The organism is Alteromonas sp. BZK5 (genome assembly GCF_014349115.1).
Lineage (GTDB): Bacteria > Pseudomonadota > Gammaproteobacteria > Enterobacterales > Alteromonadaceae > Alteromonas > Alteromonas macleodii.
Genome location: NZ_JACSOE010000013.1, coordinates 1 through 57,671, shown reverse-complemented (window position 1 = coordinate 57,671; position 57,671 = coordinate 1). Strand labels below are relative to the sequence as shown.

Annotated in this window: 53 protein-coding genes (1 of these 53 running past the window's edge); 34 read left to right on the top strand and 19 right to left on the bottom strand. The window is 43.7% G+C overall.

What is annotated here, in order from left to right; translation table 11 throughout:
• From aroA to gyrA, 3 genes are all read right to left on the bottom strand, one after another.
• Positions 1–507: the 5' portion of a 3-phosphoshikimate 1-carboxyvinyltransferase gene (aroA, locus tag BIZ39_RS05820; protein WP_187446564.1), read on the bottom strand. 777 nt of this gene lie to the left of the window's left edge; only the first 507 of its 1,284 coding nucleotides appear in the window; its start codon is at positions 505–507; the stop codon falls past the left edge of the window.
• Between the two features lies 1 nt (position 508).
• On the bottom strand, positions 509–1,594 hold the full coding sequence (gene serC, locus BIZ39_RS05815) for a 3-phosphoserine/phosphohydroxythreonine transaminase (protein ID WP_014949645.1): 1,086 nt from the start codon (positions 1,592–1,594) through the stop codon (positions 509–511).
• A gap of 145 nt (positions 1,595–1,739) precedes the next feature.
• Positions 1,740–4,454, bottom strand: coding sequence for a DNA topoisomerase (ATP-hydrolyzing) subunit A (gene gyrA, locus BIZ39_RS05810; protein WP_014949646.1), 2,715 nt, complete (start codon positions 4,452–4,454; stop codon positions 1,740–1,742).
• 302 nt (positions 4,455–4,756) lie between these two features.
• Between gyrA and ubiG the strand changes: the two genes are divergently transcribed.
• From ubiG to BIZ39_RS05785, 5 genes are all read left to right on the top strand, one after another.
• Entirely contained in the window at positions 4,757–5,461 is a 705-nt protein-coding gene (gene ubiG / locus BIZ39_RS05805) for a bifunctional 2-polyprenyl-6-hydroxyphenol methylase/3-demethylubiquinol 3-O-methyltransferase UbiG (protein ID WP_014949647.1), read from the top strand.
• Positions 5,462–6,010: 549 nt separating this feature from the next.
• Positions 6,011–8,332, top strand: coding sequence for a class 1a ribonucleoside-diphosphate reductase subunit alpha (gene nrdA / locus BIZ39_RS05800; RefSeq protein WP_014949648.1), 2,322 nt, complete (start codon positions 6,011–6,013; stop codon positions 8,330–8,332).
• A 122-nt stretch (positions 8,333–8,454) separates the two neighbouring features.
• A complete protein-coding gene (gene nrdB, locus BIZ39_RS05795; protein ID WP_014949649.1) occupies positions 8,455–9,585 on the top strand; it encodes a class Ia ribonucleoside-diphosphate reductase subunit beta in 1,131 nt (376 codons plus the stop codon).
• 12 nt (positions 9,586–9,597) lie between these two features.
• Positions 9,598–9,870 carry a class I ribonucleotide reductase maintenance protein YfaE gene (gene yfaE, locus BIZ39_RS05790; protein ID WP_014949650.1) on the top strand — a complete coding sequence of 91 codons (273 nt, stop codon included), beginning with the start codon at positions 9,598–9,600 and terminating at the stop codon, positions 9,868–9,870.
• A gap of 114 nt (positions 9,871–9,984) precedes the next feature.
• Complete coding sequence (locus BIZ39_RS05785; RefSeq protein WP_014949651.1) at positions 9,985–10,722, top strand: SDR family oxidoreductase; 738 nt, start codon at positions 9,985–9,987, stop codon at positions 10,720–10,722.
• An 82-nt stretch (positions 10,723–10,804) separates the two neighbouring features.
• Here the strand turns inward: BIZ39_RS05785 and BIZ39_RS05780 are convergent, their stop codons facing one another.
• Complete coding sequence (locus BIZ39_RS05780; RefSeq protein WP_014976673.1) at positions 10,805–11,047, bottom strand: DUF2164 domain-containing protein; 243 nt, start codon at positions 11,045–11,047, stop codon at positions 10,805–10,807.
• Between the two features lie 444 nt (positions 11,048–11,491).
• Between BIZ39_RS05780 and BIZ39_RS22190 the strand changes: the two genes are divergently transcribed.
• Together BIZ39_RS22190 and BIZ39_RS05770 are read left to right on the top strand one after the other, a co-directional pair.
• A complete protein-coding gene (locus tag BIZ39_RS22190; protein WP_262385723.1) occupies positions 11,492–11,686 on the top strand; it encodes a hypothetical protein in 195 nt (64 codons plus the stop codon).
• A 330-nt stretch (positions 11,687–12,016) separates the two neighbouring features.
• A complete protein-coding gene (locus BIZ39_RS05770) occupies positions 12,017–13,114 on the top strand; it encodes an NADH:flavin oxidoreductase (protein ID WP_187446563.1) in 1,098 nt (365 codons plus the stop codon).
• A gap of 37 nt (positions 13,115–13,151) precedes the next feature.
• Here the strand turns inward: BIZ39_RS05770 and BIZ39_RS05765 are convergent, their stop codons facing one another.
• From BIZ39_RS05765 to dapA, 6 genes are all read right to left on the bottom strand, one after another.
• Complete coding sequence (locus tag BIZ39_RS05765; RefSeq protein ID WP_187446562.1) at positions 13,152–15,485, bottom strand: EAL domain-containing protein; 2,334 nt, start codon at positions 15,483–15,485, stop codon at positions 13,152–13,154.
• Positions 15,486–15,550: 65 nt separating this feature from the next.
• A complete protein-coding gene (locus BIZ39_RS05760) occupies positions 15,551–16,735 on the bottom strand; it encodes a diguanylate cyclase (RefSeq protein WP_187446561.1) in 1,185 nt (394 codons plus the stop codon).
• 170 nt (positions 16,736–16,905) lie between these two features.
• Complete coding sequence (locus tag BIZ39_RS05755) at positions 16,906–17,781, bottom strand: DMT family transporter (RefSeq protein WP_187446560.1); 876 nt, start codon at positions 17,779–17,781, stop codon at positions 16,906–16,908.
• Between the two features lie 188 nt (positions 17,782–17,969).
• Positions 17,970–18,683: a phosphoribosylaminoimidazolesuccinocarboxamide synthase gene (gene purC, locus BIZ39_RS05750; RefSeq protein WP_014949658.1), complete on the bottom strand. Its 714-nt coding sequence runs from the start codon at positions 18,681–18,683 to the stop codon at positions 17,970–17,972.
• Between the two features lie 12 nt (positions 18,684–18,695).
• A complete protein-coding gene (gene bamC, locus BIZ39_RS05745) occupies positions 18,696–19,799 on the bottom strand; it encodes an outer membrane protein assembly factor BamC (RefSeq protein ID WP_187446559.1) in 1,104 nt (367 codons plus the stop codon).
• Positions 19,800–19,811: 12 nt separating this feature from the next.
• A complete protein-coding gene (dapA, locus tag BIZ39_RS05740) occupies positions 19,812–20,696 on the bottom strand; it encodes a 4-hydroxy-tetrahydrodipicolinate synthase (protein WP_014949660.1) in 885 nt (294 codons plus the stop codon).
• A gap of 178 nt (positions 20,697–20,874) precedes the next feature.
• Here dapA and BIZ39_RS05735 point away from each other — a divergent pair, with 178 nt between their 5' ends.
• Together BIZ39_RS05735 and bcp are read left to right on the top strand one after the other, a co-directional pair.
• The gene (locus tag BIZ39_RS05735; RefSeq protein WP_014949661.1) at positions 20,875–21,438 is read left to right on the top strand and encodes a glycine cleavage system protein R; all 564 of its coding nucleotides are present in this window, start codon (positions 20,875–20,877) and stop codon (positions 21,436–21,438) included.
• Positions 21,416–21,880, top strand: a complete 465-nt coding sequence (gene bcp, locus BIZ39_RS05730; protein ID WP_014949662.1) for a thioredoxin-dependent thiol peroxidase — start codon at positions 21,416–21,418, stop codon at positions 21,878–21,880. The genes BIZ39_RS05735 and bcp overlap by 23 nt, the downstream gene beginning before the upstream one ends.
• Positions 21,881–22,040: 160 nt before the next feature.
• On the opposite strand, the gene BIZ39_RS05725 is transcribed toward bcp, so the two are convergent.
• Entirely contained in the window at positions 22,041–23,114 is a 1,074-nt protein-coding gene (locus tag BIZ39_RS05725; protein ID WP_014949663.1) for an AI-2E family transporter, read from the bottom strand.
• A gap of 344 nt (positions 23,115–23,458) precedes the next feature.
• On the opposite strand from BIZ39_RS05725, the gene BIZ39_RS05720 reads away from it, so the two are divergent.
• Positions 23,459–24,922, top strand: coding sequence for a M48 family metalloprotease (locus BIZ39_RS05720; protein WP_014949664.1), 1,464 nt, complete (start codon positions 23,459–23,461; stop codon positions 24,920–24,922).
• A gap of 17 nt (positions 24,923–24,939) precedes the next feature.
• Here the strand turns inward: BIZ39_RS05720 and BIZ39_RS05715 are convergent, their stop codons facing one another.
• The gene (locus BIZ39_RS05715; protein WP_039234605.1) at positions 24,940–25,452 is read right to left on the bottom strand and encodes a TlpA family protein disulfide reductase; all 513 of its coding nucleotides are present in this window, start codon (positions 25,450–25,452) and stop codon (positions 24,940–24,942) included.
• A 218-nt stretch (positions 25,453–25,670) separates the two neighbouring features.
• On the opposite strand from BIZ39_RS05715, the gene arsC reads away from it, so the two are divergent.
• From arsC to BIZ39_RS05695, 4 genes are all read left to right on the top strand, one after another.
• Entirely contained in the window at positions 25,671–26,024 is a 354-nt protein-coding gene (gene arsC, locus BIZ39_RS05710; RefSeq protein WP_187446558.1) for an arsenate reductase (glutaredoxin), read from the top strand.
• On the top strand, positions 26,024–26,614 hold the full coding sequence (wrbA, locus tag BIZ39_RS05705; protein WP_014976683.1) for an NAD(P)H:quinone oxidoreductase: 591 nt from the start codon (positions 26,024–26,026) through the stop codon (positions 26,612–26,614). The genes arsC and wrbA overlap by 1 nt, the downstream gene beginning before the upstream one ends.
• A gap of 75 nt (positions 26,615–26,689) precedes the next feature.
• Positions 26,690–27,112: a DUF2069 domain-containing protein gene (locus tag BIZ39_RS05700; protein WP_039220793.1), complete on the top strand. Its 423-nt coding sequence runs from the start codon at positions 26,690–26,692 to the stop codon at positions 27,110–27,112.
• 43 nt (positions 27,113–27,155) lie between these two features.
• Positions 27,156–29,123, top strand: a complete 1,968-nt coding sequence (locus tag BIZ39_RS05695; RefSeq protein ID WP_187446557.1) for a hypothetical protein — start codon at positions 27,156–27,158, stop codon at positions 29,121–29,123.
• Between the two features lie 104 nt (positions 29,124–29,227).
• On the opposite strand, the gene hda is transcribed toward BIZ39_RS05695, so the two are convergent.
• Complete coding sequence (hda, locus tag BIZ39_RS05690; RefSeq protein ID WP_168463074.1) at positions 29,228–29,965, bottom strand: DnaA regulatory inactivator Hda; 738 nt, start codon at positions 29,963–29,965, stop codon at positions 29,228–29,230.
• 6 nt (positions 29,966–29,971) lie between these two features.
• The gene (locus tag BIZ39_RS05685) at positions 29,972–31,423 is read right to left on the bottom strand and encodes a DUF2066 domain-containing protein (RefSeq protein WP_187446556.1); all 1,452 of its coding nucleotides are present in this window, start codon (positions 31,421–31,423) and stop codon (positions 29,972–29,974) included.
• A 304-nt stretch (positions 31,424–31,727) separates the two neighbouring features.
• On the opposite strand from BIZ39_RS05685, the gene purM reads away from it, so the two are divergent.
• The 5 genes from purM (at position 31,728) to BIZ39_RS05660 (ending at position 37,682) form a co-directional block, all read left to right on the top strand.
• Entirely contained in the window at positions 31,728–32,768 is a 1,041-nt protein-coding gene (gene purM / locus BIZ39_RS05680) for a phosphoribosylformylglycinamidine cyclo-ligase (RefSeq protein WP_187446555.1), read from the top strand.
• On the top strand, positions 32,765–33,415 hold the full coding sequence (gene purN, locus BIZ39_RS05675) for a phosphoribosylglycinamide formyltransferase (RefSeq protein WP_014979424.1): 651 nt from the start codon (positions 32,765–32,767) through the stop codon (positions 33,413–33,415). The genes purM and purN overlap by 4 nt, the downstream gene beginning before the upstream one ends.
• The gene (locus BIZ39_RS05670; protein WP_231506486.1) at positions 33,375–34,136 is read left to right on the top strand and encodes a DUF3108 domain-containing protein; all 762 of its coding nucleotides are present in this window, start codon (positions 33,375–33,377) and stop codon (positions 34,134–34,136) included. The genes purN and BIZ39_RS05670 overlap by 41 nt, the downstream gene beginning before the upstream one ends.
• 386 nt (positions 34,137–34,522) lie before the next feature.
• On the top strand, positions 34,523–36,985 hold the full coding sequence (gene fadE, locus BIZ39_RS05665; protein ID WP_187446554.1) for an acyl-CoA dehydrogenase FadE: 2,463 nt from the start codon (positions 34,523–34,525) through the stop codon (positions 36,983–36,985).
• Positions 36,969–37,682 carry a CAP domain-containing protein gene (locus BIZ39_RS05660; protein WP_187446553.1) on the top strand — a complete coding sequence of 238 codons (714 nt, stop codon included), beginning with the start codon at positions 36,969–36,971 and terminating at the stop codon, positions 37,680–37,682. Before fadE ends, BIZ39_RS05660 begins: the two co-directional genes overlap by 17 nt.
• Positions 37,683–37,717: 35 nt before the next feature.
• Here the strand turns inward: BIZ39_RS05660 and BIZ39_RS05655 are convergent, their stop codons facing one another.
• The gene (locus BIZ39_RS05655; RefSeq protein ID WP_014949677.1) at positions 37,718–38,353 is read right to left on the bottom strand and encodes a response regulator transcription factor; all 636 of its coding nucleotides are present in this window, start codon (positions 38,351–38,353) and stop codon (positions 37,718–37,720) included.
• Between the two features lie 173 nt (positions 38,354–38,526).
• On the opposite strand from BIZ39_RS05655, the gene cmoA reads away from it, so the two are divergent.
• The 9 genes from cmoA to BIZ39_RS05610 all read left to right on the top strand — a co-directional run bounded on the left by cmoA (position 38,527) and on the right by BIZ39_RS05610 (position 48,677).
• Positions 38,527–39,258: a carboxy-S-adenosyl-L-methionine synthase CmoA gene (gene cmoA / locus BIZ39_RS05650; protein ID WP_039227627.1), complete on the top strand. Its 732-nt coding sequence runs from the start codon at positions 38,527–38,529 to the stop codon at positions 39,256–39,258.
• Between the two features lie 53 nt (positions 39,259–39,311).
• Entirely contained in the window at positions 39,312–40,310 is a 999-nt protein-coding gene (gene cmoB, locus BIZ39_RS05645) for a tRNA 5-methoxyuridine(34)/uridine 5-oxyacetic acid(34) synthase CmoB (RefSeq protein WP_187446552.1), read from the top strand.
• Between the two features lie 94 nt (positions 40,311–40,404).
• Positions 40,405–41,277, top strand: coding sequence for a kinase (locus BIZ39_RS05640; protein WP_187446551.1), 873 nt, complete (start codon positions 40,405–40,407; stop codon positions 41,275–41,277).
• A complete protein-coding gene (locus tag BIZ39_RS05635) occupies positions 41,274–42,083 on the top strand; it encodes an HAD-IIB family hydrolase (RefSeq protein WP_187446550.1) in 810 nt (269 codons plus the stop codon). The genes BIZ39_RS05640 and BIZ39_RS05635 overlap by 4 nt, the downstream gene beginning before the upstream one ends.
• A gap of 12 nt (positions 42,084–42,095) precedes the next feature.
• On the top strand, positions 42,096–43,319 hold the full coding sequence (locus BIZ39_RS05630; RefSeq protein ID WP_187446549.1) for a glycosyl transferase: 1,224 nt from the start codon (positions 42,096–42,098) through the stop codon (positions 43,317–43,319).
• A gap of 5 nt (positions 43,320–43,324) precedes the next feature.
• Entirely contained in the window at positions 43,325–45,079 is a 1,755-nt protein-coding gene (locus BIZ39_RS05625; protein ID WP_187446548.1) for a sugar phosphorylase, read from the top strand.
• Between the two features lie 99 nt (positions 45,080–45,178).
• Complete coding sequence (locus tag BIZ39_RS05620) at positions 45,179–45,850, top strand: phosphoglycolate phosphatase (protein WP_222936478.1); 672 nt, start codon at positions 45,179–45,181, stop codon at positions 45,848–45,850.
• Between the two features lie 138 nt (positions 45,851–45,988).
• A complete protein-coding gene (gene glp, locus BIZ39_RS05615) occupies positions 45,989–47,203 on the top strand; it encodes a gephyrin-like molybdotransferase Glp (protein WP_187446546.1) in 1,215 nt (404 codons plus the stop codon).
• Positions 47,204–47,303: 100 nt separating this feature from the next.
• Complete coding sequence (locus BIZ39_RS05610; protein WP_061485958.1) at positions 47,304–48,677, top strand: MATE family efflux transporter; 1,374 nt, start codon at positions 47,304–47,306, stop codon at positions 48,675–48,677.
• Positions 48,678–48,699: 22 nt separating this feature from the next.
• Here the strand turns inward: BIZ39_RS05610 and BIZ39_RS05605 are convergent, their stop codons facing one another.
• From BIZ39_RS05605 to BIZ39_RS05595, 3 genes are read right to left on the bottom strand one after another with little or no spacing between them, the layout of a single operon-like run.
• A complete protein-coding gene (locus BIZ39_RS05605; protein ID WP_187446545.1) occupies positions 48,700–49,419 on the bottom strand; it encodes an NTP transferase domain-containing protein in 720 nt (239 codons plus the stop codon).
• A gap of 48 nt (positions 49,420–49,467) precedes the next feature.
• Complete coding sequence (locus tag BIZ39_RS05600) at positions 49,468–50,649, bottom strand: vWA domain-containing protein (RefSeq protein WP_014949688.1); 1,182 nt, start codon at positions 50,647–50,649, stop codon at positions 49,468–49,470.
• On the bottom strand, positions 50,649–51,485 hold the full coding sequence (locus BIZ39_RS05595; protein ID WP_039220753.1) for an AAA family ATPase: 837 nt from the start codon (positions 51,483–51,485) through the stop codon (positions 50,649–50,651). The genes BIZ39_RS05600 and BIZ39_RS05595 overlap by 1 nt, the downstream gene beginning before the upstream one ends.
• 271 nt (positions 51,486–51,756) lie before the next feature.
• Between BIZ39_RS05595 and cysK the strand changes: the two genes are divergently transcribed.
• The 5 genes from cysK to BIZ39_RS05570 all read left to right on the top strand — a co-directional run bounded on the left by cysK (position 51,757) and on the right by BIZ39_RS05570 (position 55,063).
• Positions 51,757–52,722, top strand: coding sequence for a cysteine synthase A (cysK, locus tag BIZ39_RS05590; protein WP_101564755.1), 966 nt, complete (start codon positions 51,757–51,759; stop codon positions 52,720–52,722).
• A 245-nt stretch (positions 52,723–52,967) separates the two neighbouring features.
• A complete protein-coding gene (locus BIZ39_RS05585; RefSeq protein WP_187446544.1) occupies positions 52,968–53,426 on the top strand; it encodes a hypothetical protein in 459 nt (152 codons plus the stop codon).
• A gap of 225 nt (positions 53,427–53,651) precedes the next feature.
• Positions 53,652–54,005, top strand: a complete 354-nt coding sequence (locus BIZ39_RS05580; protein ID WP_187446543.1) for a hypothetical protein — start codon at positions 53,652–53,654, stop codon at positions 54,003–54,005.
• A gap of 151 nt (positions 54,006–54,156) precedes the next feature.
• A complete protein-coding gene (locus BIZ39_RS05575) occupies positions 54,157–54,582 on the top strand; it encodes a hypothetical protein (protein WP_222936477.1) in 426 nt (141 codons plus the stop codon).
• A 133-nt stretch (positions 54,583–54,715) separates the two neighbouring features.
• Positions 54,716–55,063 carry a hypothetical protein gene (locus BIZ39_RS05570; RefSeq protein WP_187446541.1) on the top strand — a complete coding sequence of 116 codons (348 nt, stop codon included), beginning with the start codon at positions 54,716–54,718 and terminating at the stop codon, positions 55,061–55,063.
• A 421-nt stretch (positions 55,064–55,484) separates the two neighbouring features.
• On the opposite strand, the gene BIZ39_RS05565 is transcribed toward BIZ39_RS05570, so the two are convergent.
• Positions 55,485–56,639: an IS110 family transposase gene (locus tag BIZ39_RS05565; protein ID WP_187446540.1), complete on the bottom strand. Its 1,155-nt coding sequence runs from the start codon at positions 56,637–56,639 to the stop codon at positions 55,485–55,487.
• 125 nt (positions 56,640–56,764) lie between these two features.
• Here BIZ39_RS05565 and BIZ39_RS05560 point away from each other — a divergent pair, with 125 nt between their 5' ends.
• Positions 56,765–57,118 carry a DUF4844 domain-containing protein gene (locus BIZ39_RS05560; protein ID WP_262385721.1) on the top strand — a complete coding sequence of 118 codons (354 nt, stop codon included), beginning with the start codon at positions 56,765–56,767 and terminating at the stop codon, positions 57,116–57,118.
• Positions 57,119–57,671 lie beyond the last annotated feature (553 nt).

Here is a 57,671-nt window from a genome sequence, read left to right as displayed (position 1 = left end):
CACGCTGCCATCAACCGACATTTTGCCACCGTTTAACGTCTTGCCTTTAATTTGAAGCGGAGGGTAACCTTCATTTTTAAGATAAGACACGTCAGCATCTGCTTCGCGTAGTGCATCCACTAAATCGCCAATTGGGCGCTCTTCCATTCGCGGTTCACCCGTTAACACGGTATCCACGTTACTTGCGGCAAGTGCTGCACATAAAGGTCGCATAGCAGTACCGGCATTGCCCAAGAAAAGCTCAAGTGGCTCAGCTACGTTAAACGCGCCACCGTTACCTTGCACAACACACTGGGTTTTATCTTCGCTTAAGCGATAGCTAACACCTAACTTAGTAAGTGCATTAAGCATATGTTCGATATCTTCGCTATCAAGCAAGTTGGTTAATTCAGTTTCACCTTCAGCCAACGCGGCAAGCAATAGTGCGCGATTAGACAGACTTTTTGAGCCAGGTACATTGACCTCTCCCGATACTTTTGCAATCGGGTCTAATGTTAACTGCTCCATTTTATCCATTCACTCTTTCAAATTCGCGCATAAATTCAACTAGCGCAACGATGCCCTCTACCGGCATTGCATTATAAATACTGGCACGCATGCCCCCTACCGAACGATGCCCTTTAAGAGCAAGTAACCCTGCTTCTTGTGACTGTTTAAGGAACAATCCGTCAAGTTCAGCATTGGCTAGATGAAACGGCACGTTCATTTTTGAACGGTTGTCAGGGTGAACTTTACTTGAATAAAAGTCAGAGCTGTCGATAGCTGAATACAATAACGCCGCCTTTTCAGCATTGCGTTTAGCCATAGCATCAACGCCGCCCATGTCTTTAAGCCACTCAAATACAAGCCCTGCCAAGTACCATGAGAACGTTGGCGGTGTGTTGTACATAGAATCAGATTTTGCCGCTAAGGCATAATCGAAAATAGAGGGCGTTTCTTTACGTGCTTTGCCAACTAGGTCTTCGCGAACAATAACCACAGACAAACCGCTTGGGCCGATATTCTTTTGTGCGCCGGCATAAATAACACCGTGTTTTGCCACGTCTAGCGGTTGTGACAATATCGTCGAGGACATATCAGAAACCAGCGGAACCTTTCCTGACTCTGGTAGCCAATCAAAAGCGATTCCGTCAACGGTTTCATTTGGACAGAAATGGTAATACGCGGCAGATTGATCAATATCGCTCAACTGAGGCTGCGCAACGTAGTGACAGCCGTCTTTTTCAGACACTTCACCCACCACTTTGGCGTGGTTGTATTTGTTTGCTTCGTCAACGGCACCTTTAGACCAAGAACCGCTGACTAAGTGAAGACTGGTATCGTTAGCGTTGGATAAGTTGAGCGGTACAGCGGCAAATTGCCCACGCCCACCACCGTGCGTGAACAGCACATGGTAGTTGGAAGGAATGGACAATAAATCTCGCAAATCTTGCTCAGCTTTTGCCGCTATTTCAATGAAGTCTTTACCACGATGGCTTACTTCCATTACAGAGCAGCCTAGATCGCGCCAATTTGTAAATTCTGATTGTGCTTTTTCCATGACTTCTTTTGGAAGCATGGCCGGGCCAGCACTAAAATTAAAAACCTCTTTCATCGCGTTTTTCAACACCTGTAGATAATTACCGTTTAACTCGCTTTGTTTTGAACGTTTTGCGGGTCTATTAGGTAAACAAGCGGCTTAAGCCGCTTGTTTGAAAGAACACTGATAATGCGCAAGTATGAATACCTGCGCCCTATCCCTACTCTTCTGTCGTTGAGCCGTCACCGTCTTCTGCGGTGTTCTCTTGCTCTTGAACAGCAGTTTCTGCTTGTTCTGGCGCATCGTCCGAAATGATTAGGTTACCGTCTTCGTCGAATTCTTGTAACTCTTCCACTTCTTCAATGCGTTGTAACCCTACAACGTGCTCACCTTCTACTGTACGTATTAAGCGAACGCCTTGTGTGTTACGGCCTACTACTGACACTTCGCCTACACGGGTACGAACCAGTGTGCCTTGGTCACTAATAAGCATAATTTCATTGGTTTCGTCTACTTGAACCGCGCCAACCACTTTACCGTTACGCTCAGACACCTTAATTGATACAACACCTTGTGTCGCACGGCTCTTCGCAGGGTAATCTTCAAGCGGAGTACGCTTACCGAAACCATTCTCTGTTGCTGTCAGGATTGGGCCGTCGCCTTTAGGAACAATAAGTGATACCACTTTTTGACCATCTTGCAGACGAATACCGCGAACACCTGTGGCTGTTCTTCCCATAGGACGAAGTGCCAGAAGCTCTTCACCCGTCTCTGGGTCACGCTTAACTTCACCGGTTTCGCTGTCGCGAAGCTTCTCGTTGAAGCGAACCACTTTACCTGCATCAGAGAACAACATTATGTCGTCATCACCGTGAGTGATATCAACACCAATCAGCTCATCACCTTCGTTCAGGTTAACGGCGATAATACCGCTTGAACGTGGGCGAGAATATAGGCTCAGGTCAGTCTTTTTAACCGTACCGTTTGCCGTCGCCATCAGTACAAACTTGCCTTCTTCAAACTCTTTAATAGGAAGAATAGCAGTAATACGTTCGTTCTCTTCAAGCGGTAGGATGTTAACAATTGGGCGTCCGCGCGCGTTACGGCTAGCAAACGGCAACTGATATACTTTCAACCAGTACAAGCGACCACGGGTTGAGAAGCAAAGTATGTGATCGTGGGTATTAGCTACCAATAATCTTTCGATGAAATCTTCATCTTTCATCTTGGTTGCTGATTTACCACGGCCACCACGACGCTGTGCTTCGTAGTCTGTAAGCTTTTGATATTTCACATAACCTTCGCGAGAAAGCGTTACTACAACATCTTCTTGCTCTATAAGATCTTCAATATCAATATCGTGACTTGCTGCCGTAATTTCAGTACGACGCTCATCACCAAATTCATCACGTACTTTTTCAAGTTCTTCTTGAATCACTTCCATCAAACGCTCTGGGCTGTTTAGGATGTGAAGAAGTTCTGCGATGATCTCTAGAAGTTGCTTATACTCTTCTAGAATTTTCTCGTGCTCAAGACCTGTTAGCTTGTGTAAGCGAAGGTCAAGAATAGCTTGCGCTTGCTGTTCTGTCAGGTAGTACTTGCCGTCGCGAATACCAAATTCTGGCATTAGCCAATCAGGGCGTGCAGCGTCATCGCCTGCGCGCTCCAGCATTTGCGCTACATCACCTAAGTCCCAACCTTGTGCTACAAGCGATTTCTTGGCGTCTGCTGGGCTTTGTGACGCTTTAATCAACTCGATAATTGGGTCGATGTTCGCAAGCGCTATCGCCAAACCTTCAAGAATGTGAGCGCGGTCACGGGCTTTACGTAATTCAAAAACAGTACGACGTGTTACTACTTCACGGCGGTGAAGAATAAAGCATTCTAGCGTTTCTTTAAGGTTGAATACCTTAGGCTGACCGTTATCAAGCGCAACCATGTTAATACCGAATACCGTTTGAAGCTGGGTATTCGCGTATAAATGATTAAGTAGGACTTCGGCAGATTCGTTGCGTTTAACTTCGATAACAATGCGCATACCGTCTTTATCAGACTCGTCTCGCAGTGCAGAAACGCCTTCGATGCGCTTTTCTTTTACCAGTTCAGCAATCTTTTCAATAAGACGCGCTTTGTTAACCTGGTACGGGATCTCGTTAACAACAATGGTTTCTTTACCGTTGCTGTCAGTTTCAATTTCCGCCTTAGCACGAAGATAAATTTTACCTCGACCTGTGCGATACGCATCTTCAATTCCCTTGCGCCCGCTGATCATCGCCGCCGTTGGGAAATCTGGACCTGGAATGTGTGTCATCAAGTCATCGATGGTAATAGACGGGTCTTGAATTAACGCTACGCAGCCGTTGATTACTTCGGTGAGGTTATGTGGCGGAATATTCGTCGCCATACCAACCGCGATACCCGATGAACCGTTAACAAGAAGGTTAGGAACCTTCGTTGGTAATACTTCAGGAATATGCTCTGTACCATCGTAGTTAGGTACGAAATCTACGGTCTCTTTATCTAAATCGGCAAGTAACTCGTGCGCAATTTTAGCCATGCGAACTTCGGTATAACGCATCGCAGCAGCAGAGTCGCCGTCTACCGATCCGAAGTTACCTTGACCGTCTACTAGCATATAGCGAAGTGAGAACGGTTGGGCCATACGAACAATAGTGTCGTAAACTGCAGAGTCACCGTGAGGGTGATATTTACCAATTACGTCACCTACCACACGGGCAGATTTTTTGTATGGCTTGTTAAAGTCGTTTTTCAGTTCGTTCATTGCGAACAGCACACGACGGTGCACTGGCTTCAAGCCATCTCTTACGTCAGGCAAGGCTCGCCCGACAATAACGCTCATCGCGTAATCAAGGTAAGAGTTCTTTAACTCTTCCTCAATATTAACGGGGAGGATTTCTTTAGCGTTATCAGACATAAACTGCTTAATCCCTTTATCTTGGTTTGTTCTGCGTTATCCAGCACTTCGCTTCACATCATTGTGAAAACAAGGCGTGGGAGCGCACTGTTATTATTATGTGGGTCATAATCGTGCTTCGAGTGTACCACTTGATGACAGAATTATGTAGCGCTTAATTACGCTTATTAATCAACTAAAAGGCAAGCGATTATTTTTCGTTCGACCCTTCTTATAATTTGTCTATTTCTGTTTAAAAACAGTGAAACACAACCTCGATTTACGATATCTTAAAAAGAGATAGATTAAGGATTGTTTTACTCATGACGAACGTCGATCAACAAGAAATCAATAAGTTCTCTGAACTCGCTTCACGCTGGTGGGATCCAGAAGGCGAATTTAAGCCATTGCACCTTATTAACCCACTTCGCTTAGACTTCATTAATCAACACAGTGAAGGCCTGTTTGACAAAAAGGTCGTCGATATTGGCTGTGGTGGCGGTATTTTAGCAGAGTCTATGGCGCGTGCAGGCGCGACGGTAACCGGCTTGGATATGGCTGAAGCGTCGTTAGAAGTAGCGAAGCTGCACGGTTTAGAATCAGGTGTAAAAGTTGACTACGTATGTTCAACTGCCGAAGCATTCGCAGAAGCAAATGCGGGACAGTTCGACGTGGTAACCTGTATGGAAATGTTAGAGCATGTACCCGACCCGGCTTCTGTTGTATTGGCCTGTGCTAAGTTGGTTAAGCCTGGTGGCCATGTTTTCTTTTCTACGCTTAACCGAAACCTAAAGTCGTATCTGATGGGGATCGTAGGAGCGGAATATATCCTTAAACTGGTTCCAAAAGGCACCCACGATCACAGTAAGTTCATCAAACCATCTGAACTTATGGCGATGACCGATCATGCTGGTTTGCTGCCTCGAGATATGACAGGTCTACACATGGACCCAATTTCTCAAGGCTTTTATCTCTCTGCGAATAATGTCGACGTTAACTACTTACTATATACAGTAGCGCAAAATTAATTTAACACTATATATTGGGTTGCGGCGATATTTTAAACACCATATATCGTGTTTATATAAAAACTATTTTCTAAGAATAAATTAATTTTTATGTCGAAGAAATAATTAAAAATGCTTGCAATCCAGATATTTTACGCTTGTAGAACGCTAAAAAGTTAGTTGTTACTAACATAAATTTCATGCCAGATTGAGTGCTTGAAATACCACCAGATATTGGGTTGCATTAAGACTAAAACCTCACTATCTTGTGTTTAATTCAGCACGTGATCCCAATGCAGATTTTCTGGGATCGCACAGATCGCTAACGAGATTATGGCAATGCCATATGCAGTGTGTGACATCAACCTCGCTGAAAATATAAATGCAGTGAAAAAATTAAATGAGCAGTCTCTACTTTGTACTTTCGGTATTGGTTTAGGCCGCTTTCGTGTGTGTTGTTATCTGGCGTGAGCCAATGGTGATAATGTCACTCACACTCAATAAATTAAAAATGAAAATGGGCATTACATAGCCCACGCATCAAGCGCTAACAGACAAACGGCCAGTAACATGAACAACAACTTATTAGTCACCAAACGCAACGGTGAAAAAGAGTCCATCGACTTAGAGAAAATCCACAAAGTCGTGACATGGGCAGCCAAAGGACTTAAAAACGTTTCAGTTTCACAAGTTGAAATCAAGGCACAAATCCAGTTTTATGACGGTATCAATACTAGCGAGATCCATGAAACCCTGATCAAATCAGCGGCAGATCTTATTTCTACCGATGCGCCAGATTATCAATACCTAGCTGCGCGCTTGGCCATTTTCCACCTTCGCAAAAAAGCCTATGGTCAATTTGAGCCGCCTGCCCTACTTGAGCATGTAGGTAAGATGGTTGATATGGGCAAATACGATAAGCACTTGCTTGAAGACTACACGCCTGAAGAATTTGCTGAAATGGACTCGTATATCGACCATTGGCGAGACATGAACTTCAGCTACGCTGCAGTTAAACAGCTTGAAGGTAAATACCTGGTTCAAAACCGAGTTACAGGTGAAATCTACGAAAGTGCTCAGTTCCTATATATCTTAGTGGCGGCATGCCTTTTCGCAAATTACGATAAAGCGACGCGTATGGACTACATCCGCCGCTTCTATGATGCCGCTTCAACATTCAAGCTGTCATTGCCTACACCTATTATGGCTGGCGTACGTACGCCTACTCGCCAGTTTAGCTCATGTGTACTTATCGAAACCGGCGACAGCTTAGATTCAATCAATGCAACGGCAAGTGCCATTGTTAAATACGTAAGCCAGCGTGCTGGTATCGGTGTAAATGCAGGCCGTATTCGCGCACTAGGTAGCCCTATTCGCGGCGGTGAAGCATTCCATACGGGTTGTATTCCGTTCTACAAATACTTCCAAACAGCCGTTAAAAGCTGTTCACAAGGTGGTGTTCGTGGTGGCGCTGCTACGCTGTTCTACCCTATTTGGCATATGGAAGTTGAATCGCTGTTAGTGCTTAAGAACAACCGTGGTGTTGAAGAAAACCGTGTACGTCACCTAGATTACGGCGTTCAGTTCAACAAACTAATGTACCAGCGCATGATGAAAGACGGCTATATCTCACTATTTAGCCCATCTGACGTACCTGGTCTTTACGATGCTTTCTTTGCTGACCAAGAGAAGTTTGAAGAGCTATACGTTAAATACGAAAACGACGACAGCATCCGCAAAAAGCAAATTAAAGCCATGGAGCTATTCAGCTTGTTCATGCAAGAGCGTGCAAGCACAGGTCGTATTTACCTACAAAACGTTGACCACTGTAATACGCACAGCCCGTTTAACCCAGAAGTTGCGCCAGTTCGTCAGAGCAACCTGTGCCTTGAAATTGCGCTACCTACTAAGCCGCTTCAGCACGTTAATGATGAGAATGGTGAAATTGCACTATGTACGCTGTCAGCGTTTAACTTAGGTGCGATTAAGTCACTGGACGAGTTTGAAGAGCTGTCTGACCTTGCAGTACGTGCGCTAGATAACCTGCTTGACTACCAGGACTACCCAGTTCCTGCTGCATATAATGCTACGATGGGACGTCGTACGCTGGGTGTTGGTGTTATCAACTTTGCATACTACCTTGCTAAAAATGGCGTTAAATATTCTGATCACAGCGCGAACGGTCTAGTTCACCGCACGTTCGAAGCAATGCAGTACTATCTACTTAAAGCGTCGAACAATCTTGCGAAAGAAAAAGGTGCGTGTCCTAAGTTTAACGAAACCACCTATTCTCAAGGCATTATGCCAATTGATAGCTACAAGAAAGATCTTGATAGCGTATGTAATGAACCACTTCATTACGACTGGGATGCACTTCGTGAAGAAATCAAAACTCACGGTTTGCGTAACTCTACGCTGTCAGCATTAATGCCGTCAGAGACGTCTTCTCAGATTTCTAACGCGACAAACGGCATTGAGCCACCGCGTGGTTTTATCAGCATTAAGTCGAGCAAAGATGGTGTTCTTAAGCAAGTTGTACCTGAGTACGAAACGCTAAGAGACCAATACGAGCTACTTTGGGATATTCCTTCAAACGATGGTTACCTACAGCTTGTTGGTATCATGCAGAAGTTTATCGACCAAACTATCTCAGCGAATACCAACTACGATCCAAGCCGTTACGAAGGTAACAAGGTACCAATGAAGCTTCTTCTTAAGGACCTTCTTACTACGTATAAACTGGGTGTTAAAACACTTTACTATCATAACACTCGCGACGGCGCGTCAGACACATCTGCTCTCGATGCTAAAGCGAGCGAGCCTATGCCACGTCAAGAAGAAGTGGTTGTAGAGGAAGATGATGATTGTGCAGGTGGTGCGTGTAAGATTTAGAACACGCCTCCTGTTTAAATGGCAAATGCATAAAAGGAGTTAACTGCATTTGCCATTAACGTTTCGCAGCAAGAACACAAACAATAATACGCGTTAATCATTAAGTTTTTAGTTAGGCCATCATGAAATACACTACGTTTAATCAGCAAAGTACTAATCCATTGATCGAGCCGATGTTTTTCGGTAACCCCGTAAACGTTGCACGCTACGACCAGCAAAAGCATGCCATATTCGAAAAGCTTATTGAGAAGCAAATTAGCTTTTTTTGGCGCCCTGAAGAAGTTGACGTTTCTCGCGACCGTGTTGATTTCCAAAAATTGACCGACCCAGAAAAGCACATCTTTATTTCAAACCTTAAGTACCAAACCCTGTTAGATTCGGTGCAAGGCCGTAGCCCGAACATCGCGTTCTTGCCTATTATTTCATTACCAGAGTTAGAAACTTGGGTTGAAACATGGTCTTTCTTCGAGACTATTCACTCACGTTCGTATACCCATATTTTGAGAAACTTGTTCTCAGACCCAAGCGAAATATTCGAAGATATCGTAGTGAATGACGAAATTAAGCGACGTGCTGCTGATATTTCTAAATATTATGATGATCTCATTTTCGCCACTCAGCTTTGGCAGACACAGGGTGAAGGCGTACATACAGTGAATGGTGTTGCACACACTATCAACATGTATGAGCTTAAGAAGAAGCTTTACCTATGCATGAACTCGGTGAACGCACTGGAAGCAATCCGTTTCTACGTGTCTTTTGCCTGCACATTCGCTTTCGCTGAGCGGAAGCTGATGGAAGGTAATTCTAAGATTATTCGTTTGATTGCCCGTGACGAGAATCTGCACTTATCTTCAACACAGCATATCCTTAATTTGTGGGCTAAGGGTAAAGATGACCCTGAAATGGCGCAAATTGCAGAAGAATGTAAAGAAGAAGCGCGTGCTATCTTTATGAACGCCGTTGAGCAAGAAAAGCAGTGGGCTGACTACTTGTTCCAAAACGGCTCAATGATTGGTTTGAATAAAGAAATTCTTTGCCAGTACGTTGAGTACATTGCGAATCAACGTATGTCTGCTATTGGTCTAGACACCCCGTTCGAGATAAGCAGTAATCCACTTCCATGGATGAATAACTATTTGAATTCAGACAACGTGCAAGTGGCACCTCAAGAGTCTGAAATCAGCTCTTATCTTGTTGGTCAAATCGACTCTGCCGTGAGCGAAGACGACTTTGCTGATTTTGAGCTGTAAAACTACAGCTTAATGAGCAGCAACGATAAATCACTCCGCATCGACGTTGTCGATGTGGGGGCGATTATTTCCCCTTCTGATTCCACTATCTTAAACGCCCTTGAAGCAGCGGACGTTCATATTCACTACCATTGTCGTGAAGGCTTTTGTGGTGCATGCCGCACAAAGCTAATTGAAGGCGAAGTTGAGTACACCACAGATCCCCTCGCCTTCATTGACGACGATGAAATTCTTCCTTGTTGTTGCGTGGCTAAATGCCCGCTAAAAATAAAAGTACCGCTGTAAAATCTTCATTCATCGTTCTCACTATCACACTCACAGTGTTTCTGCGCGTTAGAGTAATCCACTTCAATAGTTTTACGTAGCAACTTAACACTAATCAAACGTAAGGATAATGTTATGAGTGAAGTTTCTGGAAAAGTTGTCATCATTACAGGTGCAAGTAGCGGGCTTGGAGAAGCAACGGCGAAAATGCTTGCGGATAAAGGTGCTAAATTAGTGTTGGGCGCCCGCCGTGAAGACCGTCTTAAAAAACTTGTAGATGAAATTGAATCTTCAGGTGGCCAAGCTACTTATCAAACGGTAGATGTCACGAAAAAGGATGAAGTCAAGGCGCTTGCGAAAGCGGCCATAGATGCCTATGGGCGTATTGACGTGCTCGTCAACAATGCTGGTCTTATGCCACTCGCTCCGCTTGACGAGATGAAAGTTGACGAGTGGGATCAGATGATAGATGTAAACATAAAAGGCGTTATGTATGGAGTAGCAGCTGTATTAGGACAAATGCGAGAGCAAAAAAGCGGGCATATTATCAATCTTTCCTCTGTGGCAGGTCATGTTGTGTTCCCTGGAGCAACGGTTTATTGCGCAACTAAATTCGCTGTTAAAGCAATAAGTGAAGGCATTCGCAGGGAGTCAAATGGTGAAATTCGCTCTACCAACATCTCACCTGGTGCAGTGGCGACAGAACTTACTGACCACATTTCTCACAAAGACTCAAAGCAAATGGCAGATGATATGTATGACGATGCTATCGATGCAGATGCTATTGCACGTGCAGTAACGTTTGCCATAGAGCAGCCTGGCGACGTAGACATAAACGAAATGATCATCAGACCTACCCGTCAGGAACTCTAATACAGCTCATTTCTAACGTAATGGTATTGATTGGCCATCTAATGATTAAGCCTGCAAATGCAGGCTTAATTTATTTCTGAATTTAAAGTACTTTTTCGATGGCATACAATTCTTCATCAATGACCTGTAAGCGAGATGCAACAACGGCTCTCGCGTCGTTTACGCCTTTATTATAAAACGATGCGCCCATTTCTTTACTAATGAAGTCCAGAAGAAATTCTCCGTCAAATTGACCAAGTTCCACGCTTAATTCATCATCAAAATATCGTTGCAGTTTAGAGACTAGCGCGTCTTTTTCCTCACGGGTAAATGCAATATCACTCATTGTCATCCTTCATTTGTTACTTATAAAATGTCACGTTCTTTGTGTTAGACTCAACTATCGTTTTTCTTGCTCGTTAGCAATTATAAACGTTTTAACGTTAACACGCCGCACGCCTAATTTTAGATTTTTTTAGCATGTAGACTCGGCCTGGTATGATTTTCGTATACACCTTGTAGGCTTCTCTATTTTTAATTGCTGATTGTCTAAAAACAGTTATTTTAATGCAGAGTCTACATGCCCTTTTGTTCAAAGCACTAGCGCAATAGTTTGCGTAGATAATTACATCAAAATGGGGCATCGCTTTCACGTAATTTGCGAGGTTAACAATGAAAGTTCTACCTATTATCGGAATAACAACCGTACTAGCAGCAAATAGTTTACCTGCTTGCGCCAACCCTAACCCTCATAAAGATAAATCACTCCCTCCGGGTATAGAGAAGAAGTATGAACGAACAGGTGAATTACCGCCGGGTTGGAAAAAAAAAGCTAGCCGTTGGAAATCGTTTAGATCGTGATATTTACAACCATGCCCGCATCATTGTGCCTTTGGGAGAAGACGGGTTAGTAACAGTTCGCATTGAAAACAAAGTGGTACGCCTTATTCAAGCCACAAGGGAAATTGTAGAGATTTTAGATTAAGCCTGCTCATAGCTGAAAGAGAGCTTCTGATATGGAGCTCTTAGCTCACTTTTACTTATGGCTTACTATCAACATTTGAAAATTGACTTGCCCTCACTCGACAGTAGTATCTGGAATCAACCATAGTTTTTTAGTTGGGTAGCCATCATGTTATCCCTGCAACACATCACGCAGGATATACTAGAGCCAGTTATTCTTTGTTGTACATCAAGACTCAACAATCCCCAACTTAATGACTTGTTTAACACTTCTATAATAATGGCGGCGTTTCATTTTCTATGATGAAAGTACAAACGGCCCCAATTGCAATAAAGAAATCAGGAACAAAAAATGGCAGCTAACGCACTGTTTAAGCCTTACTCAAAGGGCAACTTATCGTTAACCAACCGAATTGTTATGGCCCCCATGACTCGTCAATTTTCGCCTAACGGCGTACCTACCAACGATGTAGCTGGTTACTATAAACGCCGAGCTCAAGGTGGTACAGGTTTGATTATCACCGAGGGCACTACAGTAAACGATAAAGTCGCTACGATGGATGCAAATATCCCTCAATTCCATGGCGATGAAGCGCTAGCCGGTTGGAAAAATGTGGTAGATGAAGTTCACAGTGTCGGTGGGGAAATTATGCCTCAACTATGGCACGTGGGTATGGCGAGGGTAGCGGAAAAAGCGCCTTATCCTGAACTTCCAAGTGCAGGGCCTTCAGGTTTATTCAAACCAGGAAAACAGGGCGCTGAACCTATGACCGTTGAACACATTGAATCCGTGATTACTGCCTTTGCACAAGCAGCAGTAGATGCCAAAACTATCGGTATGGATGGAATTGAGATTCACGGTGCTCATGGTTATCTAATCGACCAGTTCTTCTGGGAAGGTACAAACCAGCGAACCGACAGTTGGGGCGGTAACATGGAAAATCGTGGACGATTTGCGGTTGAAATAATTAAAGCCATACGTGATGCAACCGGTCCCGATTTTCCGATCGTACTGCGTTATTCGCAGTGGAAACAACAAGATTACACCGCTCGTTTAGCGCACACGCCCCAAGAACTAGAACAGTTTCTTCTTCCGCTAAGTGAAGCTGGTGTAGATGTTTTTCATTGTTCTCAGCGCCGCTATTGGGAAAACGAATTTGAAGGCAGTGATTTAAACCTTGCAGGCTGGACGAAAAAATTAACTGGAAAGCCCACCATAACGGTAGGTTCAGTTGGGCTAAATGACGACTTTTTCGGCGCATTCAAAGGGCAAGATTCCGGCACTCGCTCAGTCGATGATTTACTTGAACGTTTAGACGCTGGCGAATTTGATCTGGTTGCTGTAGGAAGAGCGCTACTACAAGATCCGAACTGGGCAAACAAAATAAAAGAAAACCGCACCAACGAACTAGAGCAATACTCTGGTAAAGCGTTAGCAACGCTGTCTTAAGCCCGATTAAATTAAGCACTAGCGCGGCAAAGTTGCGCTAGTGCCTCTCCCAAAAAGACTCAAAGTCTGATTTGCTGAGCGGTTTTGCAATGAAATAACCCTGCGCATAATCACAGCCCATGCTTTTTAGAATATCGTATTGTTCTTGTGTCTCGACACCTTCCGCTACTACCTTTATTCCGAGTTTATTCGCCATCACAATAATGGCTTCGCACAGCACCTTATCATTGCTAACGTCAGTCATCGACTTCACAAAGCTCCTGTCAATCTTGATAAAGTCTGTAGGAAAGCGCTTTAAATAAGAAATAGAGCTGTAACCTGTACCAAAATCATCCAACGCGATATCAACGCCTGCTTGCCTAAACTGGAAAAGCTTCTTGGACACCATCTCATTGGCTTCCATTAATAAATTTTCCGTGACTTCAAGAAGTATAGAACGCGCAGAGATCTTCTGGTCTAAAAGCAGGTTTAACCATTGAGTTATATTAGATTCTAAATTGAAGTAGTGGCTAGGTGACGTATTAATACTCACCTGCAGCTCTTGACGGTTTTCGGCTTTCCATTGTTTGATATTGGCACAGACTTCATTAAATACCCAATTACTGATATCAATGATGAGTCCAGATTCTTCAGCAAGTGGAATAAATTCATCAGGTGTAATTCTCCCCTTCGTGGGATGCTGCCATCGAAGTAACGCTTCAGCTTTCATCACTTTCTGGCTACTGAAACATGCAATTGGCTGGTACTCAATAAACAATTCTTTGTTCTTAACTGCATAGCGCAAATCATTCAACAAGGTCATTCTCTTGATTGCTGCAGTTTGCATGTCGTGGGTATAATACTGATAGTTGTTTTTACCGAGATCTTTAGCACCGTACATCGCTTGGTCGGCATTCTTTAACAGGCCTTTGACATCTTTTGCGTCGTCCGGGTATAAGGTGACACCTAGGCTCGCGCTAGTATGCACACGTTCCAGCTCTAAACTATAAGGTTTTACGATCTCGCCAAGTAGCTTTTGTACGACCAGTTCTATAGAACTTAGGCCTTTAATGCCGTTTAGGATAATGACAAATTCGTCACCGCCTAATCGGGAAACGGTGTCATCTGAACGCAAACACTGCTTTATTCTTCTGGCGCACTCAATTAAAAGCTTATCACCTATATCGTGACCAAGCGTGTCATTAATATCTTTGAAATTATCAAGGTCCAAGAATATCACCGCTACCTTATCGCTCTCTCTATCGGCAGCCTTAATAGCTAACTGTAAGTGATCCAACATAAGGTTTCGGTTAGGAAGTCCTGTCAAAGAATCAAAGTTGGCTTGCTTCCATATAAGTTGATTCGCCAGCTCTCTTTCAATAGCGATGCTAGCGATATGCGCGAACTGTTCGATTAAGCGCATTTCGTCCGCTGTCGGTACTGCTCTTTCTCTATGATAAATTGCAAAAGTACCAATAGCGTCACCATTAGCTCCTTGTATTGGCTGTGACCAACAAGAGCATACACCAGCGCGCAATGCTAAATCTTTCCAATCGGTCCAAAACGGGTGCGTACTGATATCTTCAACAATGGTCGGTAAGTTCGTCGCGGCTGTATTTCCACATGATCCCCTGCCTACACCAAACTCAACGCCATCGATAGCGTCGTTATAAAAGTCGGGTAAAGAAGGCGCAGCACCCTTTTTCAGCTTGCCATCTTCTAATAGCAGGATACTGCAAATTTGATCTGTGTATTCGGCCTCTATAGCATTCACAATGTCGTGGAGTACGGTATGCAATGACTCTGCATTTACCACTTTCTCTAAAATAGCGCTCCTCACACGGGTGATTTTTTGTGTTTGAGCTAGCTTAAATTGGTACTCTTCCAACTGAGTTGAGAGATCATTGAATTCTTGTCGCTGTAGTTCCGACTCTACAAGTTTTGCAAGCTGCTCTAATTGCTGTATTTGAACGCAATTGAATATTTTTGGATTATTATCCGACACACATAGCGTTCCCACCGCAAACCCCTCTATCATCAGCCTAACACCCGCGTAAAAACGAATGTGAGGATGACCAACCACAAAAGGATTGCTTTTGAAGCGAGGGTCCTCTTGAGTATCTGGAACGACTAAGGTTTTGTCCTGCGCTATAGCATGGGCACAAAAGGCGACATCCCTTTCTGTTTCAGTCATATCGAGATTAATAGCCGACTTAAACCACTGCCTACTGTCATCGACAAATGTGACCGATGCGAATCTACAATCAAAAATGCTACTCGCTAGTCGAGTAATACGGTCAAAGCGCTCTTCTGGTGGGGTATCGAGCACTCTCAGTTTGTTGAGTGCGGCTAGCCTCTCATGTTCATTTACAATAGTCGGGGGTGTGCGCACAACTCACTCCTAAATCCAACACGGTCGAATTGCGCACATTGTGCAACACGCTTTCAATAGCGTGGTTAAGCCAGTTGGACATTATTTCTGCCGCTCTCTTTGGCTTTATATAATGCGTCATCGGCTTCCGATAGTGCTGACTCAATAGTGTCATGATGTTCTTTTACATAAGATACACCCGCACTAACAGTGATATCAATAAACTTCCCATTCACATCTAGAGGGTTTTTACTTATTCGATCTCTTAACTTTTCAGCTAACTTGAAGGCGCCTGCGCGGTCGGTATCAGGCAATAAAAGTACGAATTCCTCACCGCCAATGCGCGCTACGCAATCTGCATTACGCGAAGACATTTTTAAAATTTTTGCTACGTGTTTAATCGCTTTATCACCCATGTCGTGGCCGTGAGTGTCGTTGATACGTTTAAAAAAATCGATATCGATCATCACCACTGACAGCGATCGCTTGTAGCGGTGACTAGCCGCTATTGCTTGTTGGGAAACAATCTGAAATGCCCGTCGATTTAGTAAACCAGATAGGTAATCAAAATTAGCGTCTCGCTGGAGCTTAGTGGCAAAACGACTTACCTTTGCCACCATTGGACGAAATATGAAAAACGCTTCAACTATTATGGTGAGAATAATGATGCCCAACACTACGTTTTGTGCATTTCTAAGGTCGTTTACTTTTTCCAAACTCTCTTTTTCATATTGCCCAACAATGTTGTGTAACGGTGTTAGCAGGTCGCTTTCTGCGAGTTGTAAAAACATCAAACTTCCGTTAGAAAACTGGACAGCGCCAACATTACCATTTTCTGAAAGTGCGGCCCTTATCTCGCCTTCAAATAACTTTATTTTCTTATCTACATCAGAGGGAGGCATAAAATAGAGGTTATACAGTTCTTCAGAAAGTGGGCTGGGTTGACCTTTTGATAATGCTTCAAAATGTGGTGCTAGCAGAAACTGATGGTTTTGCTTCATTTTCTCAATCGCAGCTATAGAGAGTCTTTTTGATTTTTGAGCGCCAGTTTGCAAGTAATCGACCGCAAACATACTGGCTCTTTGCGAAAGCATGCGTTGCTGACCACTTACGTTAACAATTTTGCCAGTATTGTTCTGCTCTGAAATGACTTCATCTAACATGAAGTGAACAACCAGAGACAGTACCGCAATCACTGAAAGCGAAATAACATAAGTTAGCGTTAACAATCTGCCTGGATTTCTTATCGTTATTGGATCTTCTGAGTTCATAACTGCGTTCCCATTATTTAGTGATCTACTACGTTAGCACTGTTGGAAAATTCAAATATTGCTCTTTAGTCTAGAAATATGCGTTAACGCTCCCCCATTAAACTTTATAGAACTATTTCGCCACGGCGGAAAATAACGCTTTTTCTGTTTTAAACGTAGCGTATAAAACGCTATTTTTTTATAACCAAGTAGATGCCACCCAACGTAGCTATTGAAGCAACCAGGATCTGCATTGTGAGTGGCTCACCAAGCGCTATCCACCCCATCAGCGATGCTATGACAGGCACGCTCAGTTGCACTGTCGCGGCGGTGGTTGATTTGATAAGGGGAAGCGCGCTGTACCAAATAGCGTATCCGCAACCCGATGCAAACACCCCTGATGCAAGCGCGTAATAAACACCCTCGCTATCTAAGACAAAATTATCTGCGCCCACGAAGCAAACCACACCAACCAAAGGAACACAGAAAAACGCGGCATAGATAAAGTTACCCGATGTAGATAAAAGGGCTGAACTACTTTTTTTACCCAAAAGCGAATAGACGCCCCAAGCCATACCCGCCAAAACCATAACCGCGCCAGCTAAAAGAGGCGGTGCTGCCGCGCTAGGCAACAGTAAGATAACAAGGCCTAAAAATGCCAACACAAACCCCAACCACTGCCATTTTTTAAATCGCTCGCCATTGAACAACCCTACGGAAATCATAGTGAGTTGCACGGCCCCAAATAATAAAAGTGCCCCCGTTCCCGTGGACATAGAAATATAGGCATATGAAAAGCAGATAGCGTAAACGAACAACGAAATGCCACCGAGTACGCTGGCGTTGGTTTTTAGGCCATGAAAAAGGCCTTGAGAAGGCACGCTCTCACTTTTGCGACGTTGGAAATAAGAAGACAAAAGTAACAACGCTATCGCCCCGCTCGCTAAGCGTAAGATAGTAAAACTAGCTGGATCTATATCGGTGTTAGCAAGAGCCATGCGGCAAAGTAGCGAATTAGCAGCAAATGCAATCATGGCAATAGCGACCAATACAAAGGTTTTCAACAAACCGAATCTCCCTAGTTTTAAACGCAAAAATGCTCAGCAGTACACTAACTTATCCCGTAATGCATCGAAAAGTAAATGCTTAAACGCAAGAGACAATATTTTACAACGACGTAGACAGGTCAAACTGACTAAAACGAAAAAGAGGACCGAAAGGTCCTCTTTAAATTAGTTATTACTTGATGAGAGTTTTAAAGCGATAAGCCTAAGCGCTCAGCCACTTCAATATAGGTCTCGACAACAGAGCCCAAACCTTGTCTAAAGCGGTCTTTGTCCATCTTTTTACGGGTTTCTTTATCCCACAAGCGACAGCCATCTGGTGTAAACTCATCACCTAGTACGATATTGCCATCTTTGTCGACACCAAACTCTAGTTTATAGTCTACAAGCAACATACCCGCGTCATCAAAGAGTGCTTTCAAAACACTGTTAACCTTGAAGGTCAATGCTTTCATTTCAGCAATTTGCGCTTCGGTTGCCCAACCAAATGATAAAATATGGTAGTCATTTACCATTGGGTCGTGAAGTGCATCATTCTTTAAGAAAAACTCGAAAATAGGTGGGTTAAGCTCTTTGCCCTCTTCCACACCCAGTCTGCGAACTAAAGAGCCAGCAGACAAGTTTCTCACCACACACTCAACAGGGATCATGTCGAGCTTCTTAACCAAAGACTCAGTGTCAGAAACCAGCGCCTCAACTTGCGTTGCAATGCCTGCTTCTTCAAGCTTTGTCATAATAAAGTGATTAAACTTGTTGTTTACTTCACCTTTGCGTTCTAGCTGTTCAATCTTCTCACCATCAAACGCCGAAGTGTCGTTTCTAAAGTGAAGAATAAGTTTATCGCTATCATCAGTGTAATAAACAGTTTTTGCTTTACCGCGGTAAAGCTCGTCGCGTTTTTCCATTCTCAGTCTCAGTTATATATCAAGGTTATCTTCTGACATGACCTCAGCAAATGCACTGTAAAGGTCGGAAACCTGATTTGCTTCAAACGGTACACTTTCATTATTCATGAAGGTAACTGACGTGCGATCTGCACCCGCTCTTGCAACTTTCAAACGATAGTCACCTTTCTTTAGTAACTCTTTATCGCTTGAGAATAAACCATCCCACCAACTACCTTGATCACCATTGTAAGTGACAAATAATAGGCCGTTTGATTTATCTAAATCTTTAACGTCAAAACCAAGCTTACGCAGTACTAACAGCATTCTTGGCCACGCTACATCATACTTAGCTTCTACGATATACGCCGCATCACCATCGGCATTAAAGCCCATCTCGGTATTGATACCCTGACGGATACGAGCAATTCTTCGTGTCTCTGCTAGCTGAATTTGGTACTCATAGTGACCAACAACTTGATTCAACACCTCAACTTCTTCGCGACGTTCTTCCATTGAAGAGACTTCTGCAACCACGTCGTTACCCAATGTTTGCATATAGTCCTTTAATTCAACAGTAAGCGCAGCACTACGGCCGTGAGGTTTAACGTCTAAGCTGAATTCAAAACGTCGACCGATTTCGCTTTCTTCATCTATAAAGCTATACCAAGGACCTTCGACTTCTTTAGTTATCACCATCCAGTCAGTAACCAGTACTTTCTCTTCTGGACTAAAGCTATCTACACCAATACCTTGTTCATCTAAGAAACTTAAAAGCGAGTTCCAAATTGCTTGGCTTAGCGGCTGACTATCGTCAACCTGGTCAAACCAAATGGTTGCTGAACTCTTACCTTCCTCAATGTGAGAACCCGTAACTAACGGTAAAACTAATGCTGGCGAGCGAACCATCAACGACTTGCCCACCAAATTTGAATCGGCCTCTTGACCTAACTCAGGTAATACAAAATCACGAGAAAAAGCAGGTGCATCTAAGTCAGAAGGTACTTTTAGCGATTCTTGTTCTTTAGTTTTTAAGTATTCGTAGCTGCCAGGCGCGGTCTTTCTATCTATTTGGCTTGAACAACCTGCAAGTGCAACCATCGCTACTGAACTTGCTATAGCCAGCGTTCTTTTCATCTGTGTTCCTTATTAACCAGAAATCAATGCGTATTTTTTTAGTAGTTCTTCGATACGTTTTTGGCTTGATAGTTCCGGTAAAACCATAGGTAATCGCATAACTGCGCTTTCCATCATGCCCATTTTATACAATGCCCACTTCGGCATTACTGGATTTGGTTCAATAAATAGTTCGCTGTGAAGTAATTTAATGGTTTCATCGATATCGCGACATTTATCAAAATTATTTTCTAGCGCAGCTTCACACATTTGTGCGATTGCTTTAGGCACTATGTTAGCCGTTACGGAGATAACGCCATGACCGCCTTCACACATAAACTCGCAGCTTGAACCATCATCGCCGCTAAGTAAAACGAAGTCATCAGGAACCAAAGGCTGAGTAGCCTTAAGGCGTGCAATATTGCCAGTCGCGTCTTTAAGACCAACGATATTTTTGTGCGTTGCTAATTTAGCCACCGTTTCAGGCAGCATGTCGGCTACGGTGCGGCCTGGCACATTGTAAAGAATAACAGGTAAGTCACTAGCGTCTGCAATTGCATTAAAGTGCGCGACCATACCCGCCTGTTGAGGCTTATTGTAATAAGGTACTACGCTTAGGAAACCGTCTATACCTGTAGAGCCTAATTGCTCTGTAAGAAAAATAGCCTCTGCCGTAGAGTTTGCGCCACTGCCGGCAATAACCGGAATTGCTCCCGATGCCATAGCAACGGTTTCTTTAACCACATTGATGTGTTCATCAAAAGGTAGCGTTGCTGACTCACCAGTAGTTCCAACCGACACTATACCGTGGGTGCCCTGCTCTACATGAAACTTCACAAGTTTCTCTAAAGACTTGTAATCAATATCGCCGTTTTCGAACATCGGCGTGACGAGTGCTACGTAACTACCAGTAAACATAATCTCTCCGAAAAATGTGAGCGCACATGGTAAATATGTCGGTGCTTAAACACAAGTAATAGCGCAAGTAAAATGACAAGAATTTGACAATATCTTATTCAAAGGCCAGAAAAAGGCGCTGACTTATAAAAAAACTCTGTGCTAACATCCCGACATTATTAACATTGAAGTGAAGTAGATGTCGAAACACCAACTTATCGTCACTATTCTGGGGACAGACAAAAGTGGCATTTTAAGCGAAATTGCAACGACGGTATCAGAAGCTCAGTGCAATATTCTAGATAGCAGGCAAGCCATTTACGGCAAAGAGTTCTCGCTGACCATGATCATAGAAGGAACGCAAAGCGCTATCACAAAAGCTGAATGTATTTTACCTGCGCTATTTCAGCGCCTTGACCTGCTTTCTATGATGAAGCGCACTAGCCATCACGAAAAGCAAAACCTCGCCCATCTTTTTAATGTCGAGTTTAGCGGAGAAGACGCAGCTGGCTTGATTAAAGCGGTAACCGGCTTTTTTGCCGAGCGTCATGCAATGATAAGCGCATTTAGACAACGCACATTTAAAGACAAGACATCGGGTAAAGACAACATGCGTTGCAAATTTGTTGTTTCTCTTCCCTCTAATGAAAATGTAGACGCACTAGAATCTGATCTAATGTCCCTGTTCACTTCGTTAAATGTGACAGGCAAAGTTGTAGACAAACAAAAAAAGGATCCCAATGAAAACGTTACAAGCTGGTGATAAAGCCCCACAATTCTCATTGCAGAACCAAAATGATGAAACCGTATCTTTAGCTGATTTCGCAGGTAAAAAAGTACTGGTTTATTTTTACCCTAAAGCGATGACGCCAGGTTGCACAGTACAAGCCCAGGGCTTACGCGACGTAAACGAAGAACTAACGGCGAAAAATGTGGTTGTGCTAGGAATTAGCCCAGATGCAGTTAAACGCCTGCCTAAATTCATCGAAAAAGAAAACCTAAACTTTACGTTGCTTTCTGATGAAGACCACGCCGTTGCCGACGCTTTTGGTGTGTGGGGACCTAAAAAGTTTATGGGTAAAGAGTATGATGGCATTCATCGCCAAACATTCCTCGTGGATGAAAACGGTGTTATTGAGCACGTTTTCAACAAGTTCAAAACAAAAGAACACCACACCGTAGTACTTGATTATCTAAACAGCTAAACCGGTATAGAATTTAAAAAGCCCCGATAACATTATGTTTTCGGGGCTTTTTTATACTTGTTCAATTCGTGTCAGTGTTTACCTATAACGCCTATTTGAATCAGTACTCGTTTTGAATCTCGTACTGGATGGCGCTGACTGGTTCGCCAAATGGGAATAACTACTTTGCCTCTTCGGGTACAATAACGGGGTTACTAGACCACGCTGTAATTACCGCCTTCACGAGGGTAGCGAGAGGAATAGCGAAAAATACGCCCCAGAACCCCCAAAGACCTCCAAACACTAATACTGCAACGATTATATAAAGCGGATGCAAGCTAACCGCCTCCGAGAATAGCAGCGGTACCAACAAGTTACCGTCTAACGCCTGAATAATGCCGTACGCTATCATTAAATACCAAAATTCTGGTGAAATACCCCACTGAAACATAGCGACAACGGCCACGGGTATAGTAACCACTGCTGCACCGATGTACGGAATAAGTACTGAAAATCCCACCAATACGCCAAGCAAAATAGCATAACGTAAGTCCATCAATACAAACGTTACGCAGCTCACCGCGCCCACAATTATAATCTCGATCACTTTGCCGCGAATATAGTTGGCAATTTGAGAGTTCATTTCGTGACCAACTTGCGTAATTAAGCGTCGCTCCTTAGGCAGCAAGCGAGATATGCTGTCTAAAAAGAAAAGCTTATCTTTTAGCATGAAAAACACCATAAGCGGTACGAGGATAACGTAAACGAGCAACGCAGCTAAGTTGGCGATATTACTAAACGAAGCAGAAATAAGGGTTTCGCCCACCTCAACCAATTTGTCATTTAAACCTTCCATCATTTGATGGATTTGATACACCTGAACGTAATCTGGATATTTGTCCGGAAGCGTTAATATCCATTCTTGTGCTTTCTGCCATATTAGCGGCGTTTCTTGAATCAAGTTAACGCTTTGCTTGGATATAATTGGAACAAGGCCAATTAAGGTCAATATGGTTATAGTGATAAAGCCGAGCATTACAACGACGCAGGCGAGCGTTCTACTTACGCCGACATTTACCAAGCGACAGACTGGCCAATCGAGTAAATACGCAATCACTGCTGCAACCAACACAGGCATAATTAGCCCGCCCCACAATAGCAACACTGCCGTGGTCAAAAGGATCAAGATAAGCAACATTGCTGCATCAGGATCAGAAAATTTGCGTCGGTACCAACGACCAAAAACGCTAATCATATAAACGCCTAGAAATTACTAAGAATAGGACACGCATCATAGTTGATAGCGCTAGCACTTAGCAATAAGTAGCACTTAAGAATCTTTCAAAATCAAACTGGTATGATGTTTTTACAGTATAAGCATTAATGTGTAGAGTGGTTGTTACAACAGTAAAAGAATAAACTGGATGCGTTTGTGTCGCATTGGTATAAACGTCGTGTCATAAACGAAATAGCGTAGGCGATATTGTCTCGTTTATTCGAAAATAACGCATATAAGAAATAAATAAAAATTGAAACTGTTTAGCAACTTAGCGCTCTAAGGATTAAGCAGTATTAACCATATACAATGATTGTAGGTTCATGAGAAAAAAGTTTTCAGCATCTTTGGTTGCCCTTTCCTTCGTGCTCACATCGAGCCTCACGGCTGTTGCACAAGATGCCAATTACAGCAATAAAAATGCGTTACCTGAAATAGGTGTTGTTGCGTCAGACGCCATATCGCTTGATAAAGAGATGATTGTAGGCGATGCCGTAATGCGGCAAATGCGCGGTCAAAGTCCTGTAATCTCAGATCCGGTGCTGGATGAATATTTACAGGATGTTGGCAACCGATTGGTTGTCCATGCTGACAACGCCAAATTTCCTTTTGAATTTTTCTGGGTAAATAATGATGCCATTAACGCGTTTGCGTTTTTTGGCGGTCACATTGGTGTTCACACAGGTTTAATGCGTCGTGCTGAAAATGAAAGTGAACTGGCTTCGGTGCTAGCGCACGAAATTTCTCATGTGACTCAACGCCACATAGCACGACGTATGCAGGCGCAGCAGCGCTCATCTCCCCTAGCCTTGGCGTCACTTATTGGCGGGGTGCTAATTGCGATGGCCAACCCAGAAGCGGGTATTGCGGCCATGCAGGCAGGAACCGCAGCCTCTGCACAATTGCAAATCGACTATACCCGTTCAAATGAACAAGAAGCCGATAGAATTGGTATCGCAATGCTTGCTCGTGCGGGCTTCGATCCGAGTGCGGCTGCTTCATTCTTTTCTACCATGGCGGAAGAGTACCGCATGGTTTCTCGTCCACCCGCAAGGCTGCTTACTCACCCGTTAACCGAAACCCGTATTGCTGACGCGAGAAATCGCGCTGGTGACTACCCTAGACGCTACTTACCCATTAACAAGCAATTCGAGTTGGCTAAAGCACGTATAAAGGCACGCTACTCGTTTAAAGCTGATTACGCTGTAGAATATTTCGAAGCGGCCGTGGCTCAAGACGTACAGCGCAGTAAAGAAGCGTCATTATATGGTTTAGCGCTTGCTTATATGCGCGCCGAAAAAATCGAAAAAGCCAAAGACATTATGGACGAGTTAATAGCAAAAGATAGAGGAAACCTCTTTTATCTCGACGCTATGACAGATATCTATATTTCGCAAGGTGAGCCTTTAAAAGCCGTTGAAATGCTAAGACCTCACGTTACGCATAACCCTAGAAATCAAGTATTGGCATTAAACCAGGCCAATGCTTACATAAGCGCAAACAAATATGAAGAAGCGGTGTCTCTACTTAAGGATTTCCTGCTGGTTAAAAAAGATTATCAACTGGCACATCAGTTAATGAGTGAGGCGTATCAAAAGTCGAAACGTTTCTCGCAAATGCATCAGAGCAAAGCGGAAGTATATGCACTTTATGGTGCTTATAACCGCGCGGTTGACGAACTTCAATATGCGTATAATTTCGCAGGCGATGATCATCTTGAAAAACAAAGAATTAGAGCGAGAATAAAACAATTTCGCGACCAAGAAGAGCGTTTACAACGACTCTAGACCATCGCACGTCCCTGCTATTCGTCAGCGCCCTTCAATTCAGCTAGGCGCTGACGCAGATGCGCTGCCGTAATTTCTCCCATTATCGTATCCTTTATTTTCCCATCAGGTCCAAGAATAAACGTTGCTGGTAAATAAGGGGGTTTTTGCATGGGCAGTTTAGTGTCTGGCGAACTTATAATAACAGGCAAATCAATATCAAACTTCTCAGCCATGGCTTTGAGTTCAGGCTTCGTTTTAAGATCGTAATTAATAGCAAAAAGACGGGTATCATCAGGTAGCGAATGATTAAATGTAACGAGCTCAGGCATTTCTCGTAGACATGGTGCACACCACGGCGCAAAGTAATTTACCACAACCCACTTCCCCTCAAGATCTTGCCAAAGGTAAGCAGTTCCATCTAATGTTTCAAAGTCATGTTGAAGACGCTGATACGTATATGCACCGGCAAACGCAACAAGCGCTAACAGCACTAGAAAGAGTATAGGCTTTATTTTTCCTGCATTGCTTTTTGGCTGTGACAACAACATATAACCTTCTAACTTTGACTATTTTTTCATAGTGCCAGATTCTTACTTCGCGCACTAACATAAATTCAACCACGCTTTTTAAGCACCGTTTTCCAGAAACGATGCTGTAAACAAAGAATAGTACGAATTTATTACCCGTTATCGGTAAACTGCTTGATATTCTATGGCAAAAACGCAATAGTTCGCGCCAATTCATATAATCATGAACAAGAGTATTTATGACAGACATTACCATTATTCACAATCCTCGCTGTTCAAAGAGCAGACAAACCCTAGCACTACTTGAAGAGCAAGGTGTAGCGCCTGTTATTGTTGAGTACCTAAAGCACCCTCTTGACGCAAAAGAACTGAAAGAGATATTTAAAAAACTTAACCTTGGATCGGTTAGAGATATGATGCGTGCTAAAGAAGCAGAATATAAAGATGCTAACTTAGGTGATAGCGCACTGTCTGATAATGCGCTTTTTGAAGCTATGGCTCACACGCCTAAGTTGATAGAGCGTCCCATTGTTATAAATGGCGAGAAAGCCAGAATTGGTCGTCCGCCAGAATCTGTCTTGGAAATTGTATAGTGCAACCTGTTCTCGTACTTTATTACAGCCGCAACGGCAGCACAAAGCGATTAGCTGATGCCATCGCCCAAGGAGTATCGTCATTAGATGTTCCTGTGATAGTACGTACAGTCAAGAGTATCAGCGATGCAGCTAATGACGCGGCATCTAGTGCTGTACCCGAGGTTTCCCTTCAGGAACTCGAACAGTGCAGTGCCCTGGCGTTAGGTAGTCCTACGCGTTTCGGCAATATGGCAGCGCCAGTAAAACATTTTTTGGATTCTACAAGCAGTCAATGGTTAAAAGGCGCGTTGATTGATAAGCCTGCGTGCGTGTTTACATCTTCTTCTTCCATGCACGGCGGCCAGGAATCCACATTACTTTCCATGATGGTTCCGCTTATCCATCACGGCATGGTGATTTGCGGTTTACCTTACAGTGAGCCTGCGCTACACAACACCACAATGGGTGGCACCCCTTACGGTGTAACACACGTCGCTCATCACAGTTTAAGTGCACCAGAGCAATTGAGTGCAGATGAAAAAGCGCTATGCATTGCTCAGGGTAAGCGACTTGCAATGTTCGCTAAAAAACTAGCTGACAACGCCTAACAGTTACGTTATTTGGCGCATAAAACGTAGACCTTATAAAGAACATTAAAAACAAATTGTTTCGGAGACATTACCATGGCACCAGATACGCGTTTTTATCGCTATCTCGCACTTATAAGCCACACCGGGTTAATCGTATGGATAACACTGTGGCAATTTACATTTACTAAAGAGCATACTTACTCTCCTTTGTTTATTGCCTTGTTTTATATTTTACCTTTACTGTTACCTTACTGGGGTATATTAAAAGGCAAGCCATATACTCACGCGTGGGCCAATTTTGTCGTTTTGTTTTACCTTATTCACGGATGCACTGTGGCATACGCTGTACCTGATGAACGTTGGTATGCAGTGGTAGAGATTATTCTATGCACGGGTATGTTTGTCGGCTGTAGTGCGTTTGCTAGAAAACGTGGTCGTGAATTGGGTTTGGGCCTTAAAAAGCTTAAAGAAGAGATGCAAGAAGAAAAAGCACGCTTTGAGCAAGGTCAACAATGATCATGTAATACACAGCGAAAACACATGCTGCCAAGGGGTTAATATGACACGCCATTTGCCTGAACTTACATTAGTAATCGCATCATTATCGTTACTTGCAGCATGTGGAGGCTCTGGTTCAGGCGATAGTTCAGCCCCAAGCACTCCTTCCATTCCTCCAACCATTAGCATTTCAGGCCCTACAAACGCCGTTGTAGGCGATGCGGTCGACTTTGCTGTCGCCTCGCCTACTGGCCACGCTATTGTAGATATCGATTGGCAAGTCTCGGGTGTATCACAGCAGCCTCTCAGTGCTCACACGCAGGCTATAGGCTTTGATGTTACCTCTTCAGGTAGCTTCGATATCGCCGTAAACGTTAGCTTAGAAAATGGCACAACGCTTACAGACACCATAACGTTACAAACGAACGAAAGTACCGCGCCGATTGCCGCATTACGATTGGGTCATGAGGCATCCGAAGGCGGCAGAGTTTCTCTTCGCGTTGACACCGTTAACTCGCAAGGGTTAACAATCTCAAATATCACGTGGCAACAAACGTCTGGACCAATCGTCAATAACTTCAACTTTGATGAAGGCGATTATTCTCATTCGATATATTTTCAAGCGCCTCGAGTCAGCAACGACACAATCATTGAAATAGAAAGTACCGTTACACTCTCAAATGGCGAGGTGTTAACCGATAGCGCGCAAGTTCTAGTGAAAAACATCGACATTAACAATAGCGGCTTTTTTGTAGATGACGAGACAAGTATTCCCGAAACGGTAAGCGCGCATATGCAGCCCTATAGAGCCGACAGCCCTTACGCGTCGGCACTTATTGATTGTGTTTATAACAATCAGGTTTCAAACAGCTGTACGTTCTCTCAGCTACCACTGATTGGCCAAGTCACCGAAAGCCCCACTATCGATGATATTTTAGATAGAACATACGTCTCGCATCCGTGGATGGGCGATGCATTTAGAACGTATTTAGAAACTTCAGCAACCCGTGATGACATGCTTAAGTTACTACGCGCAACTAACGCGATTGTGATTTCTTACGATATCCGCCCGTCATTTTATTGGGTTGCCACTGGTGCCATTTACTTAGATGCCAACAACTTTTGGCGCACACCGCAAGAGCGAGACACGCTAAATACTCGCCCAGATTATAGAAGTGGTTTTGGTAGTGAGCTCGATTTTACGACGTCATGGCGCTACGTGAAAAACGGGGCCTATTATTTTCCTAATATCAGCACAGCGAACGTAGCAGATAGACTTCCACGTGACGTGAGCGACGTAGAAGCAGCATTAACCTATTTGCTATACCACGAGCTAGCTCACGCCAATGACTTTTTCGACTACACCGAATGGCAACAACTCAGCAATAGCGCGAGCCCACTGTCGTCTTATGACGACAGCTCTCCCATTTCTACGGGGCTAACAACTTCATTGCCTCTTACGTCGTCACAACTCCATGCTTTGGCCGAAGTTCGATACGGCGGCGCAACCGCTTCAAGCGCGCAGCGAAATTATACCGCGCTACAAGTGGCAAATTGGTTTGAGGATGATGGTGCGGTTGCTTTCTACTCTTACTTTACGGAACGAGAAGATCTCGCCATGTTATTCGAGCGCTTCATGATGCTTTACCGGCTTGAGGCAGAAGCGGATGTAGGCGTATTTACAAGAGAGACACTGGAAGACGGCAGTTTCATTCCCACTTGGGCTCAGAGAAACCGTGTTAATGATGATAACGTTACTATGCGCGTAGATTACGTATTAAGTAGAATTTTACCCGAACTCGATGTACCTGCTATTCAAGCGTCACTTCCAAGCCCTTATCTGCTTCCGAACGATATTACCTGGCGGGACTCTGCGTCTAGTACAAATCCAAACGTACAGTCTGCGAGCGATAAGTTAATGCTACAGAACGGCGGAAACAATTCGGTTACTTCCGATGGAACTCTAATGACGGTAGCAGAAGAATTTAGCACCACATCAAGCGCTCATAGTTTAAGAAAAGAACAATAAACGGCAACACAGCAGCGCTTTGACTAACGCAGGTTAAACTCGCGCTTTAGCTAACTTAGGTTAAGCTCGCGCTTAGACTATCTTAGGTTAAGCTCGCGCTTTGGCTATCTTAGGTTAAGCTCGCGCTTAACCATGCCCACCGATAAGCGTTTTTGTTCTTGGAGTGAGCGTGTGTCTAAACGAGCTAATAGTGACATGAGGCTTTTTAGGTCTCGTTCACTATGGTGCAAAAGAAACTGTAGTGCTTGGTTTGATAGCTTTAATCCACGTTCCGCTGCACGTAAGCGCACGGCTTCTTCACGACCATTGTCATCCAGTTGGTTTACGTGATAAATAACCCCCCACGCCAAGCGAGAACGTAAGTCAGGTAAAACAAAAGCCGGGTTAGATGGGCCTAGGTGACTAGAACAAAGTACCATGGTTTGTTTAGTCTCAATCACTCGGTTTAACAAATCGAATAACGCTTCTTCCCAACGTAAATCGCCCGCTATCGCGTGAATGTTGTCTAATGCGATTAACGAAAGATTCTCTAGGCCTTCAAAAATATCGAGCGACCACGCTTCGTAATTATTAAGATTTAAATAAAGGTGACTAACCGATTTTTCGGCTAGTTGATGACAAGTGGCAAACAATAAGTGACTTTTACCGATAGCGGTACTGCCTAGTAAAGTAAGCAAAGGCAGCTGAAGCGATGCTAATGGCCCCAATTCAGGAGCCTCGCGCCAGTGTGGCAGCGCATCTGCAATCTGCTTAAGGACTGAAACTACTTCTTCGTTACCCGTATTGACAAAACTATCGAAGTTTTCGTCAACAGGTAGCGTGACAGGCAAAGGCAGCTGCATGCTAAATTAATTGCTCCAATAGAAACTGTGTCCTTTCACGGATTGTCCGTACGAATCGGTTACGGGACGTAATTTGCTTTCTAGTTTAATACTGTTAAGTAAATCGTCCACCGTTCCAATTAATGTAAGTGAGTACGTGGCAACAGAACCAGATTGCTCTACTAGCGTAGCGTTTTCAATCACACTTAAACTATTTAAATAGTCAGTAGCGCTGGCGTAACTTTTTACCGAGCCAATATTGGCAATCGATACCTTGATAACTTCTCGCTCAGACGCTTCGATTCCTACGATTGCATAAAGCGACGATAAATAATTTGAGTAGGCATCGATTAACTGATTGCCAAGAACTTCGGGCGAATCACCGTATATGCTGCCATAGCTAACCTTACCGCCACCAACGAACACCCAGTCTAGTGCATAGTCACCTTCATCGGCACGCTTCGCATAGTTGGCAAACTCGTTCATGGTAAACGGCATCGTTGTGCTCTCTTCCTGCGCCAGCTCCTTCGCCGAGGTTCCGTCAGCATTATTCAAGTTTTGGTTTGTTTCGTCATAACCGTCGTTTAACTGAGCATCAACACCGTTATTCATCGCACCGGACTCAACGTTATCTGAAAAAGTGCGCTGTGCGTCCGTATTATCTACACGCGGATTTCGCTCTTCGGAACTTTGTTCATCAGTTTGTGCTCTAAACTGTGCTTCTTCATCTAGCACGCTATCAAGAGATTCTACTGTGCCAGAAGGCACAACATTTTCCGGCAAATCAGGAATTGCACTCGCGTCGTTACGATAAACTCTGGCACCAATAATGTTGTCGACGCCATAGCGTGTAGAAGCTTTGCGCAAAGGCTCAACAAATCGTCCCCACACATCATAGGTAGAAATATTTACATTGTCGGTAAGGTCCATTAAAGGCAAGCTTAATGGTACGCCTCGTTCTTTCGCTGTTTGTTTGAGCGTATGTTGTAATTCTGTATTGAGAGATTCGTCTAAGATGACGCGAGTCTCGTTTTCGTCTTCCTGCGCAAGCCACACTATCGTTTCAGGGCGTCTATCACCCCAGAGCGGAAGCATTTCACGCTGAAGAAGTTCATTGAGTTTTGCTTGATCGAACTCCGCAACGTAATACGTTCTACCTTTGTCAAAAGCAAATCGATAGGAACGAAGCAGCGATTGAGGCGACGATAACGCTGCTCTAACACCGGCATTATCGAGCACGCTTGTGCTGCCCGACATCTTCACAAAAACCTGCCTTAATGCTTTTTTAAGCGCATTTTGTTGGGTACGCTGAGTTTGATCTTCAACTTGAATCTGCGCTTCGTTGACCACAACGCGTTGAGCCGCATTTATAAAGGGGGCGTAAGTCAGCGCAGCAAGAAATGAAATGCCCAGAATGCCTTTCAAGCTAACTCTCGTTAAATTAGTTCCATTGGTGTTACGCTTTACTGCCGTTAACATTGACACTCCATACTCTCTTAAAATCAATTCCTTACCTATCGAATCGTCAGTTAATTTCGTTTACCTATATACGGTAAACTTGGACTAACCTGCGCGCAATTCACTCTACTTTTTAGAGCGAGACATTTTATCAAGCAAGATGTTCACCAAAAGATAGCCTTCTATTGTCTTTTATATTGGGTTTAATTTCACCCCTAAAATAAAAAAGATCAAAAAGCGCATAAAATAGCCTTCACAAATTGGACTTGTGACGACTTGCTGGTAGAATCCGCGGTTTTCTACCTCTTAGTTTCAGGGCCCAACCGTGAGCGAAAATAAAACCTCTTTAAGTTACAAAGATGCAGGCGTAGATATCGATGCAGGTAATCAACTTGTTGAACGCATTAAATCTGTTACCAAGAAAACCCATAGACCAGAAGTAAAAGGTAATCTGGGTGGTTTTGGTGCACTTTGTGAACTGCCTACTAAATATAAAAAGCCGCTACTTGTTTCAGGTACTGACGGCGTGGGTACAAAACTAAGAGTTGCTATGGATGCTAACCGTCATGACGGTGTTGGTATCGACTTAGTAGCAATGTGCGTAAACGACCTTATTGTTCAAGGTGCTGAGCCCCTATTCTTTCTAGATTACTACGCAACTGGCAAGCTTGACGTTGATGTAGCCGCGTCGGTTGTTACCGGCATCGGCGCCGGCTGTGAGCAAGCAGGTTGTGCTTTAATTGGTGGTGAAACAGCCGAAATGCCTGGCATGTATCACGATGGCGACTACGATATTGCAGGCTTCTGCGTAGGCGTGGTTGAAGCTGATAAGGTTATTGACGGCACTAACGTTAAACCAGGTCAAAAACTAATTGCACTTGGTTCATCGGGCCCTCACTCAAACGGTTACTCATTAGTTAGGAAGATCATTGAAGTTAGTGGTGCAGATGTAAACGCCGACCTAAACGGCAAGCCTATCATCGACCAACTTCTTGAGCCTACTCGCATCTATGTTAAATCAGTATTGGCATTGCTTGAAGAAGTGCAAGTAAGCGCTATTTCTCACATCACGGGCGGTGGTTTTTGGGAGAACATCCCTCGCGTATTACCTGAAGATGCGAAAGTGGTTATTGATGAAAGCACCTGGGAATGGCCTGTAATCTTCTCTTGGTTACAAGAAAACGGTAACGTGACTCGCCACGAAATGTACCGCACGTTTAACTGTGGTGTTGGCCTTGTAATCGTTGTTGACGAAAGCGATACCGATGCTGCACTGAATATTCTTAAACAACACGGTGAAAATGCTTGGGTTATTGGTGATATCGCAGCAAAAGATGGCGAAGAGCAAGTAGAGATCAACGCGTGAGTAACAGTGTAACCAAACTATGCGTACTTATTTCAGGTAATGGCAGCAATTTACAAGCCATTATCGATGAAATAAAAGCAGGCCGTCTGAACGCGGAAATCAGCGGCGTGATCAGTAATCGCCCTACTGCTTATGGTCTGGAACGCGCTAAAGAAGCAGGGATCAATGCGGTTTGCTTAGATCATACAGGCTTCGATTCACGAGAGTCTTATGACGGGGCGCTCAAAGCACAAATTGAGGCTTTTGGCGCAGACTGTGTTGTTCTTGCGGGCTTTATGCGTATCTTAACACCGGAGTTCGTCGACAGCTTTGCTGGAAAATTAGTGAACATTCATCCATCTTTGTTGCCGAAGTACAAAGGTTTGAATACGCATCAGCGAGCTATCGACAATGGAGACAAGGAGCACGGCGTTAGCGTGCACTTTGTTACACCGGAGCTCGACGGCGGCCCTGTTATCATTCAAAGCCGCGTACCTGTGTTTGAAGACGACACAGCAAGCGACCTGGCCGAGCGTGTTCAAGAACAAGAACGTCGTATCTATCCGCTTGTACTATCTTGGTTTAGTGCAGGCCGATTATCGATGCGAAACAATAAGGCAGTTTTAGATGAGCAAGAATTACCAGAATCTGGTTATGCAAGCGACTAAGCCTTTTGCTTTAGGCGCACTGTTAGCAGCATCGCTTTCAGTAGCCGCGCAAGCAAACCCTAGTACAGAAAATACGGATAGTGCAGAGCTACCGCTTCAGCCCTACAAGGCAACCTATACCGCTTACAAATGGGGTGACGACGTAGGCGAAGCGAATATTGAGCTCTCGAAATTAGGTGACCAACAGTATTCTCTAATTTACACGTCAAAAGTGTCTAAGTTTTTCTTGTCTGACAAACGCAGTGAACATTCTATTTTTACTGTTAATGATAATACCGTCGTACCCTCTGAGTACTACTATAATCGTTCTGGCACAGGACCTGATAAAGAGCTTAAGGTAACGTTTAGTCATCAGGGACAAGGCAAAATTGCAGTCGAGAATGGCGAAACATTTGATTGGAACGGCGAATTTGATAACCAAATTTATCGTATTGACCTTGCAAAGCAGTTAGCGGAAGGTAAGACATCTTTAGAATACCACTTCGTAAATTATCGTGGCGAACTTCGTCACTACGGCGTTCAAGTGGTGGATGAAGAGGTATTGTCTTTACCTTTCGGTAAAATTGAAACTGTAAAAGTTAAGCTTATTCGCGACTCAAATAAGCGTGAGACGTTTGCTTGGTTTGCGCCATCACTTAACTACACGTTAGTTCGTCTGCAACAGTTCAAAGAAGGCGATGAACAGGGCGATATCAAGCTGAAATCGTTCGAGACGCAGTAAAGCGTAAAGATAAACCGTTTTTTGTCTCAACAACTTTTTCACAATTGTTGAATAAAGCACGTTATGAACTAGCATTCAGACGTGCTTTTTTATTTACACTGTTGCTGTCTTATCCTCACGTAACCTCTTCTCGTTTCGCAACACAATTCACATTCTAAATCAGTATTTATAAGCAACGACTATACTTATAGAGCGGATAACGCACTACCCTATTATTTATGTCGTTGTTAATAGAATATTCATGTAAAAATCTTGATCTTTGCCCTATTAAATAATAGGTTTACAGCATGCTGGTCTGACCTCGATCTGTGACTGCTTTTCATAAAGCAACTCACTATGCTCGAGTTAAGACTAGCGTAACGTTTAACGCCTTTCAGGAGTGAAGTATGGCAGATTTTATATGGTTTTTACTGGTCGTTCTGACACTAGCGGTAGCTAGTTATCAGCGAACCAGCTTGGTAACAGCGGTTGCCATGGGCGCAGGTGTTATGATTTTAGGCACCCTTTTCGGTGACATCGGCCTGCTTGGTTGGGTAGTGTTCCTTGCTTTAACACTGCCGTTCACGCTTGCAAATATCAGACAGCAGCACATCTCTAAAAAGCTGCTAGCCTTCTACCGCAAAGTTATGCCTGAAATGTCGAGCACTGAGCAAGAAGCTATCGACGCAGGTACGGTATGGTGGGACGGTGATATTTTCAGCGGCAAGCCAGACTGGGATAAACTACACCGCATTCCGAAAGGTCGACTCACTGCTGAAGAGCAAGCATTCTTAGACGGTCCTTGTGACAAAGTGTGTTCAATGGTCGATGAATGGCAAATAAACCATAAAGATGCTGATCTTTCACCTGAAATTTGGCAGTTCCTTAAGGAACACAAATTCTTCGCGATGATCATCAAGAAAGAGTATGGCGGTTTAGAGTTTTCGGCATATGCCCAGTCTCGCGTTCTTCAAAAACTTGCAGGCGTTAGCGCGGTGCTATCAAGCACAGTCGGTGTACCAAACTCATTGGGCCCGGGCGAATTACTTCAGCACTATGGTACAAAAGAGCAACAAGATCATTATCTTCCCCGTCTTGCTGCCGGTGAAGAAATCCCTTGTTTTGCATTAACCGGCCCAGAAGCTGGCTCTGATGCAGGTGCGATCCCTGATGTTGGTGTTGTATGTAAAGGCGAGTGGAATGGCGAAGAAGTGTTGGGTATGCGCCTAACGTTTAACAAACGCTACATTACCCTTGCGCCTGTTGCTACGGTTATTGGTCTTGCCTTTAAACTTCAAGATCCTGAAGGTCTTCTAGGTGATAACAAAGAGCCGGGTATAACATGTGCCCTTATTCCTCGCGACACTAAAGGTTTAGAGATCGGTCGTCGTCACTTCCCTCTCAATACGCCATTCCAAAATGGCCCTATTAAGGGTGAAGATATTTTCGTTCCAATCGATTACATCATTGGTGGTCCGAAAATGGCAGGTCGCGGCTGGCGCATGCTGGTTGAATGTTTGTCGGTAGGTCGCTGTATTACCCTTCCTTCATCTGCTGCTGGTGGTGCTAAATCAGTATCTCTTGCAACGGGTGCATATGCACGTATTCGTCGCCAGTTCCGTATGCCTGTAGGTCATATGGAAGGTGTTGAAGAAATGCTTGCGCGCATTGGTGGTAATGCATATTTGATGGATGGCGTAACACGCTTCTCAACGGTGGGTGTAGACCTTGGTGAGAAACCTTCTGTTATCTCGGCTATCTGTAAGTACCACTTAACCGAGAAGATGCGTCAAATCATTAATGATTCGATGGATGTTCACGGCGGTAAAGGCGTTATGCTTGGGCCAAACAATTACCTTGGTCGCGGCTATCAAGGTGTACCAGTATCAATTACGGTTGAAGGCGCAAACATTCTAACCCGTAACATGATGATCTTTGGTCAAGGTGCAATGCGTTGTCACCCTTACGTGCTTAAGGAAATAGAAGCTGCGTCTATCGAAGACAATAAAGAAGCGTTGAAAGCGTTTGATAAAGCGGTATTCGGTCATATTGGCTTTGCGGTAGCTAATACTGTTCGCAGTATTTGGTTCTCGTTAACCAATGGCGCATTCAGCAGCGCACCGTTCACTGACGAAACGGCGCGTTACTACAAGCTACTTCAAGGCTACAGTGCAAACTTAGCACTACTAACCGATGTCTCTATGGGTGTGCTTGGTGGTGATCTTAAGCGTCGCGAGCGTTTATCAGCGCGTTTAGGTGACATCCTAAGTGGCCTTTACATGGGTAGTACAACGCTTAAACGCTTCGACGAAGAAGGTCGTCTAAAAGAAGATTTACCGCTTTTACATTGGGCAATGCAAACTACATTGCACGATATCGAGACAGCAATTGATGACTTCTTGGCTAACTTCCCTAACCGCGCAATCGCTGCAGCGCTTCGCGTTATGGTGATTCCGTTTGGCCGACGTATTGGTAAGCCTTCAGACAAGACAGAACATGCTATTGCACAAATGCTTCAAACGCCTTCAACTGCACGTAGCCGTTTAGGTTATGGTCAGTACCTCACCCGTGAGGAAGGAAGCTTGTTTGGCGATCTTGAGCAAACTCTTGATGATGTACTAGCAAGTGAGCCTATCTTCGAACGTATTTGTAAGCACAAAAAAGCTAAACTACCGTTTACCCGTTTAGATGTGCTTGCTGACGAAGCGCTAGCAGAAGGAATTATTAACGAAGAAGAAGCGAATCTACTTCGTAAGACTGAAGCTGGAAGACTTCGCACTATCAACGTCGATGATTTCGACCACGAAGAATTAGTAGCGAAGGTTAATTCCAACACCACTGCTAAGAAACGAGGTGGCAAAGCTGCTTAATTTCATACCCAAACAAAAGGGCCGCTCTCGCGGCCTTTTTCGTCAACGATTCATTCTATTAACATCACTCACCTACGTATTTTCTAGCCTTTGCTTGGCCGACCAAACAACCTGCGGAAATACCGAACAGGCGAGAGAACTCTCTTTATTAATTGCTAACGACAAAGGTCAACAACGTTCGGTACTAAAATGTAATCCTACGCTTGTTATGCTGGCTGAAACAAAAGCCAAAGACATGGCTGAGAGAGGCTTGGTGTCTCACTTTTTGGGCGGCAGTCCGAACACTCGCATTCGCAATGCTGGTTTAACGTTACCAGAATATTATGGCGATGCGATGAGCAATCAAGTGGAGGCCCTTGCTGGTGGTTATATAACAGCTGATGACGTGTGGTACGCACTTAAAACATCGACTTCACACCGTCAACACTTGTTAGCAGAGTTACCTTTTTATCAAGAACAAGATCAAATAGGTATTGCCTTTTACAAAGATTACTCAACGCCTCACGTTGAATACTGGGCTATATACTTGACCAAGCTGATTGACACGGAAACGTCTAACAATGACTTAAAGGATGACACAACAACTACGCTTCTAATAAAGCGTCAAAAGAAGTTTGACCATGTCCCTGATAAAGGTCTTGGGATCGTCACGGAAAGTGGTGAAATTATTTTACAGCCAAAAAAACCGGATGATTAATCCGGTTTTTTATTAGCGCTAGATAAATACTTAGTTTAGCTAAGTTGGAGTTTATCCATCAACAATACGGCTTGCGTACGCGTGTTGATCTCTAGCTTGCGAAGAATGGCACTAATGTGTGCTTTAATGGTTGCTTCCGTAACGTTCATCTCGTGAGCGATTTGCTTGTTCATTAAGCCTGCGCGTAAGTAAGAAAGCACTTGAATCTGTTTAGGTGTAAGTTCACGGAAGCGCTGAAGTAGAACTTTAAGCTCATCGTCAACTTTCTCTAGTTCTTCTTCCATACCTTCTGGTAGCCACTTTTTGCCACCAATAATGTCTACAATAGCCTGAGCAATTTCTCGTGTTTGTGACACTTTGGGGATAAAGCCCTGAGCACCTAGGCTCATTACTTGAGCGACAACCTCAACAGTATCGCTGCCCGAAACAACACCAACAGGAATATTCGGATATTGCTCACGCAGGGTGATAAGGCCGTTAAAATATTCACCGCCAGGCATATTAAGGTCAAGAAGGATCAGCTCAACACCGTCGAATTCGTTTAGCTTCGCCATCGCATCATCCAAGCTTCCTGCTTGAATTATCTGTGCGTTTTCAAAGTAAGGTTCCAACGCGCCGCTCAAAGCTTCGCGAAACAATGGGTGATCGTCTGCTACTAGAATTCTTGTCATTAGCGTTACTGCTTCTTTATTGTATTATGAGTATAGATTAATACTTTAGATCATTAACGAAAAGCCCTAAACCAGAAAAATCACGCAAAATATAACAAATTTGGTGTTTTCCATTGGCATTTACGTATCAAACGGTAAAATTGCGCCCCAAATTAGTTAATTGAAGACCCACTGTGAAGAAACACGACAATATATACGCAAAGGCACTCAATAAAGTAGATGACTTTAAATTTGACGAGTCTGTCGTTGATGTGTTTCCCGATATGATTCAGCGCTCAGTGCCTGGATACGAAACCATTGTTCACACCATAGGCGAATTGGCTAAAATTGCCGTTACGCCCAATACCGTCGTTTATGATCTTGGTTGTAGCTTAGGTGCTGCAAGTTTATCTGTGGCAAGAGCTGTACCTAACGATACATGTGAAATTATTGGTGTGGATGCTTCAGAAGCAATGGTAGAACGCTGCAAACGCGTCGTACAGACCTTCACACTGCCAAACCCAATTGTTATTCAGCATGGGTTTGCACAAAGTGTAGAAATTAAGAATGCCTCTTTGGTTGTGATGAATTTCACTTTGCAATTTATCCCACCCGCTGACCGCGAAGCGTTATTAAAGCGCATTTACGACGGGCTTAACCCCGGCGGTATGTTGGTGCTATCAGAAAAAATACGCCACCCTACCCTTACTGGCAATGAACTGCTGGTAGATTTACATCATCAATTTAAGCGCGACAACGGTTATAGTGAACTAGAAGTGAGCCAAAAGCGCGCCGCGTTAGAAAAAGTTATGCTAACCGATACATTTAACGAGCATGATACTCGCTTGAGAAAAGTCGGGTTTACCGATGTTGTGATGTGGTACAAATGTTATAACTTCACGTCTATGGTTGCCATTAAAGGCTAAACAAATCTCGCTACGTCCGTCTTTCCGCAACGCCAACACATATTAAGAACAGTATGAGCAAATTAGAACAAACTTGGTTTACCGATTGCTACAAATCGTTAATAGACAGCCCGCTATCACATTGGCTTCAAACGCTGCCGGCACAAATGGAAACCTGGCAGCAAACTGCTAAACACGGTGAGTTTGATAAATGGTGCCGTTTACTTTCGAAGCTGCCGACTACGTCGCCGAGTTGTGTTGATTTAGCCTCAAGCGTTTCCATTGGCACCGAAAATGACGTAGATGAGTATGTCCAAAAACAAATTGAAGGATTACTAAAGCAGTTTATGCCTTGGAGAAAAGGGCCATTTAATCTTCATGGAATTCATATTGATACAGAGTGGCGTTCGGACTGGAAATGGGACCGCGTAGCACCTCATATTAGTTCGCTGCAAGACCGAAACGTTTTAGACGTAGGTTGTGGTAGTGGTTATCACATGTGGCGCATGCTGGGTGAAGGTGCCAATAACGTAATAGGTATAGATCCTACCCAACTGTTTCTTATTCAGTTTCACGCCATTAAACAATTTATTAGTAAAAGTAGTGCGCCTTCCGAGAATATCCATTTTCTACCGATGGGCATTGAAGACATGCAGCCACTGAGAGCTTTCGACACTGTGTTTTCTATGGGTGTACTTTACCACCGTAAAGACCCAATGGCGTTTCTGCAGCAACTTAAAGACCAGCTAAGAAAAGGTGGCGAACTGGTTCTTGAAACCCTTGTTGTGGATGGTGATGAAAATACAGTATTGATGGCGGGTGAACGCTATGCACAAATGCGAAATGTGTGGTTCTTACCGAGCACTGCAGCCCTCTCTGTTTGGTTAGGCCGTTTAGGCTTTGAAAATATTCGCGTTGTAGATATCAACCACACAACCCTAGATGAGCAGCGCGCAACGCCTTGGATGGAAACGCAATCTTTGAAAGATTTTCTCGATCCGGAAGATATTACTCGCACTATCGAAGGTTACCCTGCACCACAAAGGGCCGTTATTGTCGCTAACAAGAAGTAAGTCGTAAGTCCACGCGTCTGTTACCCTATTGGCACAAATGTTGTTATCTTAATCAAGAAGAACGTGCGAATTCTGCATTGATTAAGGTGACAACATGGATATACATGGCTTTCTAACGACGCATCAATTGCCAAGTACCTATGCAGAAACTGCACAAAAATGGTTCACCCCATTATGTGAGCAACTGCTTAAGCACCAAGACGGTGCAACACAACCATTTATCGTGGGCATAAATGGCAGTCAGGGTTCAGGTAAATCAACTCTGACCAGTTTTATCGAGTCCTTCCTTACCTCGGTCCACAACAAAAAAGTGGTATCACTCTCAATTGACGATTTTTACTACGACCAGTCGCAGCGAAATGCGCTAGCAATAAAAGTTCACCCGCTTCTAGCAACTCGTGGTGTACCGGGTACTCATGACATTCCTCTAGCGTTAAATACGTTTCGCAGTTTAGAAAAAGGCACGCGTACATCGCTGCCCCGCTTTAACAAAGCCACAGATAACCCGTTCCCCAAAGAACAGTGGCCTGTAATCGAATCTTCACCCGATTTCATCATACTTGAAGGATGGTGTGTGGGCGCTATTGCGCAAACATCTAGCGAACTTAAACGGCCAGTAAACCACCTTGAAGAAGTAGAGGACCCATTGGGCATTTGGCGCTCTTTTGTAAACACTGAACTAGCAGGCGATTATCAGACGTTGTTCGACAAAATAGACTACCGCATTATGCTGAAAGCACCGAGTTTCGATTGTGTTTATCAATGGCGGTTAGAGCAAGAACATAAACTCGCCCAAAAAGCGTTAAAAGATAGCGATGGAGTGATGTCTGATGAAGAAGTGGCAAACTTTGTGCAACACTACCAACGCATCACTGAACACGCATTACGTCACTTGCCTGAAAAGTGCGACACCGTGTTTTATCTAGATGAAACAAGAACGATAACTAAACAGGACGTAAAACGATGACGAAAACGCTTGTTTTCACCGATATGGACGGCACGCTGTTAGACCACCATACCTACTCTTTTGAGGCGGCGAAACCGGCTTTAGCGGCATTAGAAAAAAAGGACATTCCCGTTATTCCCACTACCAGCAAAACCTTTGCTGAATTACAACCGCTTCGCGAGAGTATTGGTTTAGACGGGCCGTTTATTATTGAAAATGGCGCCGCTATTTTCATCCCTCATGGCTTTTTCAAACAAAAACCCAGCGGTACGGTTTGGATAGATGGCTACTGGTGTAAGGCGTTTATCTCAAACAAAAATTACTGGATTAAGCTACTCGAAAAAATAGGTAGCGAGTTTGACGGCAAGTATAAACAATTCTCAAAAATGTCGATTCAAGAAATTCAGGAGTGTACTGGGCTTGACGAAAGATCAGCGTCACTCGCTGCCAAACGCCAGTTTGGCGAACCGGTTTTGTGGCTTGGCACTGACGAAGAAAAACAACGCTTTTTAAAGGTAGTAAAAGATCGCGGTGCTTTCCCTCTGGAAGGCGGCCGCTTCATTCATATTTCAGGTAATTGCGATAAAGGCCAGGCCCTCAAGTGGCTGGCCAATGAATATCAAAAGCAACATACCACCAAAGTTAACACTATTGCCCTTGGCGATGGTAAGAACGACGTTGCAATGCTTGAAGCTGCGCACGTCCCCATTCGCATTTTATCCCCGGTAAATCCTCCACCAGCAGTAAAAAAAGAAGAGGTTTATACCAGCACCCTAACCGGCCCTGAAGGCTGGAACGAAATGCTTACTCAATTACTATCCCTATGATCAGGAGGACACATGGCTGATTTTTATCAAAATGGTGTGGTTACTACGTTACATAACTTAGCTCGTCGTCCTACCGAAGAGCTTGAAGCAGAGCTTCTACAGTTTTCACAAAAGCGCCCTATGGCACTTATTTTACCGTCGCTCTTTTCTGAATTAGAAGGCGACGCACTTCCACATATCGTCGACGAATTAACAAACGTGCCCTACTTATCAGAAATTGTCATCGGTCTGGACCGAGCCAATGAAGAGCAGTACAAACACGCACTAAAATTCTTCGGCAAACTTCCTCAGCATCACAGAGTGCTATGGAACGACGGCCCTCGCCTTAAAGCACTTGATGAAGAGCTTCAGGCTCAAGGCTTGGCGCCAAAGGAGTTAGGTAAAGGCCGAAACGTTTGGTACTGCATGGGCTACGTACTAGCATCGAATCGTGCTGAGTCTGTTGCACTACACGATTGCGATATCGTTACCTATAACAAAGATTTGCTCGCCAAGCTTATCTACCCTGTAGCCAACCCAATGTTTAACTACGAGTTTTGTAAGGGTTATTATGCGCGTGTGGCTAACGGCAAAATTAATGGCCGTGTTTCTCGACTTCTCGTTACGCCATTACTACGTGCATTAAAACGCATTATGGGAGACAACGAATACTTGGAGTTTATGGACAGCTTCCGCTATCCATTAGCGGGTGAGTTTTCGTTTAGACGCGACGTACTAAACGATATTCGCATTCCAAGTGACTGGGGCTTAGAAATTGGTGTGCTGTCTGAAATGCACCGCAATTATTCGCATAACCGTCTGTGTCAGGCAGATATATGTGATATTTACGACCATAAACATCAGGATTTATCGCTTAATAACGACCAAGGTGGTTTGTCTAAAATGTCTATCGACATTACCAAAGCCATTTTCAGAAAACTTGCCACGCAAGGCTATACGTTTAGCAACGAAATGTTCCGCTCAATTAAAGCCACCTATTTCCGTATTGCGCTAGACTTTATAGAAACCTACCACAATGACGCCGTAATGAATGGCTTGAACTTAGACATTCACAGCGAAGAAAAAGCAGTAGAAATGTTTGCCAGCAACATCATGAAAGCGGGGCAAAACTTTTTAGAAAACCCTATGGAAACACCGTTTATACCAAGCTGGAACCGCGTGACCAGCGCGGTACCCGATATTTTAGAACGACTATTAGAAGCGGTTGAAGCCGATACTGCAGAATATATGGAGTAAGTAATATGGCATGGGACCATCTCCATGACAAAGTAAAACACCATTTAGAAAGCATTTATGCCGATGTATCACTGGACGTCTCGTATGAGACGCTAGCGACTGAGTTAATGAACATCATAGGCATTCAACAGCAAACGGATATTGCTTCACCTCAGTCTCATCACAATTATTGGGATGAAGAAGACATTATCATGATCACCTATGGTGATAGTGTCATTGACGAAGGGGAGCGCCCGCTGGTTACGTTAAATAAGTTTTTGCACCGCTACTGCAAGAATACCGTTAATAACGTTCACATCCTGCCCTTCTTCCCATACAGCTCAGACGATGGGTTTTCGGTTATCGATTACTCTACGGTGAATGAAGCACTAGGTTCATGGGACGATATTGAAGTCATTGCTGAGGATTATGGCTTGATGACCGACTTAGTTATCAATCACTGCTCTGCAAGAAGCGTGTGGTTTGATAACTTTGTGAAAGGTGAAGGACCGGGATCTGATTTTTTCTTCACGGCAGATCCATCCGATGACCTCTCCATGGTAACTCGCCCTCGTGTGTCGCCCTTGCTGCGAGAAACGGAAACTGCCAGCGGTACAAAGCATGTATGGTGCACGTTTAGTCACGACCAAGTTGACTTTGACTTTAGAAACCCCAAGGTGTTGTTAGCGTTTATCGATATCATCAAGCTGTATATTGATAAAGGCGCTAAAATCTTTCGCTTAGACGCAGTGGCATTTCTTTGGAAAATTGTAGGTACAAACTGCATTAATCTATTCCAAACCCACGAAGTCATACGTTTGATCCGAACGTTGATTGAACATGTGGATCCTTCCATCATAATCATTACCGAAACCAATATTCCCAACAGGGAAAACCTAACGTACTTTGGTAATGCTAACGAAGCCCATGCTATCTACAACTTTTCGCTTCCGCCGTTACTTGTAAATACATTAGTAACGGGTGATTGTACGTATTTGAAAAGCTGGATGATGAGTATGCCACCGGCGCAAAACGGCACAGCCTACTTTAACTTTATCGCTTCGCACGATGGTATTGGCTTGCGTCCGGCGGAAGGCCTACTGTCAGATGAAGAAATTTCAGAGCTTGTGCATACAATGCAGCACTTTGGCGGTAAGGTGTCGTGGCGCGCTTCTGATCACGGTCAGCAAAAGCCTTACGAGATAAACATCACCCTGTTCGACGCGCTGCAAGGAACCACCAAGGGCCCTGATAAGTATCAAGTGGACCGATTTATTTGTGCTCACGCCATAATGTTAGGTATGGAAGGTATACCAGGAATTTACATTCACAGTTTACTTGGCACATCCAACGATTACGAAAAAGTCGCTAATACAGGACAAAATCGTTCAATCAACAGAAAACGTTGGGACTTTAACGAGTTAGAGGCTCTGTTAGACTCGCCCTTTTCACAGCATCACAAAGTACTCACTCGAATCTCGCAGCTTATACGTATACGTAAAGCGCAGCCTGCATTTCACCCCAATGCAACGCAGTTTACTTTGCAGCTTGGTAACCAATTATTTGGCTACTGGCGACAAAGTCTCGATAGAAAGCAAAGTATTTTCTGTATTAGTAATATTTCAGACGAAGAACAAACAATTTTGCTGTCTGACATAAATCTTATTGGCACAGATAATTGGATTGATCTCATCACCCGTGACGAGATAGCCCTTTCTAGTGGTTTCTTACAAATGAAGCCTTATCAAGTGCTTTGGATCAGCAACCAAGATTTTGAATGAATCTTTGAGCTTATAACGCCAGTTGACCAATAAATCTACCGCGGTAAGGATACTGCGGTGTTATGCTTGTCACACGAGTTAGCAAATCAAAAGTTTGTAATGCAAGAAATTAATACCTTTTTTTTCGATTTAGACGGAACCTTGGTAGATTCTGTTCCTGATTTGGCAACAGCGTTAAACCAAACATTAAACGACTACCAATTACCAACGTATAACGAGCAGACAATTAGACACTGGGTTGGAAATGGTGCTCGTGTTCTGGTGGAACGCGGATTGAGCGGCAACGCAGAGATCAGACACCATTACACATCAAACGAGATTGATGCCGCTTTAGAAAAATTTCTTTTCTATTACCGAACGCTAGAAACTAAAAGTACAGTGCTGTACGACGGCGTGTTCTCAACACTTCACGCGCTAAAAGAACAAGGGTTCACGCTAGCATTAATCACTAATAAACCTTCGGAATTTATTGAGCCTATTCTTTCATCGTTCTCAATATTTTCGTTGTTTTCGCTTACCATTGGCGGTGATAGTTTACCGGAAAAAAAGCCTTCTTCCCTTCCCCTTCTGCACGCCTGTGAAAAGCTTGGTGTTTCGCCCTCACAGTGTGTAATGGTTGGAGATTCTAAAAATGACATTGTTGCAGCAAAAGCCGCGAACATAAAGAGTATAGGGCTTACCTATGGGTATAACTATGGTGAGAGCATCGCAAAATATAGACCTAACTGGGTTTTCGACGACTTTGAAGAGATATTAACGCTCGCTTCTTAATTCATCTGACATAGCCGTCGATGAAACTTCAATTGCGTCGTTTACGCATACTTTCTTTTATTTCACGCTTTAACCTTTGGTATAAGGCCGCTTTTTCTGTAATATCCGCGTGTTAAATCATTTCATGGAGTTGTTGGTATGTCATCTAAATGGCTTTCACTAGAAGAAGCCCTCACTAAAGCATTAGACGCTGCAAAAGCGATAAACGACGTTGAGCAAGTGAGCATTTTTGACGCCAACAACCGCATCTTGGCCCAAGATGTAACTGCCCACGTTGATGTCCCGCCATGGGATAATTCAGCAATGGATGGCTATGCCGTAAATGCGGAAGATCTTAAACACAGTGATAAACTCAAAGTACAGGGTGTAATTACAGCTGGCATGAGTGCTGATGAGCCGCTTGAAAAAGGCAAAGCATTTAAAATAATGACGGGGGCCCCGGTGCCTGCCAATGCTAACGCCGTTGTAATGGTAGAGAATACCGAAAGTCATGATGGCGCGGTTTTGATCAATAAAATTCCATCGGCGCAAGAGAATATACGTAAAAAGGCCAATGATATCGCCAGTGGCGATACACTAATAAGCAAGGGCACGCGCCTTCACGCCGAACACCTTATGCTGCTGTCCTCCCAAGGAAACAGTAAGGTGGCAGTATTCAGAAAACTTCGCGTTGGTGTAGTCGCGACTGGTTCTGAACTTGCTGCACCTGGCGAACCCTGTAAATCGACACAAATTTTCGAGTCTAATCGCGTTGGTGTAAGCAGCATTTTAAGCAATGAAAACGTAGAGCTTGTTGATTTCGGCATTGTAGAAGACGACGAAGCTTCTTTGCGTAAACTCTTCATTGAGGCGAGCGAGCGTGTAGATGTAATGGTAAGTAGCGGTGGTGTATCTGTGGGCGATGCCGACTATGTAAAAGATATCATCGCTGAATTGGGCACTATCGACTTTTGGAAAGTCGCAGTTAAACCGGGTAAACCCTTTGCTCTGGGTAAAATAAACAACACGTTGTTTTGCGGTTTGCCTGGCAACCCTGTGTCTTCATTTGTTACCGCAAAATTATTGGTTGTGCCTGTTATCAAAAAAATGCAAGGACAAGTACAACCGCACGAGCCGTTCTTTGTTAACGCTAGCATTACGACACCTCTTAAGCGACGTGCAGGCCGCCGAGACTTTCAGCGTGCAACCATGGTAAGAAATAATCAAGGTGAATGGGAAGTCACACCATTTAAGTCACAAAGCTCTGGCGTTATGACTTCAATCACTTCTGCTAACTGCCTAATGGTAGTACATGAAGATATAAGTGAGTTAAAAGTTGGCGATACGGTTCCGGTTATACCGCTACATTTTTAACAAGTTCGTTGTTGAAACGCTACTTCGTTAAGGCTTTTAAGCTCGTTTTTATTTTCTGCATTTTTATCGCCCTAGGCGACCCATATAGAGACACATTACCGTGAATAAAAAACGCTTTCTTTTAGAAGGAAGAGACATTTTAAAACTAGCATGGCCATTGTTGGTTGCGCAGATTACTCAAATGCTAATGGGCGTTAGCGATACTATTATGGCTGGGCGTTACAGTGCAACCGACATGGCTGCGGTAGCACTAGGATTTAGCATCACCGTGCCACTGCTTTGCTTTATACAGGGTATAGCGCTGGCACTTCCCCCAATCATTTCACGGCTGCAGGGAAACAAAAATTTAAGTGGTATTGCCGACGCAAGTCAGCAAGCTGGTTATCTAGTTTTCTTTGTGGGATTAGCGGTAGCAGGCTTAATTCCATTTACTGAAAGCATCGTCGCGCTGTTCCCTATGGCGCCCGAGCTATTTAGCATTACCGTAGACTACGTACTGTATGTGCTGTTCGCTATGCCTGGATTTGCACTTTACCAATGGCTTAGAAACTATTGTGAAGGCTTGGGTAAAACCAAACCCACTATGATTATTACGGTTATCGGGCTGATGGCGAACATTGTAGGAAACTACCTGTTTATCTATGGTGTAGGCCCATTACCAGCTATGGGCGGTGCGGGTTGTGGTATTGCAACGGCCATTGTGATTTACACTATGCTTATAGCAACCGTTATCTATGTTCGTTTTGCCCCTGCCCTGCAAAAGTACAATTTGTTTGGACAGTTGTATAAACCTAACATGGTAACCATAAATCGTACCTTCAAAATGGGTTTGCCCATTGCTATGACTATCCTGTTCGAAGTGACGCTGTTTTCACTGGTTGCATTGTTATTAGCCCCTTTTGGTGCCACAACGGTAGCGGCCCACCAAGTCGCACTGAACTTCTCGGCCCTAATGTTCATGTTTCCTATGAGTATTGGTATGGCAGCAGCAATTCGCATTGGCTATCGCATAGGGCAAAATAACCCACGACAGGCAAAAATTGCAGCTCGAACCGCTATTCTGATCGGTTTTTTCACCGCTGCGTGTACGGCTAGCTTCACCCTGCTAGCAAAGGGATTCATTATTGGCCTGTACACCAGCGACGAAGCCGTATATACCTTGGCAAATGCGTTATTGATTTATGCGGCGTTATTCCAATTGTCTGATGCGGTTCAGGTGATTTCGGCTAATGCATTACGCGGCTATAAAGACACAACAGCAATGTTTATTATTACCTTTGTGTCCTACTGGTTAATAGGTCTACCTACAGGCGTAATTTTAGGTAGAACAAACTGGATAACGGCAGAACCAATGGCCGCAGCAGGGTTTTGGATTGGCTTCATTGTAGGATTGAGTGCTGCAGCTGTTATGCTAGGTGCACGCCTTCTTTACATCCAAAGGCCCAGTGCTGTGCATCGTATCGCGAATGCATAACCGTTCAATTGAACCAAAGCAGTTACACCCTGCTTTTTAGTTTGTCCCAGTCTTGTGGCGTGTCTATATCAAATTGTGCGTTAGGTATAGACACAGCCGTTACCCTACTTAATTTCGCATACTTCCTAATAACCGGCTTGGCTCCCATGTCGCCACTTAACGCTAGCAGTTCACTAAATACCGCTTCAGGAAAGATAGCAGGCACGGTTAATCGACTATTGTTCTCTCCCTGCTTTTGCCATTCACTGCATACTATGTGATTAGGGTTCGCATAAGAAGTGTTGATAAGGTGAACGAAGTCTTGTGCATTAAGACTCGGCAAATCGGCCAACGTGAATAGCACATGAGTAGGTCTTGTACACAAGCCCTTTGCTGTCGGGGATACTGATTTCGACAGTGATGAAAGGCTTAAAAGATGCGTAAGTCCCGTGCGAATACTTGATGCAAGGCCTTCATCCCAATTAGCGTTGTGAACGATACTGATGGGTAGTTCAGAAACCTTACATAGAGAGTGCTTTAGCTGCGTATTTACGGAATCATGCCATTTACCCGTAACAACAGTAATGGGTAATTCACTGGTTAACGCTAAGTCATTGCGCGCACTAACTACCTCCCCTACACTGTGTTGTATAAGAGAAAGCGCAGAAATTGGGTGTTCCGATAAAAGCTTATTACCCTTGTAGCGAGCGCTCTTTCCGCCCGCCAACACCACAAGTGCTACGGCATAATTTTCCGACTTCAATTCAACATCCGTTATATCAAAGAAATAAAACGTTACACGTCAAAGGGCTTAGCGGCTTCTGCTAAGCCCTTTAATAGCAGCCGTTAACCCTTCAAGCGTTAGCCCATACATTCTGTCTTCCATTATTTCACGAATAATTTTGATAGACGAATAATACGGCCAATAATTCTCAGCTTGCGGATTAAGCCACACAGCGTTGTTAAAGTGGTTCAATAAACGCTGCATCCACACACTGCCCGGTTCTTCATTCCAATGCTCTACACTGCCACCTGGATACGTTATTTCATACGGTCCCATGGTAGCGTCACCTACAAAAATTACCTTGTAGTCTTTTCCGTAGCGATGAATGATATCCCAAATAGGAATGCGTTCTTTATTGCGACGAAGGTTATCTTTCCACACCTCCTCATACACGCAGTTGTGGAAATAAAAGTACTCTAAGTATTTAAACTCGCTTTGCACCGCAGAGAAAAGCTCTTGAGTACTTTTTACGTGTGGGTCCATAGAGCCGCCCACATCAAAAAACATCAACACTTTTACCGCATTGTGACGCTCTGGTGCCATGTGGATATCGAGCAAACCGCCTTTTTTAGCTGTCTCACCTATGGTTGTTGGCACATCTAGCTGTTCACTTGCGCCTGTGCGAGCAAACTTGCGTAGCTTCCTAAGGGCCACTTTTATGTTACGCGTACCCAGTTCTACATCAGAGCTTAGGTTTTTAAACTCGCGTTTATCCCATACTTTTACTGCCGAAAACTTTCTGTTTCCCTTTTGCCCTATTCGCACACCTTCTGGATTGTCGCCATAAGCGCCAAACGGGGATGTTCCGCCGGTGCCCACCCATTTATTTCCACCTTGGTGACGCTTTTCTTGTTCTTCTAAGCGCTTTTTCAACGTTTCCATCAGTTCTTCAAGGCCACCGGCTTTACGCAGCGCCTCACGCTCTTCAGGGCTTAAATTTTTTTCGATTTCCTTACGCAGCCATTCTTCAGGGATATCTTTACCGAATAGATCGACAGATTCGACACCTTCAAAATATTCAGCAAACGCCCTGTCGAACTTATCGTACTGCGTTTCGTCCTTCACCATTATGGTACGCGACAAACTGTAGAACGCTTCGATATCGGCATACACCACGTGCTTTTCAAGCGCACTAAGCAAATCCAGCAACTCGCGCAGCGTGGTTTTAACCTGATATTTTCGCAGTGTATAAAAAAACTGAATAAGCATTAGCGACGCGCCATAAAGACCAGTTTTTCAAACAAATGTATGTCTTGTTCGTTTTTAAGTAGTGCCCCGTAAAGTGGTGGAATAGCAGCTTTTCCGTCTTTTGAGTGAAGCGCTTCTGGTGGGATATCTTCAGCAACTAAAAGCTTCAACCAGTCGATAAGTTCAGAGGTAGAAGGCTTTTTCTTAAGCCCTGGTACATCTCGAATTTCAAAGAAAGCCTTTAACGCTTCATCAAGCAGCTTTTTCTTTAAATCTGGGAAATGTACGTTAACGATTTCTTGCATTTCCTCTGGATTCGGGAACTGAATGTAGTGGAAGAAACAACGGCGCAAGAAAGCATCTGGCAGCTCTTTTTCGTTGTTCGATGTAATGATTACAATCGGACGCTGCTTCGCGACTACGCGTTCTTGTGTTTCGTATACGAAGAACTCCATCTTATCGAGCTCTAGCAGCAAGTCGTTGGGAAACTCAATGTCAGCTTTATCAATTTCATCAATTAATAGTACCGGGCGCTTTTCTGCGCTAAAGGCTTCCCATAATTTACCTTTTACGATGTAGTTGCTGATATCGTGAACGCGATCATCACCAAGTTGAGAGTCGCGAAGACGTGACACTGCGTCGTATTCGTACAAACCTTGCTGTGCTTTAGTGGTTGATTTAATGTGCCACTGAATTAGTTCGGTGCCTAAACTCTCGGCCAATTCTTCAGCAAGCATGGTTTTACCTGTGCCCGGCTCGCCTTTAATTAAAAGCGGACGCTCTAGCGTAATAGCTGCGTTAACCGCCAGCTGTAAGTCTTTGGTTGCGATATAATTAGACGTGCCACTAAAAGCCATTATTGTTGTACTCCGTATAATTTTTCGTCTTTGCAATTTTAACTATAATATCAAGGCCTTCTCATGATTGCCCATAGATATAACATATAGCTAAAAAGCACTTTGCATTTTACTGATTGGGACCAATGATATAGGGGTATGACGAAATCCCCTAATTCAGGCTGTGAATTATTAACTATCACACGCGTTGAATTATTAACTATTAAAAAGGTCGTACAGATCACGACAGACGGGGTTTCCTATAAAATAAGGAACGAGGTAAGGATTTATAATGAACGTATTTGACGACAATTCCCTATCTATTGGCCGCACGCCACTAGTAAAGCTAAATCGCGTAACATCAGGTAATGTATACGCAAAAATTGAATCGCGTAACCCAAGCTTCAGCGTTAAGTGCCGTATTGGCGCTAACATGATTTGGGATGCTGAAAAGCGCGGTGTCCTTACCGAAGGTAAAGAAATTGTAGAGCCGACCAGTGGTAACACAGGTATCGCTTTGGCGTTTGTTGCAGCGTCTCGCGGTTATAAGCTAACGCTAACCATGCCTAGCAGCATGAGCCTTGAGCGTCGCAAACTTCTAAAAGCTTTGGGCGCAAACCTTGTTCTTACTGAAGCGCCTAAGGGCATGAAAGGTGCCGTTGCCGCTGCACAAGAAATTGTGGCATCAGATCCAGACAAATACGTATTGCTTCAACAGTTCGACAACCCGGCTAACCCGGCTATTCACGAAAAAACCACTGGCCCTGAAATTTGGGAAGATACAGACGGTAAAGTAGATGCATTCGTAGCTGGTGTAGGTACGGGTGGTACAATCACGGGTGTAAGTCGCTACCTTAAAAATACGAAAGGTAAAGCAATTACTTCTATTGCCGTTGAGCCAACAGACTCTCCAGTAATTACCCAAGCGCTTGCGGGCGAAGAATTAACCCCTGGCCCACACAAAATTCAAGGTATTGGCGCAGGTTTCATTCCAGGTAACCTAGACCTAGGCCTAATTGACGAAGTTGAGCAAGTTACCAACGAAGAATGTATGGACATGGCGCGCAAGCTAATGACCGACGAGGGTATTCTTGCAGGTATTTCTTCTGGTGCGGCCGTTGTTGCTGCTAAGCGTTTTGCTGAACGCCCAGAAAACAAAGACAAAGTGGTTGTAGTACTTCTAGCAAGCGGCACAGAACGTTACCTAAGTAGCCCTCTGTTTGCTGGTGCGTTCGACGAACAAGAAGAAGTTCAATAACCACCAAAATGTTTCAATTATTTAAAAACGAGGCCTAGTGCCTCGTTTTTTTATGCCTACTCTCTTCTGTTTCTCCTGAAGTTTCATGAACACAAACACCTGAGTTTTACGCTCTATTACTTTGCTTTTGTGCGCAATATTGTGAATAATCAAAGCATAGATTAGCGAAGCGGCGAGCACATTGACTTCGTTGAGATATAAAACTATCAATAAGAAACGGACCTCTTTACATTAAGGTAATCCAAATGAAAACGCGTATGTGGTACGTCCTATTCGGGCTTTTTACAGTGTTGATTTTATCCGCTTGCGGTAAAAAGGAAGAAGGCATCGGGCGGTACGGCATGCTTGATGAAAGTACCCCTGAGTACACCACCGTAGCGTTTCTCAAAAGTGTTTATGAAGATGACAACCTTGATACAGCAATTCGCCTATCAAGCGAAAAGCTGTCTCGTATATTAACGAGATACCACACTAACAGTAACGTTCAGCGCCACCTCTTAAACCTTAAATATGACACCGTCACCATCACTCCTCAAAGTGCAGGCCGAGTTGGCCGCAACGAATTCGCAGAAAAATCGACAATCACCGTATTTTTAAGTGGAACATACAACGACGATAAAATTGAAGACTTGCGAAGCCTCGACTTGATTAAAGAAGACGGTGAATGGAAGGTTAATAAAATTCATCCAGATGCCTATTTATAACGTGTAGATAAACGCTGTTTTTATGGCCAGCAACGTAGCTTTTTACAAATAAAGAAAATAAAAAGGATGTTTTCCGGCTTTTATGCTTAAAAGCGTTTATTTTTTGTTTAATGGGTTGTTTTAGGGTAATAATTTCAAAACGCTCATAAGTGATATACGGATAGTTTCCACCTTGCATAAAGGATTTTTTCTGTATATTAAATTGTTATATCGCATGAGGTAGTTTTGAGAATCATAATAATTGTTTTCATATTTTCATTAACATCGTGTACATCTACAAAGACTGATAAGGATGTAAAAAAGCGTATTGATCACCGGACGTATGTTAATTCAGAAGGCGTAATTATTCGTGATGTTTCAAAAAGAGAAGGCGAAAAAATATTACGTGGACTGGATAAGCAAATGGATGAGTACAATATTCCAAGAGAAACTGAGTACGGCACATGCCAAGAGCTTTTGAAGTTATTGGAAGCTAGAAATCACAAAGTTACATCCGTAAAAGAAAGGGAAGTTGAAATAAAATTAAAATGGAATCTATGGCGTACAATCCACTTAAAATCTGGCAACTGTTTGCAATAAAATGCGATATAACAAAAAAAATTAAAACGCGCGCGGGGCGCGCTGGGACAAAAACACAGCGCCGCTTCGCGATTATAGCGCTGCGTTTTTGCCCTTTATTTAAAAGTTATGTTGCAATAAACATTGGAGGTTTGAAAGGTTGAATTCGAGAGTGCTTGCATGTTTTCTTATGCTCTTCCTTTCATCAGCCCAAGGAACAGAAGAGTATGTTTGGGATACACTAGCTTCACTAGATAAAGATGCGATTGAAAAGAGATCAATATCTTTTGTATTAGAGAAAATGCCTCATCTAAAAGGTATAGAAATTAAGCTTGTACAAATAAATGCTCAATATCACAAGAATGGCCCAACTCTCAGTTCCTTGTTTATTCATGCTAACTCTTTTAAGCCAATTTCAGAGAGCAAAACTCTAGGCTTTCAAGATCTTAGCTACGGCATAAGCCATTATGCAGAGTTTGTTAGGGTGAATTTTTCAACTGCTGGCGTACCTGAAAATATCAGTTATAACGAATCTCTTCTCGGACAAAATGAGGAGGAGTCACTAGAAAGGTTCAAAGAGCTATATGACTTCTATTAGCCTCAATGGCTGGCAACATAACAAAAAAATTAAGTCACTCACTGCGTTCGCTGGGACGCATACATGCGGGGCGGCTTCGCCATTATGCCCCACATGCCTGCGCCCCTTATTTAAAAGTTATGTTCTCTAGAGTATGAATAGACCAATAAGATTAAATACCACTTTCAGCACAGCTGATGCAGAATCTCCGGAAATTCATTGCCGTAATGGTGAACTATTCTTGACGTTTAAGGATTGGCAAAATAAAAACGTATCAGTTTTATTTGCAGATCCGGTTGGATTCAAATGGGAGGAAGCCGATAGTTTTTACGAGGGTGAAAGAGATGACTCTTGCTACATAATTGAAAATTCAGAATGGATTGCAACTTATTGGAAACATGGAGATATATCAAAGAATGAAGCATACCAGCACTATAAATTTAACTTCAATGGTATCGGACAATTAGAAGTGATTGCGCTCTCTTTTCTGGAACGAACATAACAATCGCATTAAATCGCTCGCAAGCTCGCTGGGACGCTAACACATGGGCTGCGTCACTTCGTTCCTAATTTTAGCCCATGTGTTATCGCCCTTTATGCGGGTGTTGGTATGACTCCCTTTGTCAACCCTGAACGAGCGCAACCCTGACACTCTTTCAGTCCATAATTAGCTGTGTTCCTCACTCATATTAAATGAGCTAACGCACCGGATGAGGCAGTAATGTCGTCGGTTGGTATGCTGGTATTCGTAGGTTGCTTATTCATTGAATAAGCAGAGCTGACCTTACATGTTCCGCCGTGGCACCTTCTCATCAGTCTATGTACGTGGGTCAATCACGATTAAGTGATTGCCATCATAACACCCTCGTAGGTTGTGCCACATTCCGCGGCCTGACCCGAATGCGTTAGCTCAAACTCGTTTTTCATGCAGGTACTCGGCTTAGTCTGAGTTTTGGGTTAACCGGCGTGAGTACCACTTCCTTTGCAATAGCCCATATGTAAGCCGACATTTCCCTGGCAATCGCCGTAATGATTAAATTGTAGTGTTTACCTTTGTTGCTCATACGCTGATAGCGTTTGCAAAGACGCAGCTGTGCTTTCCAAGCGATATCAACAATATCTTTGGGTAAACCTTCCTGCCTTAACTGTAATTCGGTAGAGACATTCGCGGGATAACGATAACTATGTGCCCCCTCTATAAGTAAGCGCCTAGCTCTGCCATTGCCTGCTTTTGTGATAGCGCCTAAGTGCCGTTTCCCACCAGATGATTGCTCACTGGGCACTAAACCTAAATACGCCATGAGCTTCCTTGGATGATCGAAGCGATGTAGATCACCGAGTTCCGCCACTACACCAACAGCTACTAACAATCGAACGCCGCGCATTGCCTGAATCGCTTTCACTACCGGATAATAACGCCACTGGTGAACGTGGTGAGTTAATTCATTATCCAAACGTTCTAATCGCCTAATACGTTCTTCAATGGTTTGCAGCTGTTCCTGTAAAACAATTTGCTGGGTCGGGTGAGGCAATATCAATTCCGTGAGCCAGCGAAGGTGTTTCTTCGACCAGTTGGCAGTACCTTCATAGCGTATGTTATTTCGCAAAAGTAGAGCTTTAAGCTGGTACTTGGCTTCTTTTAAATCCTTCATTGCTGCTTCTCGAGCCCGAGATAAATCCCGCACCGCTTCATCTTCCGGCTCGGGCACATAGATGGGTGTAAGGTCTTCAGACTTTAGTGACCTAACGAGTTTAAGCGCATCCCGGCGGTCAGTCTTAATTCGTTCTCCAGGCTTTTTGGGAATAAGAGACGGAGCCACGACATAGCAACAATGTCCCAAGCTTGTTATCAGACGATAAATCCAATAACCACACGGCCCAGCCTCATAAACAACGTGAATCGTTGCACCAGGGTATTTAGATTCAAATTGACGAATAAGCTTTTTGACACTGACCTTAGAGGAGGGAATACGACCATAATGAACAGGCGACGCGCCACGCTGTTCTTCACAATAACCAACTTCGTGAAACTCTTTATGCGTATCCAATCCGATAAAAATCATGCTATGTTTGTTCATGCTAGCCTCCAAATTGATTTAGTATTGAACAAACTAATTATGGCACTGGCTTTCAGCTAACCCACGAAAATGCGGAGGCTAGCATTTCACAGGGAGTCATTGTGTCTATGTGCCAAGAGGATAATATGGAATACAGTCCTTTATTAGAAGTTCAAGATCAGACTTTGGTCATCACACAGTCCACATTATCCGAGTTAAAAAGTTTTAAGGATAGCGAGTTGTTTGCTGAACTGCCCGGAAGTGTTCCAAACGAAAAACAGCTATTAACTAAAATGTTAGACTCAATTTTAGACACTCTCATTAATGGCCTTTTGCAAAATCCATCAAAGCTTTGGGTCATGGAAACGTTCTTGCCAGAGTTAGAAATCATGGAAATGCAAGACACTGAGACGAAAGAACACTTTGGGGACCATTTAGAGATAATTATGGATATCTTGAATATAGAAAGCTCAGATGGCTTACTGAGCTACTACTTGTAAGGATGTATTGGGTGGCACATAACAAAAAAATTAAGTCACTCACTTCGTTCGCTGGGACGCATACATGCGGGGCGGCTTCGCCATTATGCCCCACATGTCTGCGCCCCTTATTTAAAAGTTAGTACCCAAAGAGTTGGAAGCAATGAAAGTAAGGCCATCCAAAAAACTTTATCTAAAAATGATGTGCAGTATTTTGGTGCTTTGTATTGTTTTTGGCGGCACAGCTTTCGTATGGTCTACATCGGTTTATGAATGCATTCCTATTTTCAGTTGGGAATTCTGCGGCTCTATCGGGCAAGCAGAGATTGTCTATGCCCTAATTGCGTTTGATTCGATTTTGGTGTTGTACATTGCGTCGCCATTCATCACGTTTTTCAGTCTCAGCAAGATCATTAGAAACCGGAACAAAAATAATTAACTAAAAAGATATAAGGATGTCTAAAGTTTATGGGTACTAACACATATGAGCCCAACTCCCGTCAATAGGTAATAGTAGTTCTCTGGCTGCTTTAGCAGTCAGTCCAAATCTCTGTGCCAAACCTCCTAGCTTCAT

What these genes read in the sequence shown, in the direction of transcription:
- serC (WP_014949645.1), bottom strand. Translation starts at nt 1,594, where the DNA reads ATGAAAGAGGTTTTTAATTTTAGTGCTGGCCCGGCCATGCTTCCAAAA.
- gyrA (WP_014949646.1), bottom strand. Translation starts at nt 4,454, where the DNA reads ATGTCTGATAACGCTAAAGAAATCCTCCCCGTTAATATTGAGGAAGAG.
- ubiG (WP_014949647.1), top strand. Translation starts at nt 4,757, where the DNA reads ATGACGAACGTCGATCAACAAGAAATCAATAAGTTCTCTGAACTCGCT.
- nrdA (WP_014949648.1), top strand. Translation starts at nt 6,011, where the DNA reads ATGAACAACAACTTATTAGTCACCAAACGCAACGGTGAAAAAGAGTCC.
- nrdB (WP_014949649.1), top strand. Translation starts at nt 8,455, where the DNA reads ATGAAATACACTACGTTTAATCAGCAAAGTACTAATCCATTGATCGAG.
- yfaE (WP_014949650.1), top strand. Translation starts at nt 9,598, where the DNA reads ATGAGCAGCAACGATAAATCACTCCGCATCGACGTTGTCGATGTGGGG.
- BIZ39_RS05785 (WP_014949651.1), top strand. Translation starts at nt 9,985, where the DNA reads ATGAGTGAAGTTTCTGGAAAAGTTGTCATCATTACAGGTGCAAGTAGC.
- BIZ39_RS05780 (WP_014976673.1), bottom strand. Translation starts at nt 11,047, where the DNA reads ATGAGTGATATTGCATTTACCCGTGAGGAAAAAGACGCGCTAGTCTCT.
- BIZ39_RS22190 (WP_262385723.1), top strand. Translation starts at nt 11,492, where the DNA reads ATGAACGAACAGGTGAATTACCGCCGGGTTGGAAAAAAAAAGCTAGCC.
- BIZ39_RS05770 (WP_187446563.1), top strand. Translation starts at nt 12,017, where the DNA reads ATGGCAGCTAACGCACTGTTTAAGCCTTACTCAAAGGGCAACTTATCG.
- BIZ39_RS05760 (WP_187446561.1), bottom strand. Translation starts at nt 16,735, where the DNA reads ATGAACTCAGAAGATCCAATAACGATAAGAAATCCAGGCAGATTGTTA.
- purC (WP_014949658.1), bottom strand. Translation starts at nt 18,683, where the DNA reads ATGGAAAAACGCGACGAGCTTTACCGCGGTAAAGCAAAAACTGTTTAT.
- bamC (WP_187446559.1), bottom strand. Translation starts at nt 19,799, where the DNA reads ATGAAAAGAACGCTGGCTATAGCAAGTTCAGTAGCGATGGTTGCACTT.
- dapA (WP_014949660.1), bottom strand. Translation starts at nt 20,696, where the DNA reads ATGTTTACTGGTAGTTACGTAGCACTCGTCACGCCGATGTTCGAAAAC.
- BIZ39_RS05735 (WP_014949661.1), top strand. Translation starts at nt 20,875, where the DNA reads ATGTCGAAACACCAACTTATCGTCACTATTCTGGGGACAGACAAAAGT.
- bcp (WP_014949662.1), top strand. Translation starts at nt 21,416, where the DNA reads ATGAAAACGTTACAAGCTGGTGATAAAGCCCCACAATTCTCATTGCAG.
- BIZ39_RS05725 (WP_014949663.1), bottom strand. Translation starts at nt 23,114, where the DNA reads ATGATTAGCGTTTTTGGTCGTTGGTACCGACGCAAATTTTCTGATCCT.
- BIZ39_RS05720 (WP_014949664.1), top strand. Translation starts at nt 23,459, where the DNA reads ATGAGAAAAAAGTTTTCAGCATCTTTGGTTGCCCTTTCCTTCGTGCTC.
- BIZ39_RS05715 (WP_039234605.1), bottom strand. Translation starts at nt 25,452, where the DNA reads ATGTTGTTGTCACAGCCAAAAAGCAATGCAGGAAAAATAAAGCCTATA.
- arsC (WP_187446558.1), top strand. Translation starts at nt 25,671, where the DNA reads ATGACAGACATTACCATTATTCACAATCCTCGCTGTTCAAAGAGCAGA.
- BIZ39_RS05700 (WP_039220793.1), top strand. Translation starts at nt 26,690, where the DNA reads ATGGCACCAGATACGCGTTTTTATCGCTATCTCGCACTTATAAGCCAC.
- BIZ39_RS05695 (WP_187446557.1), top strand. Translation starts at nt 27,156, where the DNA reads ATGACACGCCATTTGCCTGAACTTACATTAGTAATCGCATCATTATCG.
- hda (WP_168463074.1), bottom strand. Translation starts at nt 29,965, where the DNA reads ATGCAGCTGCCTTTGCCTGTCACGCTACCTGTTGACGAAAACTTCGAT.
- BIZ39_RS05685 (WP_187446556.1), bottom strand. Translation starts at nt 31,423, where the DNA reads ATGTTAACGGCAGTAAAGCGTAACACCAATGGAACTAATTTAACGAGA.
- BIZ39_RS05670 (WP_231506486.1), top strand. Translation starts at nt 33,375, where the DNA reads ATGAGCAAGAATTACCAGAATCTGGTTATGCAAGCGACTAAGCCTTTT.
- fadE (WP_187446554.1), top strand. Translation starts at nt 34,523, where the DNA reads ATGGCAGATTTTATATGGTTTTTACTGGTCGTTCTGACACTAGCGGTA.
- BIZ39_RS05655 (WP_014949677.1), bottom strand. Translation starts at nt 38,353, where the DNA reads ATGACAAGAATTCTAGTAGCAGACGATCACCCATTGTTTCGCGAAGCT.
- cmoB (WP_187446552.1), top strand. Translation starts at nt 39,312, where the DNA reads ATGAGCAAATTAGAACAAACTTGGTTTACCGATTGCTACAAATCGTTA.
- BIZ39_RS05640 (WP_187446551.1), top strand. Translation starts at nt 40,405, where the DNA reads ATGGATATACATGGCTTTCTAACGACGCATCAATTGCCAAGTACCTAT.
- BIZ39_RS05635 (WP_187446550.1), top strand. Translation starts at nt 41,274, where the DNA reads ATGACGAAAACGCTTGTTTTCACCGATATGGACGGCACGCTGTTAGAC.
- BIZ39_RS05630 (WP_187446549.1), top strand. Translation starts at nt 42,096, where the DNA reads ATGGCTGATTTTTATCAAAATGGTGTGGTTACTACGTTACATAACTTA.
- BIZ39_RS05625 (WP_187446548.1), top strand. Translation starts at nt 43,325, where the DNA reads ATGGCATGGGACCATCTCCATGACAAAGTAAAACACCATTTAGAAAGC.
- BIZ39_RS05620 (WP_222936478.1), top strand. Translation starts at nt 45,179, where the DNA reads ATGCAAGAAATTAATACCTTTTTTTTCGATTTAGACGGAACCTTGGTA.
- glp (WP_187446546.1), top strand. Translation starts at nt 45,989, where the DNA reads ATGTCATCTAAATGGCTTTCACTAGAAGAAGCCCTCACTAAAGCATTA.
- BIZ39_RS05600 (WP_014949688.1), bottom strand. Translation starts at nt 50,649, where the DNA reads ATGCTTATTCAGTTTTTTTATACACTGCGAAAATATCAGGTTAAAACC.
- BIZ39_RS05595 (WP_039220753.1), bottom strand. Translation starts at nt 51,485, where the DNA reads ATGGCTTTTAGTGGCACGTCTAATTATATCGCAACCAAAGACTTACAG.
- cysK (WP_101564755.1), top strand. Translation starts at nt 51,757, where the DNA reads ATGAACGTATTTGACGACAATTCCCTATCTATTGGCCGCACGCCACTA.
- BIZ39_RS05585 (WP_187446544.1), top strand. Translation starts at nt 52,968, where the DNA reads ATGAAAACGCGTATGTGGTACGTCCTATTCGGGCTTTTTACAGTGTTG.
- BIZ39_RS05570 (WP_187446541.1), top strand. Translation starts at nt 54,716, where the DNA reads ATGAATAGACCAATAAGATTAAATACCACTTTCAGCACAGCTGATGCA.
- BIZ39_RS05565 (WP_187446540.1), bottom strand. Translation starts at nt 56,639, where the DNA reads ATGAACAAACATAGCATGATTTTTATCGGATTGGATACGCATAAAGAG.
- BIZ39_RS05560 (WP_262385721.1), top strand. Translation starts at nt 56,765, where the DNA reads ATGGAATACAGTCCTTTATTAGAAGTTCAAGATCAGACTTTGGTCATC.